The following is a 55,964-nucleotide window of genomic DNA, read 5'->3' as shown; positions in this document are numbered from 1 at the left end:
GGATCGCCCGGTTCTGCCGCGAGGAGGACGTCACCCTCCGGCTGTTCCACGGCCGCGGCGGCTCCATCTCGCGCGGCGGCGGCCCGATGAACGAGGCGCTGCTCGCGCTGCCGAACGAGACCGTCACCGGCCAGGTGAAGTTCACCGAGCAGGGCGAGGCGATCGCCGAGAAGTACGCCAACCCCCGCATCGCCGAGCGCGAGCTCGAGCAGATGCTCGACGCGCAGATCCGCGCCCGGAAGGAGGCGAACGAGGAGCCCGTCGAGGACGTGCCCGACCGCTGGGTCGAGGCGATGGAGATCATGGCGCCCGCCGCGCGGGAGACGTACCGCGACCTGCTGAACACGAACGGGTTCGTCTCCTACTTCGAGCAGGCGACGCCGATCAGCGTCGTCGAGGACCTCAACCTCGGCTCCCGGCCCGCCTCCCGCTCGGGCGAGCGCAGCGTCGAGGACCTGCGGGCGATCCCGTGGGTGTTCTCGTGGACCCAGACGCGGCTGATCCTCCCCGGCTGGTACGCAATCGCCTCCGGCATCGACGCCTACCTCGACGAGGTCGGCGAGGAGGCGGGGATGGAGACGCTCCGCGAGATGTTCGACGAGTGGCCGTTCTTCCGGACCACGCTCGACAACGCCTCGCTGGCGCTCGCGCGCACCGAGCCGGAGATCGCCGCCGAGTACGCCGACCTGGCCGACGACGACCTCCGCGAGCGCTTCTTCCCCGAGCTCGTCAGCGAGTACGAGCGCGGGCGCGAACTGGTCCTGGCGATCAGCGGCCGCGACCAGCTGCTCCGCCGCGAGTGGCTCGAAGAGAGCCTCGACCGCCGGAACCCCTACGTCGACCCCCTGAACCTCCTCCAGGCGAACCTGCTCGGGCGTACCCACCGCACCGACGAGGAGGAGCGAACCCTGCGGCTCACCGTCAACGGCATCGCCGCCGGGATGAAGAACACGGGATAGCTCGCTTCGCGACGCCTCCCCGCCCTTTTCTCGCCGCCGTCGAGCCCGCTACCGGACGATGTCGTCGCCGACTTCGACGGTCCCGGACTCGACGATCCGAGCGTCGAGTCCGCCGCGGCCGTCGAGCGCGGCCGCCGCGTCCGCCTCCGCCGCGAGGTCCGCCATGTACCCGCAGGGCTCGCAGTGACCGATCCCCTCGAACACCGCCTCACCAACCCGGAACCGTTCGCCGACGAGGTCGTCGAGGGCGACGCCGCGCGTCGTGAGGTTGCGTCGATGGGCGCCCGCGGTCAGGTCGACGCCGAACTCCTCGGCCGCGGCCGCGAGCGCCTCCGCCTCGATCAGCGTCACGTCGCTCGGCTCCAAGTCCGCCTGCTCGTTGTAGATCCCGTCGCCGTCGAAGTAGCGATCGCCGCGAAGCCCCCGGTCGGCGACCGCCTCGACGGCCGCTCGCGGTTCCGGGTCGCCCCCCGTTCCCGAGGCGACGTGGATCTGTTCGACTGCGCCGGTCTGCGAATCGGTCATGCGTGAATCACGCTCGGAATCACGCCGGACTCCGCGCCGAGGGAGCAAGAACCTGCTGGCGGGACGGGGGTGACCGGTTCCGCTCGGACGGCGACGGAGTCAGACAGAGTCAGAGACCTTCCCGACAGCATTTGATATAGCAACATACGATACATCGTGCGAAACGGACGGAGAACTTCGGATACGCCCTGCTGCCGTCGAACGGCCGTCTTACGTGGTATAGCGGCCGCTAACGGATTCGCACGGTCGGAAAACGAGAAAACAGCGATCTACGCGTAGCGTTCGAGTTCCGGACGGTCGAGATCTTCGAAGACCTCGGTCGCGACCTCCGAGAGGAACGCCTCACCCTCGTCGGAGACACGGCGGCCCTCGCCGCTTGCGGTGGTGACGAGCCCCTCTTCTTCGAGCGCCTGGAGCGACGAGCGGATGAGCTTGCGGGAGCCGCCCTCGTGTTCGCCGGGACGGACGACGTAGCGGTTCGAGCCGCGCTTCTTCGAGCCGTACTCGGTCGCGAGCCGCTCGATGCCGATCGGCTCGTTCTGGGCGACCTTGCGCAGGAGGCTCGCGGAGCGGACGTACCAGAAGTCGTCCTGCTCCGGCGGGAGCTCCTTGCCGGCGCCGGTCTTTGCGAACTCGACCCAGTCGGGCTCGTCGATGCGGTCCTCGAGTCGCGCGGCGACGGCCTCGATGAGGTCGTCGGCCGGCACGTCGTAGATGGTTACCATTGGGTGTCGATTCACGCCAGCGTCGTTTAAAACCATCGTATCGCGTACGGCCCGTGTGAGCCGTTTTCACGGGGTTGCGGGCCGCTGCGGGCGACTCGCGGATCGGAGCGAGGCCGAGCGTCGGGGGCGCTGTGCTACTCGGCGTACTCGTACTTCCGCTCGTTCATCCGGCCCCAGCCGGTGAAGACGAACTCCCCGTCGGGCTGGGTGAACTCCTCGACCTCGCGTTCGACGTCCATGTCGTACTCGTGGACGTCGTGGACGTCCTCGTACTCGTCCCAGGTGAGGTCGTAGCGGGCGTCGAGCTGGTCGTCGATGTCGAGCCCCTCGATCTCCGCCCGCCACCCCTCGCGGATCGTCTCGGCGTGGATCTCGGCCTGCGCGCCGGAGCCGTAGGAGGCGACGAGCAGCGTGTCGCCGATGAACTCACGGTCGCGGGTCAGCGCGTCGCGCAGGGCGCTCACGCGGGCGATGTGGACGGAGCTGGTGTACCAGTTGCCGACCTCGCGAGAGAGCCCGAGCGTCGGCTCGACCGCCGTGTCGTACCACGTCTGGTACTGCTCGGTGGTCTTCAGGTCGTCCATGTACCCGCGGATCGCCTCCTCGTACGCCTCCCGGTCCTCGTACTCGCTCTCGCGGGGCTGGCGGCCGATCTCGTCGGCGAGCGCGTCCTCGTGGGCCGTGTCGCGGATGACGTGCCGGTACGCCAACAGCGCCGCCTTCCGAACCATCCCGGGGAACGGCGTGTGGAACGGGGCGTACGCGAAGTCCTCCAGCTCGATGTCGTCGGTGACGGACTCGTAGTCCTCCAGGGCCTCGCGCATCCGGGAGAGGTACACCTGGACCGACCGCTTCCCGTCGACGCTGGGGAACTGCTGGTTCGGCTTGAGGAAGTCCGTCTCGTCTTTCGACCCGTACCCCTGATCGGTCGAGAGCTCGACGAGCGAGGGGTCCTCGTCGATCAGCATCGCGACGGCGCCGGCGCCCTGCGTCGCCTCGCCCGGGTCGCCGCGGGCGTACAGCGCCGTGTCCGTCGTGATGACGATCGCCGGACGGTCGCGGTTCCGGCCCGCTCGGATCCAGTTGTACGCGTCGTCGATCGCCTGCGTGCCGGCGAGGCAGGCGAACTTGCGCTCGCCCTTGTTGGCGTGGGTGAAGTCGCCGTCGTACACCTGTTCGAGACAGCCCGCGATGTACGTCGACACCGGCTTCGAGTGGTCGAACGCCGACTCCGTGGCGACGTCGATCCGGCCGATATCCTCGGGTTCGAGCCCCTTCCGGTCCATCAGGCCCTTCGCCGCGTTCGCCCCCATCGTGACGATGTCCTCGTACACGTCCGGGAACGAGGAGTTGTTGAGCCCGAGCCCCTTCGTGTACTTCTCGGGGTCGTCGCCCTTCTCCGGCGCGAACGTGCCCGGCAGGTCGAGTTTGAGCTTCCCGGTCCAGATCTCGATGCCGTCGATCCCGACTGCGGTCATACACGGTCGTTCATCCGGCCGGCATATGGCTTTGTCGATGGGGATTACGTCGATCGTGGAACCTAGTAGTAGAGTACTTAACTGATACGAGGGACGGCTTTTCTAAGAGTCAGGAATATGTGATTCATCGAATCTACTGAGTCAGAGCCTGGAAGATTGTAATAATATTATGTTCTATGACGTGTCAGGAGGTAGTACAGGTAAAGTCAGGCTTTATCAATTCTCCGTCATTACCGATGGTAGCGGTACAGGTTTCGGATCCGCCAGGTCCCTCTACGATAGCTGTTATATCACGGTTGCCAGGGCTTTTTCCAATAGAAACTGTACCCGAACGATCAGTACTCGTCGCGCTACCTGAATCAGTTTCAAACGTGACTGAGTCAAACTGACCGTCAATATTCCAGTCAAACGAAACAGACCGCTGGCTCCCACTGGCAGTTAGGGAACCAAATATTGGCGGGCTCGGGTTTACCGGAGCAATAACTTCGACAGAGATGTTATCGACATCATCACCAGACGCGGCGAATAATGTGACATTGCCTTCCTGTTTAGCGGTGATATTCGCGGTGAAGTTACCATCGACGCTCGTGGTAGTGCTGTTCTCTTGATTGAAAGATGCTACCGCGGGATTCGTAGTCGAAAAGTCGATAGTAGCATTATCCAAGGGTTCGTCATTAGCGCTTATACTCCCGTTTAGTTGTACATCGCCTATTGGAACAGAATTTCGATCGTACCACTCAATATCGAATGTTCGATTCTCGACAGCTTGATTATTCTCGTCATCACTGCTGCCATTCTTCGCGATTGAATCTGTTGGCTTCTCCTGAATTCCGACCGTGTCCACTACCAGTTCTTCGTGGGTCGTGTTCAGTGTTAAGTTGTGAACCCCATTACCGCCGGCGTCCGAGACACCGCCGTAGACCTTGTCCGGGATGTCAGCATTGTCCCAGTATTCCTCACCGCTTAATCGTGTTGGAATCTTAATAGTGAGCTCACCTTCGGGAATCCTATCAGTGGAGTTCCGACTCGGACGAAGCTCAAGAGTCGTCTGTTGGGTTCCACTTCGCCGGAACTCGTTTTGGAGGGCAGTGATTCGAACCTCACCGTCATCATTTACAAGGTTTTGATCTTCGATAATCACGACTCTACCTCCCTCTTCGTTAGCATCAAGATACAGCACAGAGGCGTCGTACCACGTCGGCGGATGGTCAATTTCGTTGTACCTCGGTTGGTACTGGATGAATCGGGTCGTGATGTTGACGGTGTCGCCTGATTCGCTGTGAATACTGATGTTGTACGGACCCCTCGTCTGTATCGTCCCCGACGGTGCCGGCGGGTTAATCGCAAACAGTCGGGGAGGATAATCAGTTCCCAGTCGAACTGTCTCGTACTGTACCCGGTCAGTAGTGCCTGCCCGTAATATCCCTGCCCTGAGGTCAACGAGATCGTTGCGAACCTCTTCGAAATGCTGGAACTCCACCTCCGCGTTCTCTTGCGGGACGATCTGTACCTGATACAGCGAGAGCGCTAAGATTAGGAACCCGAACAGGATCACCGTCCCGACCACGACCGACTGGCCCCGACGGTCGCGACTGAATCGCATTGTACGGTGTCGTCGCCGAGCGGGTATAAAATCCTCCGTCCGACCTCTCAGTCGCGATACTCGGGCGGGCGCGGTGGAGGGCCGGAGACGGGACGGCTCAGTCGCCGCCCGCCCGCCGGTCCGTCAGCCACGCCGACGCGACGGCCACGACGCCGGCGAACCCGCCGAGGAGCACCGCCTGCGTCCAGTTGAAGCCGAGCAGCGTCCCGGCGACGAGCGTGACGAAAAGGAACGAGACCGTGAGGGCGCCGAGCGTCGAGCCGAGGTCCGCCGAAGCGTCCGTGTCGACCATGCGCGAACCTCGCGGTTTCGGGCGATAAACCGGTCGGTCCACCGAGAGCGAACACCGGTGAAGCGGACGAACGACGTGCGCCTCGGCGCGCGCGTAAATCACATATCGCGATATTAAATTTGATCTGCGCGTTCGATCGACCGTTCCGCTGCGTGCGACACTCGCCGTGTACCGGGACCGGTATCCCTGTCGGGAGCTTCGAAGAAGTCCGAGTTTCGCGGCGCGCGCTCGGCGTCAGAGGAGTCCGGGCTCCTCCTCGGGCGGGACGTCCCCGAGCGCGCCGAGGCTATCGAACGTGTTGGCGGCGAGGTAGACCGCTCCGTCGACGAGCACCGGGGGCGTGGTGAACGTCACGTCGAACCCGTCGAGGTGATAGTACCAGCGCACGTCGCCCGTCTCGCGGTCGAACGCGGCGACCGCGGGCCACGCCACCTCCAGATCGAACTCCTCGTACCGGACCGGGGCGACGACGGCGTCACGGCCGACGCAGAGCCCCTTCCGACACCCCCGCGCGTCGAGCCGCCACTCCTCGGAACCGTCCTCGACGGAGACGGCTGCGAGGCCCTCGGCGGTCAGCCAATACGCGGTTCCGTCGGCGAGCGCCACGCCGTAGGCCTCGTCGGTGTAGCCGTCGAGCGTCCGGAGATGCGCTCCGCCGTCGCCGTCGCGGACGGCGAGGTCGCCGTCGGCGGCGAGGACGATTCCGTCGGCGGTCGGTCTCGGGCCGAGCGCGACGTTCTCGACGCCCCGGTTCCAGACCTCGCCACCGCCCGCGATGTCGAGGCAATACAGCGCCGACTCCGAGGCGACGAAGACCTCGTCACCGCGGACCGCCGGGGCGCCGACGATGCGGTCCGCGAGCGGAACTGACCACCGTCGCTCTCCCGTCGCGGCGTCGAACGCCCTGAGGGTGGCGCCTCGATCGGAGGCTTCGGGAACCAGCACGAGGGATTCAGCGGGGACGGCGGTCACCTCGGTTCGGGACACGGTCCCGGACAGCGTGTCGGTCCACTCCCGGTCGCCCGACTCGCGGTCGAGCGCGACGACCCGGTCTCCGTACGCGGCGACCAACAGCTCTCCGACGACGGCGGACGTGTAGTGGTCCGCCTCCTCGACGTCGACGCTCCAGCGTTCGGACCCGTCCGTCGCGTCGAGGCCGACGATTTTCGGGCCCGGGTTCGGGTCGACGTTGCCGATATAGACCGCTCCGTCGGCGGCGACCGGCGACCAGCGCGTGAACGCGTTCGACGTCCAAGCGAGGTTCCCGCGCGGCGGAGCGGTCGCGCCCGTCGCTCCCGTGTTGCCTTCGTCCCGCATGTACTGCCGCCAGGAGCCCGAAGGGGCGGACGAGAAGGAGCGGTCACCGTCACCGAGGCAGCCGCCGAGGCCGACGCTGACGCCGGCGGCGGTCGCCGTCAGGAACGCTCTCCGTCCCGCGTTCTCCGTCGTCCGTGACGTCTCGCACTTCCGCGACGAATCGTCGCTTACGGTGCCGCTGGTCTTGGAGGGCTTCATACAGGCGTTTTGCTGAAGGGATATTGTAAGAGTGTATCGGACGTTCTCGACGACCGGAGCGGTCGGCGGGAGCGCGCCGCGGGCGGACGGACGGCGTCGAAAGGGTCGCCGGGGCCGTAGCTCGGGTCGTCGACGCAGTCTCGCGAGTCTCCGGACATGTCGCGCGCTTTTCCCGCCCGCCGACCGGTCCGTTTTTGCGCTCGGCGGCTGTCCCCGCTCGTATGGCGAAACAGCCGCACCTGCTGGTCGAGGAGGGCGACGTCCACGAGATCGCGGTCATCCCGGGCGACCCCGGCCGCGTCGACCGGATCGCGGACCTCTGTGACGACAGCGAGGTCGTCGCGCAGAACCGCGAGTACAAGATCGTCAACGCGAGCTACGAGGGGATCGACCTCACGATCTGCTCGACCGGGATCGGCTGCCCGTCGGCCGCGATCGCGGTCGAGGAGCTCTCGCGGGTCGGCGTCGAGACGTTCGTCCGGTGTGGCACCTGCGGGGCGCTCCAGCCCGACATGGAGGTCGGCGACATGGTCGTCGCGACGGGCGCGGCCAAGGAGGAGGGGACGAGCAAGCGCTACGAGTCCCCGAACTACCCGGCGGTGCCCGACTACGACGTGCTCACGGGACTGGTCGGGGCGGCCGAGGACAACGACGAGGAGATCCACGTCGGGCCGATCGTCTCCGACGACGCGTTCTACAACGAGGACGACGAGTACGTGGAGGACTGGAACGACGCGAACCTGCTCGCGATCGAGATGGAGGCGGCGACCGTCTTCTCGCTCGCGCGGCGCAAGGGGCTCGCGGCGGGCGCCATCTGCACCGTCGACGGCAACCTCGTCGCGGGGTCACAGAAGGGCGCGGACTCCGACGACGAACTGCCGGCGAAGGCGAAGGACAACGTCGAGCGCGCGATCCGGATCACGCTGAACGCGATCACGTCGCTGTAGGCGGGCGGTCGATCTGCCGACTTCTCAGTCCTCCGCGCGGAACTCCACGAGCGTCAGGTCGCGGCCGAGCGCACACGTCTCGTGCGGGGGCTCGCCGAGCACCTGGTCGATGACGCGCTCCTCGTCGAAGTCGGCGCCGTCGGGGACGCAGTAGCCGTGGCTCGGGCACTCGGTGTGCGGGCAGGGGCCCGCGAGCGACGCCTTGCTCCCGGCGTACGCGCGCTTCGACGGGACGTTGGCGGGGACCGACGCGGGCTCGACCTCGACCGCGCGGACGCCCGCGTCGTGGACCGCGCAGTCGAGCGTCTGCGCGTTCTCGCGGATCCCGGTCACCCGATACCGGGTGCCCTCGGAGAGGTTGAGGCACTGGCCGCGGTAGGGGCACCCCTCGCAGTCGGCCGATTCCCCCTCGTAGACGAACTCGCGGCCGACGTCCGCGAGCCGCGTCCCGATGAGCGTGACCGTGGTCATACCCGGAGCGACGCGCCGAGCGTCCGTAAGCCTCCCGCCTTCGTGGGCAACACCGGAGTGGCCCAGAACGGGGGCCACGCCGGCCCGGAGGGCAAGACACATCTCCCCGCCTCGGCAACGACGAGGAGATGATCGCGGGAGCCGCGCGCGACCTGCGCGCCGAGGCCGAGCGAACGAACGAGCGGCGCGTCCTCGTGCTCGCGGGAGACCGCGACCGCGCCCTCGACGCCGCCTACGACGCGGTCGAGGCGCTCGGCGTCGGCGACGGGGATGTCTCGCTCGTCTCGACGCAAGAGGGGTTCCGCTTCGAGGAAGTCCGTCCGCGGAACGCCGACGAGCTTCTGGGGCGCACCCGCGAGGCGGTCGTCCTCGACTGCCACGAGCAGTTCGTCCCGAACGCGCTCGGCCGCGCCGTCGGCGCGGTCGACGGCGGCGGGCTCCTGGTCCTCCTGACGCCCGCGCTCGACGAGTGGCCGGCGACCCGCGACCGCTTCGACGACTCGCTCGCGGTGCCGCCGTACGGAATCGAGGACGTGACGGGACGGTTCCGCGAGCGCCTCGTCGCGACGCTCCGGACGCACCCCGGGATCGCGGTCGTCGCGCTCGGCGACGAGGCCGCCGAAGACATCGTAGAGCGCGACGGACTCACCGGGGACCAGACAGCCGAGCGTGCCGACGACGCGGTCGACGCCGCCGCCGACCCGCCGAGCGCGCCGCCGGCCGCGACGTTCCCCGTGGGCGCCTACGGCGCCTGTCTCACGGACGATCAGGCGCGGGCGGTGCGGGCGTTCGAGTCGCTCGCCGACCCCGGCTCGGCCGTCGTGGTCGAGTCGGACCGCGGGCGCGGGAAGTCGAGCGCGGCCGGGCTGGCGGCGGGGTCGCTCGCGCTCGCGGGCCGCGACGTGCTCGTCACCGCGCCCGCGTTCCGGAACGCCGCGGAGGTGTTCGCGCGAGCCCGGGAGCTGATCGGGAGCGAAACGGACGGGAACGGCGGCGGCGACGAGGGCGACCGCGCCGGCGACGCGGACGAGCGCGACCTCCGGACGCCGGCCGGCGGTCGCGTTCGCTTCCTGCCGCCCGCGGCCGCGGCCGAAGCCGCGGCCGAGGCGGACGCGGTCGTCGTCGACGAGGCGGCGGCGCTCCCGGTACGGCTGCTGGGGGGGNGGCCGAAGCCGCGGCCGAGGCGGACGCGGTCGTCGTCGACGAGGCGGCGGCGCTCCCGGTACGGCTGCTGGAGGGGTTCCTCGACGCGCCCGCGGTCGCGTTCTGCACGACGGTCCACGGCTACGAGGGGGCGGGCCGCGGGTTCTCGGTGCGGTTCCGCGAGCGGCTGCTCGGCTCGCGGTTCGCGGTCAGCGACGTCCGGCTCGACGAGCCGATCCGGTACGCGCGGAACGACCCGGTGGAAGCGTGGGCGTCGCGCGCGCTCCTGCTCGACGCCCGGCCCGCGGTCGACGCGGCCGTATCCGGCGCGTCCGTCGACGAGGCGACGTACCGCGCGCTCGACCCGGACGACCTGCTCGCGGACGAGACGCTGCTCGGCGAGGCGTTCGGGCTGCTCGTCGCCGCGCACTACCGGACCGAGCCGAACGACCTCGCGCGGCTGCTCGACGCGCCGAACCTCGTCGCGCGCGCGCTCGTCGCGGACGGCCGCGTGGTCGCTGTCGCGCTCCTCGCGCGGGAGGGCGGGCTCGACGCCGAGACGCGGCGCGGGATGTACGAGGGCGAGCGCGTCCGGGGCAACATGGTGCCGGACGTGCTCACGAGCCAGCTGCGCGACGAGGCGGCCGCCGCGCCGCGCGGCCTGCGGACGGTCCGGATCGCGACCCACCACGCGCTCCGGGACGCGGGGTTCGGCTCGCGGCTGCTCGACGAGGTCCACGCGGAGTTCGTGGGCGGGAACGAGGGGGACGCTGACGGCGTCGACTACTTCTCGGTCGGCTACGGCGCGACGCCGCGGCTGCTCCGCTTCTGGCGCCGGGCGGGCTACCGGACCGTCCACCTCTCGACGAGCCGCAACGACGCCTCCGGCGAGTACTCCGCGATCATGCTCCGCCCGGAGACCGATGCGGGCCGCGACCTGCTGGACCGCCACGCGATCGCCTTCCGGGACCGCGAGCGCGACGGGCTCTCGGACGCGCACCGCGACGTCGACCCCGACGTTGTCCGCGGCGCGCTCCGCGCGTGTTCCGGCCCGACCCCGGTCGACCTCACCGAGACCGAGTGGCGCTCCGTCGTCGGCGCGTCGGTCGGCCCGGGGATGTACGACACCGCGCCCGGCGCGTTCCGCGACCTCGCGCTCGCGACGCTGATCGAGGGGAGCGGCGGCGACGGCGTCGGCCTCGACGACCGCGAGGAGCGCCTGCTCGTCCGGAAGGTGCTTCAGGGCCGGCCGTGGGAGGAGGTCGCAAACGAACTGGAGTTCGTCTCGACGAGCGCGTGTATGCGCGCGCTCGGCGACGCCTTCGTCCCGATAGTGGAGCGGTACGGCACCGAGTTCGCGCGCGAGGAGCGGGAGCGATTTATAAACGGGTGAACGAGCCGGCGGCGACTATTTATAAATAGATCCGCGGTGGCGCGTGCCGGCGAGCGGCCGGAGCGAAGCGGAGGCCGCGAGTCGCACGCGCGAGGGACGCCGCGAGCGACCGGAGGGAGCGAGCGGCGAGGCTGGGGAGGCCTGAGGTGCGGTGCTGTGCGGTCGGGGTGGGAGTCAAAGCCCCAGTCGCGAGGCCGCCGTAGGCGACGCAAGCACCGCAGCGAAGGAGTATCAGCGACTGAGCGAGGAGCGCAGCGAGCGTACGGCGGCCTCGCGACTGGGGCTTTGGCGGTGTTCACCGCGGTTCCACAGGCGACCACGTACAGCCGAGCGGCTGGGGATTTGGCGGTGTTCATCGCCGATCCACGGTTAGCGGTTTATAAACGAGCAACTCGGACGAGAGAAGTCGACACCACGCCGACAACGATCACTTATAAACGATTCTCGCGCCCGGGGTCGACGTCGATGGCGTCGACCGGGCAGACGTCGACGCAGAGCATACAGTCGATACACTGGTCCTCGTCCGCGGGGTTCGCCTTCCGCTCGGACTCGGGGTGGCCGGGTGTGTCCGTCCACTCGAACACGTCGACCGGGCAGTCCTCCAGACACGCGCCGTCGGCGAGACAGATGTCGAAGTCGACCGCGACGTGGGTGCCGCGGATCCCCTGCTTCTCGGGCGGTTCGACGGGGCCCCACACGGCGACGCCGTCCTCCTCGCCGACCCGCTCGCGGTTCACTTCGAAGTTCGAGTCGATGGCCATCGTTGCCCCCGCTTCGCCGGTCGCGGGTTTAAATTACCCGACGAACGGATTCGGTCGGCCCGGCGAGGCGCTCCGGCCGGGCGGGCGACGGATTACGGATGCGCGTAGTACGCCAGCACGTCCTCGGAGCCGTCAGGGCCGTCGTCCTCGTCGGTCGCCTCGGGGTCGAACGCGTCGATCCGGGCGAAGCCGACGCGCACGAACTGAACGACCGTGTCGGGGTCGACGTCGGCGACCGCGGGCTCCGCGATCCCGCGCACGTCGCCGTCGACCGTCCGGAGGAGCGTCTCGAGTCCCTCGTCGGCCGGCGCCCAGTGGATCACGTCCACGTCGCCCTCGCGGACGATCTCGATGTCGGCGTCGAGGAATGCCAACTGGTCGCCCTCGTGGCGGACGGGACCGTACCCCTTCAGCCAGACGCGCTCGCCCTCGGGCGGGAGGTCCGGGGACTCGACGACGACGCGGCCGGCGGGCACCTCGCGCTCGCCCCGGTCCGGGTGTTCGGGGTGGAATCGCGGGTGACCGGCCTCGGGCGCGGGCGCGTCGCCGTCGACGACCGGCAGCTCCACGGCGGGCGCGTCCTCGCGGTCGCGGACGAAGAAGTAGCGGTTCGCGTCGTCGTCGACCAGGTCGCGGTTGTTGGCGTAGACGGACGACATCGCGAGGTCGACGTCGGAGGTGGACATCCCGAGCTCCGTCATCGAGTCGACGAGGGCCTGCCCCCGGATTCCGCGTCGGCGCATCGACTGGATGGTCGGCGCGCGCGGGTCGTCCCAACCGGTGAGCTCGCCGTCCTCGATGAGGCCCTTGATCGTCGACGTCGACAGCTTCACGTCGTACTCGTCGACCTGGACGTGGCCCCAGTGGAGCACCTCGGGGTACTCCCAGTCGAAGTAGTCGTAGACGAACCGCTGGCGCTTCGCGGAGTCCTGGAGGTCGATGCCGCGGATGATGTGCGTGACGCCGGTGAGGTGGTCGTCGACGCCCGACTGGAAGTCGAGCATGGGCCAGCAGCGGTACTCGCTGGCCGCCTCGCGCGGGTGCGGCGTGTCGATCATCCGGAACGCGACCCAGTCGCGCAGCGCGGGGTTCTTGTGTTCGATGTCGGTCTTCACCCGCAGGACCATCTCGCCGGAGTCGTACTCGCCGTCGACCATCGCCGCGAACTCCTCGTGAACCGTCTCGGCGTCCTTCTCGCGATGCGGACACGCCTCGCCCGCGTTCTTCAGCTCGGAGAAGTCGTCGCCGGAACACGAGCAGGTGTACGCGCCCCCGAGGTCAATTAGGTCGCGGGCGTGGTCGTAGTACGTCTCCAGCCGGTCCGACGCCTTCAGCACGCGGTCCGGCTCGAAGCCGAGGTACTCGATGTCCTCCAGGATGGCGTCGTACGCGTCGAGGTCGGGGCGCTTCGTCTCCGGGTCGGTGTCGTCGAACCGGCAGATGAACTCGCCGTCGTAGCGCTGCTTGTACGTGCCGATGACGGCGGGCATGCGCGCGTGGCCGACGTGCCACGGGCCGTTCGGGTTCGGCGCGGCGCGCATCACGACCTCGCCGTCCTCGGCGTTCGGGAGGTCGGGGAGGACGTGCTCGTCTTCCTCCTCGTCCGCCTCCAGCTCCGCGAGCTTCTCGGGCGCGAGCTCGCCGAGCCGCTCCCGGCGGGCCGCCTCGTCCATCTCGCCGACCTCGTCGAGGACCGGCGCGAGGACGCCCGGAATCTCGTCGCCGTGCGGGCGGAACTCGGGGTTCTCGCCCATGATCGGGCCCATGATCGCGCCCACGTCCGGGTCGCTGCCGTGCTTGAGCGCGTTGAAAAGCGCCGCGGCCTCGCCGGCCGCCGCGACGCGTTCGCGGAGTTCGTCGTCCATGCGCGTGGCTTGTCGGGGTCGGGTCAAAAACGCCGCGAAACGGCGGGGAGGGGCGGGTCCCGGGCTCGCCGCGTTCGGCGAGGCGCCGCTTCAACGAGGCGCCGCGACGGCGGCGGTCCGGGGCGGGTAGGGGCGTCCGACACGAGCGGTCGGACGGGCTTAAACGACCGACACCGTTCACGCCGATAACGGGCCGCTACCGCCGTGAACGGTCGAGACGTTTTTTACCGATCGGTTCCGATCGGCTCGGTCGGCCGCGGCGTCAACGCGCCGTCGACGCCGGACGGACCGAGCGGGTTCGTCGCCTTGATAGTCACCGGGAGCGTGGGTGACGCATGAGCGTCGCGTCGGGAGCCGTCGGAACGCGGGGGGGATCGCGGTGGTAGGACCCATCTCCGAGGCGGAGCGTGAGGCCGGAAACCGGAAGATCAAGCTCGTGCTGCTCGCGATCGTCACGGCCACGCCGCCGCTTATCGCCCTCCAGTTGGACCCGTCACCGATACAGCTGCTGGCCGCGGCTGGGGCCGGATTCGGCCTCGGCCTCGTCGTCGTGTGGTACCTCGGACGGCTCGCGGCCGAGTTCGCCGGCAGCGGGCCTCGACGCCCGCGGCGCTGAGGTCGGTCGCTCCGTTTCAGCCGACGCAACCGTCCGCTCTTCTTCCGTCCAGCGGGGCCTCGTCAGTCGGCGCCCGTCTCGGCGCCGCGAGCCGGCTCGACGAGCTCTCCGGCCTTCCCGCCCGCGACGGACCGGGAGCTCGACAGCGGCGAGATGCTCACCTCGCCCTCGACGGCCGCGCGGCGGTCCGAACCGGGATCGTCCTGGACGTTCCCCCGCAGGAACTCCCGCCAGAAGCGGTCGCGAAGCTCCATCCCCATCTCGCCGCGCCGCTCGCCGAACTCCCAGCCCTCGGGGACGTTCTCGTCGTCCGGCCCCTCCTCGCCCGGGCGGAACTCGATCACGTCGAAGCCGCGCGCGGGCTCGGTCAGCCGGTAGGTCGGGTCCGCCGCCGCCTCGTCGTCCGCGGCCGGGACGTTGACGTTCAGCACGTCGGCGCCGAACGGGAGCGCGAGCGGGTCGCCGCTCTCCCCCCTCTCGGCGCGGTCGAGCAGGTCGGCGACGACCTCGCCGGCGACCGCGAAGTCGCCGTTGTCGAGCGTCGGCGGCACGGGGAGGTTGCCGCGGTCGTACAGCGAGACCGCGATCGCGGGCGTGCCGAGGAAGGAGGCCTCCATCGCGGCGCCGACGGTGCCGGACTGCCCGAGGATGTGCGCGCCGATGTTCGGGCCGTGGTTACAGCCGGAGACGACGACGTCGGGGTCGAGCCCGAGCGCCACGTCCGCGACCGCGACGCAGTCCGCGGGGGTGCCCTCGACCGCGTAGCCGCGGTCCGTCTCGGTGTAGTCGACCGTCGTCTCCCACCACGAGCGCGCGCCGCCGACGCCGGACTGGTTCGTCGCGGGCGCGACGACCGTCACGTCGTAGTCGCGCGAGAGCGCGTCCGCGAGCGCCCGGATCCCGACGGCGTCGATCCCGTCGTCGTTGGTGAGCAGGATCTCGGTTGGCATGCGTCACCCTGCGAGGCGGCGGGAGAAAACGTCGCCGGTCCGCGGCGAGGAGGTGAAAGAGGGCGGAGCGGTGAACCGGAACGAACGTCGCGGGCGTCGACCGAGTGGTACTCCGTGTGGTCAGTCGGAGGGGTTCGGGAAGCGGAAAGCGGGGAGTCGGTGGGCCGAGCGGTCAGTCGGCCGCGACTCGACGCGACGAGGTCGCCAGGTCGAGCACCTCGTCGAAGAAGCCGAGCGAGTCGTGCGGGCCGGGGTTCGCCTCGGGGTGGTACTGGCGGGTGATGACGTCCAGCTCCTCGCTGTCGAGCCCCTCGACGGTGTCGTCGTTGACGTTCACCTGCGTCACTTCGAGCGGGCCGGTGTCGGCGACCGTGTAGCCGTGGTTCTGGGTGGTCATCACGACCTTGTCCGTGCGGAGGTCCTTCACGGGCTGGTTGACGCCGCGGTGGCCGAACGCCATCTTCTCCGTCGAGCCGCCGAGCGCGCTCGTGATCACCTGCTGGCCGAGGCAGATCCCCGCGAGGGGGAGCTCCCCCGCGAACTCGTCGACCACGTCCTGCGCGGCGACGAAGTTCTCCGGGTCGCCCGGGCCGTTCGAGACGAACAGCACGTCGGGGTCGACGGCGGCCACGTCCTCGGGCGTCGCGTCGTACGGGAGGACGTGGACGTCGGCGCCGCGGTCGGTGAGCGAGGAGATGATCGAGCCCTTCGCGCCGCAGTCGAGAAGCGCGACGTCGACGCCGACGCCGTCGGCGCTCTCGTGGACGGTCGGCTCCGCGACCGATACCTGCGCGCCGATGTCGACGTGGTCGCTCATGGGCTTGCACGCCTCCATCTCGTCGACCGCGTCCTCGGGGGTCGCGTCCGGGCCGGCGGCGATCCCGCAGGCCATCGCGCCCTCCTCGCGGACGGTGGTGACGATCTCGCGGGTGTCGACGTGGTCGACGGCCGGCACGCCCTCCTCGGCGAGCCAGTCGGCGACGTCGTCGGTCAGCTCGCGGGCGATCGCCGCGCGGGGCTGGACCGACTCGGACTCGAACCGCTCGGTTCGGACGCCGTAGTTCCCGATGAGGGGGTACGAGAAGGTGAGCACCTGTTCGGCGTAGGAGGGGTCGGTGAGCGACTCCTCGTAGCCGGTGTACGCGGTCGTGAACACCAGTTCGCCGCGGGTCCGCCCCGGCGCACGGGAGCGCGCTTCGAGCACGCGTCCGTCGGCCAGCGCGATGTAGGCGTCCGACATTACGAGAAACGTACGCGCAAAGGATAATAAATGCGTCGTTCGAAGGTTCGTTACGATATTCGTAACGGGTAAGGCGACGGGGCCGAGAGGAACCGGTATGGACGACCTCGACCGACGGATCCTCTCGATCCTGCGACGGGACGCGCGGACCCCGTACACGGAGATCGCGGACCGGGTGGGTACCTCCGAGGGGACCGTGCGCAACCGCGTCGACCGGATGACCGACGAGGGCGTGATCGAGCGGTTCACCGTCACGACCCGCACCGGCAACGTGAAGGCGATGATCGAGATCTCGGTGGAGATGAACGTCAACACCGCCGCCGTCGGCGAGCGGATGGTGGAGTGGGAGGAGGTCGACTTCGTCTGGCAGGTGTCCGGCGAGGAGGACGTCGTCCTCGTCGTCGACGCGGTCGACACGCGCGCGGTCAACGAACTGATCACGCAGGCCCGCGAGATGGACGAGGTCAAGTCGACGAAGACGCGGCTCATCCTCGACGAGCGGTTGGGGTGAGCGGAGGCTCACTCGTCGCCGACACGGCTGTCGACCCCCGGCGACCGCAGAGACGTACCGGAATTTACATATCGAGGGGAGCGGAAGCCGTCAGACACGTCCGGTCCTCTTCGATGAATTTTTCGACGGAAGCTCACGTCGGCGAATACGTTGTTAACAGTGAACGGACCGTTTCGTTCACCGCGGCCGACGGGGAGCTCTCGTACGCCCCGCCCTCGGAGGACGCCCCCGTGTCGATCCCGGTCGGCGACGTGACAGGCGTCGAGTTCGACCGGAACACCGCGTTCCTCCGGCACACGTTCCTCGGGCTGTTCTTCCTCCTCCTCTCTCTGGTCCTCACCGTCGGGATCGTCGCTGCCGTCTACCTCGGACAGGTCGAGACGCGGACCGACATCGCGTTCGCGGGGTTCTTCGGGCTCTTCGCGGTCGGCGGCTGGAACGTCACCTACGGCCTCCTCTCGCGGTCGAACCGCGAGGTGATCGACGTGTACATCACCACCGAGGAGCGGACGCACGTCCTCTGCGGAGAGCTGGCCGACGCGGAGTTCGTGGACGCGTGCGCGGAGCTCGTCGACTCCGACCTCCCCGCGACGAACCGCAATCCGAAACTCGAAGCCGAACTCGAATAGCGACGGCACCCGACTCGTCACCGGCCGCGGAGGCCGCTTCGGCTTCGAGACCGCTCCCCGCGTCGGCGACTACTTCTCCGCCACGCTCGTCTGCATCCCTTCCGTGTTGAACGCGCTCCCGGCGCCCCCGTCGCCGAGGACGATCACGCCGGCGCCGGACCCCGTGATCGCCTCGAACTCCTCGATCGCCCGGTCCGCCGCCGTCTGCGCGTCGAGGCCGTCGTCGAGGAAGTCGACGGCGCGCCGCGAGAGCGTGACGCGCGCGATGTCCTCGCCGGCGCCCGTCGCGCTCGCGCCGCCGGCCTCGGTACAGAAGAAGCCGGACCCGACCTGCGGCACGTCGCCGACGCGCCCGGCGAGCGCGAACGACCGACCGCCCGTCGAGGTCACCGCCGCGAACGTCTCGCCGTCGGTCGCGACCGCGCCGACCGTGTCGTGGTCGGGTGCTTCGGTCTCCGAGCGCCCCCCGGCCTGGTCGTCGCCCGAACCGAACCGGGAGGCGAGCCAGTCGAGGTGCTCGCGCGGCGACCCCCGCGGCGGGTCCTCCGCCTCGTAGCGCTCGCGTTTCTCGTCGGTGAGGAGGTCGACGCCGGTCGCGACGCCGAACTCGGCCGCGAGGTCGACCGCGTGCTCGCCCGAGACGAAGACGTGCGGCGTCTCCGAGTGAACGACGCGGGCGACGCTCGCCGCGTGCTCGACGCCGGGCATCGAGCAGGCCGCGCCGACCTCGCGGTCCGAGGTCATCACGCCGGCGTCGGTGCGGACGGCGCCGTCGGACTGGACCGCGCCGCCGACCCCCGCGTTGAACCGGGGGTCCGACTCGAGGACGCCGACCGCGGACTCGACCGCGTCGAGCGGCGAGGCGGCGTCTGCGCCGCGAGCGGCCGCGTCGTCGAGGACTGCCTGTCTGGGCTCCGGGTCGTCCGGCGCGCCGCCGGCGCCGCCGTGGACGATGACTCGCATACCGGAGGCTCCCGCGGCGGCCACATAAGCGCCCGGAAGCCGGCGGCGACCGCGGGGATCGTGGCGACCGGTGACGACGGGGAGGCGACGGGCGGGCCCGCGGTTCGACCGCCTGCGTTTATACCTCGACCGCCCGAACCGCACGGCGTGACCGATTCGGAACCGACCGCGTCGCCGGCGAGTCCGACGCCGGTGTCGGTCCTGCTGCCGACCGTCCGCTGGACCGACGCCTGCGACGAGGTGGCGGAGCAGCTCCGCGGCCCCGAGGCGTTCGGCGGTGGGGAGGGCGACGGCGGCGACGGCGGGAAGGGCGACGGCGACGGGAAGAGCGACGACGGCGACGGCGGTCGGAACGCCGACGAACTGCTCGTGGTCTGCGACTCCCCGGAAGACCCCGTCGCGGACCGGCGCGGCGACCTGCCGCCTCGCGTTCGGATCGTGATCGCCGGCGAGCCCGAGGGGTGTTCCGGGAAGGCAAACGCCATCGCGGCCGGGATGGAAGCCGCCGCGAACGACCGGATCGCCTGGACGGACGACGACTTCCGCCATCCGTCCGACTGGCTGGCGACGCTCGACGCCGACTACGAGCGACGGGGACCGACCACGGAGGTCCCGGTGTTCGTCGGGCTCGACCCCCTCGCTCGGCTGTTCGAGCCGGCGTACGTGATCGGCGGGACGCTCGCGGTGTTCGCCGCCGGCGTCGCGTGGGGCGGCGCCGTGATCTTCGAGCGCGACGACCTCCGCGACGGGGAGGCGGCGTTCCTGCGGGACCTCCGGCGGACCGTCAGCGACGACGGGACGCTCACCGAACACCTCGACGTCTCGGCGGCGGACCGCACGCGGTACGTCCGGGCCGGCGGCTCGCTGCGGGGCTCGCTGGAGCGGTTCGTCCGCTTCCTGACGATCACCCGGTACCACGCGCCGCGGGCGACCGCGTTCAACGCCGCTTTCGGCGTCGTCATGGCCGCGCTCTGTCTGCTCGCGCCGATCGCCGGGGTCTCGCTCGTCACGACGCTGGCGGGCGCCGCCTACGCCAGGTTCGGGATCCGGCGCGCGACGTTCCTCCTCGCGGCGCCCGGCGTCCTGATCGCCCCGCCGCTCATGGCGTACGCGCTCGCCCGGCAGACGTTCGTCTGGGGCGGGCGCCGCTACCGGTGGCGGTCGATGTTCGACGTCTCGGTCGAACCGGTCTGAGTCCGGGCGGGCGGCGGCCAGTCCGGAACGCGATCGGAGCTGAGAACCGGCAAACGCTGCGAGCGCGACGCTCACGCCGAAAACGGCAGGCACTTTAAGGGCCCACAAGAATCCACGAACGTTCATGAGCTACGATAAGGTCGACGTCCCCGACGACGGCGAAGCCATCACGCTCGCCGAAGAGGAGACCGGCGAGCTGAACGTTCCGTCCAACCCGATCGTCCCGATCATCCACGGCGACGGAATCGGCACCGACGTCGGGCCGGCCGCGCAGCAGGTACTCGACGCCGCCGCCGAGGCGACGGGCCGATCCATCGCGTGGATGCGCGTCTACGCCGGCTCCAGCGCCCGCGAGAAGTACGACGAGAACCTGCCCGAGGACACCGTCTCGGCCATCCGCGACCACCGCGTCGCGATCAAGGGGCCGCTGACGACGCCCGTCGGCGCCGGGTTCCGCTCGCTGAACGTCGCGCTCCGGCAGACGCTCGACCTGTACGCGAACGTCCGCCCGACCTACCACCTCGAGGGCGTCCCGTCGCCCGTCAAGAACCCCGAGGAGATGGACATGGTCACCTTCCGTGAGAACACGGAGGACGTCTACGCGGGCGTCGAGTGGGAGGCCGGCACCGACGAAGTCGAGCAGGTACGCGACTTCCTCGAGGACGACATGGGCATCGCGGACGTCATCCACGACGGCCCGGTCGGCATCGGCGTCAAGCCCATCTCCGAGTTCGGCTCGAAGCGCCTCGTCCGCGAGGCCATCGACTACGCGCTCGCCAACGACCGCGACTCGGTCACCCTCGTCCACAAGGGGAACATCATGAAGTTCACCGAGGGCGCCTTCCGCGACTGGGGCTACGAGGTCGCCGAGGAGGAGTACGGCGAGGACGTCATCACCGAGGACCAGCTCTGGGAGGACCACGACGGCGAGCAGCCCGAGGGTACCCTCGTCGTCAAGGACCGCATCGCGGACAACATGCTCCAGCAGCTGCTGACCCGCACCGACGAGTACGAGGTCATCGCGACGATGAACCTCAACGGCGACTACATGTCCGACGCCGCCGGCGCGCAGATCGGCGGCCTCGGCATCGCGCCCGGCGCCAACTTCGGCCACGGCCGCTGTCTGGCCGAGCCGGTCCACGGCTCCGCGCCCAAGTACGCCGGCGAGGACAAGGTGAACCCCACCGCGATGATCCTCTCGGGCCGCGAGATGCTCGACTACCTCGGCTGGTCCGACGCCGCGGACCTCGTTCGCGACGCCGTCGAGGAGACCATCGCCTCCGGGAAGGTCACCTACGACCTCCACCGCCAGATCGAGGGCGGCGAGAAGCTCGCGACCAGCGAGTTCGCGGACGCCGTCGTCGATAAAATCGACGAGCTGGCGTAAGGCGGATATAAGGGCAGAGCTCGGCGGATCGCAGGCTGATCGGTCTCGGTATTTTTTCGATCTCGTCTCGGCGTCGACTAGCAAGGATACTCCGTCGAACTGCTTTTCAAGTGATTGCGACGACCACCTCCAAAGCCCCAGCCGCGAGGACTCGGTGCGGTCGCTGCGGTCCTCAGTCGCTCGTTTCACTCGCTCCTTGCGGTCCTTGCTTCCCGCGCCTTCGCCCTCGCGGCTGCCCCTTTGAGTCCCGCCCGACAGCGACCGCACAGCACCTCACGCCTCCCCAGCCTCGCCGCTCGCTCCCCCTGGTCGCTCGCGGCGTCCCTCGCGCGTGCTCCTCACGGCCTCCGCTTCGCTCCGGCCGTTCGCAGGCACGCGCCGACCACGGAGGCGAGGATACAAATCCGGGGGTCGCCTTGCGCCGGTATGGTAACCTTCCTCGCCGGGGGGACGGGCACGCCGAAGCTCCTCGACGGCGCGGCCCGGGTGTTCGAGCCGGCCGAGACCGCGGTCGTCGCCAACACGGGCGACGACGTCGAGCTCGGCGGCCACCTCGTCTGCCCCGACGTCGACACCGTGCTGTTCGCGGGCGGCGGCGTCCTCGACCGGGAGACGTGGTGGGGCATCGACGGCGACACGACCGCGACCCACGAGGAGCTGCGGCGGCTCGCCGACGCGGTCGGACTCGGAACGGCGCCCCGCTACCTCGGCGACGACGCGCAGACCGCGGGCCGCGAGATCGCCCGGTGGCGGCGGTTCTCGGCGGTCGGCGAGTTCATGGAGATCGGCGACCGCGACCGCGCGGTCCACCTCACGCGCACGAGCCTGCTCGACGAGGGGAAGTCGCTCACGGAGGCGATTCGGACCCTCGCCGACGCGTTCGACCTCGACGTCGACCTCCTCCCGATGTCGGACGACCCCGTGGCGACGCTGGTCCACACCGAGGGCGGCGAGACGCTCCACTTCCAGGAGTACTGGGTCGCGCGGCGCGGCGAGCCGCCGGTCGCCGACGTGGAGTTCCGCGGCGCCGAGGACGCAGAGCCGACCGACGCCGTGTTCGAGGCCCTCGCCGACCCGGTCGTGATCGGCCCCTCGAACCCCGTGACGAGCCTCGGCCCGATGCTGGCGCTGCCCGGGTTCGAGCGCGCGCTCCGGGAGACGCCGGTGGTCGCCGTCTCGCCGTTCGTCGGCGACGAGGTCTTCTCCGGGCCGGCCGCGGACCTGATGCGCGGCGTCGGCCGCGAGCCCTCGACGGCGGGCGTGGCCGACGCCTATCCCTTCGCGGACGCCTTCGTCCTCGACGACGACGATCCGACCGAGCTCGACCGACACGTCGAGCGGACCGACACGCGGATCGACGACGCGGACGACGCCGAGCGCGTCGCCCGCGCCTGCGAGCGCGCGCTGGCGGCGGTCACGGACGACGCGGCGGACGCGCCGCCGCCGCGGGAGGGCGCGGAGTGACGCGGAACGCAGACGGGAGCGAGGCGCCCGCGGACGAGGAACCGTTCCTCGTCGCCGCGAGCCTCAGCGGCGCCGCCGACGCCGAGTGGGCCCGCGACGCGGCCGAGCACGTCGACGCCGCGCTGCTCGGCGGGGTCGCGCTCGACGCGGCCAGCCGCGCCGCGGCCCGCGACCTCGTCGCGCGCGGGCGGTCCGAGTTCCTCCCGGCCGACCCGCTCGCGTTCGTCGCCGACCAGCTCGACGCGCTCGCGGACGCGCCGGTCCGTCCCGGGGTCAACGTCCGGAGCGCGACGCCGGAGCCGATTCGAGCGGTCGCCGAGGTCTGCGCCGACCGCGGCGCGGTCTGCGAGGTCAACGCCCACTGCCGGCAGCCGGAGCTGCGCGCGGTCGGCTGCGGCGAGTCGCTGCTCCGCGAGCCCGAACGCCTCGCGCGGTACGTCACCGCCGCGGCCGGGACGGGCGCGACGACGAGCGTGAAGGTCCGCGCCGAGGTGCCCGGCGTCGACCTCGTCGCCGTCGCGGAGCGCGTCGCCGCGGCCGGCGCGGACTGGCTCCACGTCGACGCGATGGACGCCGAAGCGGTGGTCGCGGATCTCGCTTCGGCGGTCGACGCGGCGCCCGCCGGCGGCGAGGCGGACGACCTCGCCGACCTGACGCTCGTCGCCAACAACGGCGTCCGGGGCCGCGAGACGGTCGCGGAGTACGCGGGACACGGGGCCGACGCGGTGAGCGTCGGGCGCCCGACGGAGGACCCGCCCGTCCTCGCGCGCGTCGCGGACGCGGTCGAGGAGTGGCGGGCGGGAACGCTCCGCCGGCGCAAGGACGAGACCGGGCCCGAACCGGAGGTCAGGCCGTGACCCGCGACGGGCGACGCGGGGAAGCGGCCGATGACCCCGTCGACGACGCGACGCTCGCGCTCCTGCTCGAGGTCGCCGGGACGCCGAAGCCCGGGAACGTCGACCGGCGCCGCGACCTCGACGACCTGCGGTTCGAGGCGTTCCTCGGCGGCGCCGTCGGCGCGCGCCCGGGGCTCGAACGGGCCGCACGCCCGGCGGACCCCGGCGCTCCATCGGTCGGGGACGCATTCGTGCGCGCCGTGGAAGGGATGGCCGCGCGCGCCGGCACGAACACGCAGTTCGGCTGCCTGCTGCTGTTGGTCCCGCTGGTCCGGGCGGCCGCGGACCCCGACCGGGAGCTCTCGCCCGACGCGCTCGACGCGGTCTGTCGGGCGACGAGCGTCGACGACGCCGTCGCGTTCTACCGCGCGTTCGAGGCCGTCGACGTCGCGGTCGACGACCCGCCGCCGGGCGCGGACGACCTCGACGTGCGCCGCGGGAGCGACGCCGAGCCCGCGCTCCGCGAGCGCGGGGCGACCCTGCGGGACGTGCTGGCGCTCTCCGTCGATCCGACGGACCCGGACCGGGTCGCCGACCGCAACGCCGCCGAGTGGACCGAGGGGTTCCCGCGGACGTTCCGCGCGGCCGAGTGGATCCTGACCGACGAGGGGCCGCTCGCCGACAGGGCGGCGCGGGCGTTCCTCGGGCTGCTCGCCGCGGAGCCCGACACGCTCGTCGCGTCGACGCTGGGGGCGGAGGCGGCGCGCGAGGCGAGCGAGCGGGCGGCCGCGCTGCTCGGCGTCGACTCGGAGGGGCCGGGGGGCGTCGGCGACGTCGACGCAGTCCCGACCGACGCCGTCCACGGCGCCGACCTCGACGCCGCGGAGTCGCTGGCAGAGAGATTCATCTCAGAGGGGATCAACCCCGGGACGACGGCCGACCTCACCTGCGCGGCGCTGTTCGTCGCGCTCCGGCGCGGCGCGGAGGTGGCGCCGTGAGCGACGGGCGGCCCGACGGCGGATCCGCGGAACGGACCGACCCCGTCGGCGTCGCTCCCGACGGCTGGCCGGTCCCGCTCCGCGGCGTCACCGAGTCGGTGGTGACGACGCTCGGCCCGAACGGCCGGTGGAACGTCGCGGCGCTGGGACTCCACGCGCCCGAGACGGACGCGGACGGCGAGCCCGACAGTCCAGTCATCGCGCGCACCTACGGGCGCACCCGCACGTGGCGGAACTTCGAAGAGCGCGGGGGCGGCGTGGTCCAGTTCACCGTCGACCCGCGGACGTTCGTCGACGCGGCGCTCACCGTGCGGGAGGCAGGCGATCCGGTCCTCCCGAGCGCCGACGCGTGGGTCGAGGTCGACGCCGAGGAGGTCGCGGCCGAGACCGAGGGAGACACAACGATTCGGACGTGGGAGCTGTCGCCGGTCGACTCGGCGGTCGTGAGCGAGCGCGTTCCGACGGTGAACAGGGGGTTCGGCGCGGTCGTCGACGCCACGGTGGCCGCCTCGCGGCTGGACGTGCCGGCGTTCGACACCGGGGAGCTGCTCGACCGCCTCCGGTACTTCGCCGACGTGGTCGACCGCTGCGGCGGGCCGGCCGAGCGCGAGGCGTTCGCGCGCATCGACGAGGCGACCGGGTGGCGCGAGCGCGCGGACGAGGCGTGACGGAGAGGAAACGAACCCCGCCGGGCCTCCGGCTCGCGGCCGCTCGCGGCGGAACGAACCCTTTTAGTTCGGGCCGCCGGTACCGCTCGGTATGGCCATCAAACCCAAGTACATCAAACAGCTCGGGAACGCCCTGCTGGAGCGGTATCCCGACTCGTTCAACACGGACTTCGAGACGAACAAGGAGAGCGTCACGGCCCTGACGACCGTCGAGTCGAAGGGCGTCCGGAACCGGATCGCCGGCTACGTCACCCAGAAGAAGGCGCAGGCGGCGAAGCACGCCTGACCGCTCGGTCCGAATCGCACTAGTTCTGCGGAGGGTCGCGACCGCCCGACACGTTAAGTCCGGAGCCGCGGCCATCCCGCCTCGATGGACGCGCTCGTGCGGCCGGTGGTCGACCCGACGTTCGCTGCGGGCGCGCTCGCGTTCCTTCTCGGCGGGGTCGCGCTCGGGACCGCGAGCGGGCTGGTGCCGGGACTCCACGCCAACAACTTCGCGCTGCTCCTCGCCGGGTTCGCCCCCTCGGTGCCGGCCGACCCGCTGTTCGTCGGCGTCGCGATGCTCGGCGCCGGCGTGGTCCACTCGTTTCTGGATATCGTCCCCGCGCTCGCGCTGGGCGTGCCCGACGCCGCGACCGCGGTCGCCGCGCTCCCCGGCCACCGCTTGGTGATCGCCGGTCGCGGTCGCGAGGCGCTCCGCCTCTCCGCGGTCGGCTCCGGGCTGGCGGTCGCGCTCGCGGTGCCGCTCGCGGTCCCGATCACGTGGCTGATGGTGCGGTGGTACCCGGCGCTGCGCGCGCACCTGCCGCTGCTGCTCGGGGGCGTCGTCGCCCTGCTCGTCCTCACCGAGTCGTCGCGCAGGGCAGCGGTCGGCGGGCTGCTCGCGTTCCTCGCGAGCGCCGCGCTCGGCTTCGCGACGCTCGACGCCGACCCCGCGGCGCCGCTGTCGACCGGGGGCGTCCTCGCGCCGCTCTTCGCCGGGCTGTTCGGCGTGCCGGTCCTCGTCGACGCGCTCGGCGGCGAGGGCGTCCCGCCGCAGGCGGACGCCCGGGTCGCGATGCGGGCGCGCGACCTCGGGACGAGCGCGGGCGCCGGCTCGCTCGCCGGCGCGGTGGTCGGCTACGTGCCGGGCGTGTCGGCCGCCATCGCCGCCGTCGCCGCGATGCCCGCGGTGCCGCGCGCGTCGGCCGACCGCGGGTTCGTCGTGGCGACGAGCGGCGCGAGCACGGCGAACACCGTCTTCGCGCTGTTCGCGCTCGTGGCCCTCGGAACGCCGCGAACGGGTGTGACCGTCGCGATCGACCGGGCCGGCGTGCCGTTCGCGCTGCCGGTGCTCCTCGTCGCGGCCGCGACCGCCGCGTGCTTCGGCTTCGCCCTCGTCGTCCTCGTCGGCGACCCCTACCTCCGGATCGTCGGCAACGCCGATTACACCCGGCTCTCGGTCGGCGTGTTGGGGCTGCTCGGGCTCGTGTCGTACGCGTTCGCCGGGGCGTTCGGCGTCGGCGTCCTCCTCGTCGCGGGCGCGCTGGGCCTCTTCCCGCCGCGCGTCGGAGCGCGGCGCGTCCACCTGATGGGCGTGCTCATCGGCCCGCTGATGGTCGGGTGACCGGCGGGAGCGGCGCCGCCGCGGGGCCCGCGGACCGCCGGGAGCGCCTCGGTCGAGCGGCACGGTACCGGGGCGCACGGCGCGTTCCGGTGAAAAGAACAACGGTTAAAAGTCGCCGGCGGTAGGTACGTATATGAGCCAGAGCGACTCTCAAGCGACCCCGCAGTGCGTCTCCTGTGGGATTCAGGTGTCCGGCATGAACGCCGCGCGGTTCTCCTGTCCGGACTGCGGCGCCACCATCTACCGGTGCTCGAAGTGCCGGAAGCAGAGCAATCTCTACGAGTGCCACGACTGCGGCTTCCGGGGGCCGTAAGATGGGCGACGTCGCCGCCAAGATCAAGGTCATGCCGAACAGCCCCGACGTCGACCTCGACGACCTCCAGGACCGCCTCGAGGAGGTCCTCCCCGAGGGCGCGAAGATCCGCGGCTTCGAGCGCGACGACGTCGCGTTCGGGCTGGTCGCACTCCTGCCAACCGTCATCGTCCCCGACGGCGCGGGCGGCACGGAGGCCGTCGAGGAGGCGTTCTCGCAGGTCGAGGAGGTCGAGTCCGTCGCGGTCGAGAACGTCGGTCGCCTGTAGAGGACAGAACCACCCGCCGCGTCGCCGACGGCGACGCTCGCGGTCCGATTCTTCGGTTTCGTTCGCTTCGCGAGCCCCCAGTCCGCCGTTTCTCGATGGCGCGCCTATCGCCCCGACTCGTAGAACTCCTCGCGGTAGACGCGCCCGAAGGCGTTGCGCCGGAGGGTGCTGGCCGCCGCGTCCGGTTCCTCTTGGTACGTCGCCGCGATCACCGTCTCCGCGAAGGGAATCGGGTGCCAGACGACGTTGTCGACGTTGTCGGAGCCGATCCGGACCACGTCATCGTCGTCGAACTCGCTGTCCGCGAGCCACTCGTCGAACTCGTCGCCCTCGCCGACGTGGACCGCGAGCAGCTCCGCGAACGTCGCGTCGCGGGCGGTCCGGATCACCTCGGGCGTGACGCGCTCGTCGTACTCGTCGGCGTCGAACGACATCGCCTTCGTCGCCTCGCGGACGACCACCTGCGCGACCGGCCCGACCTCCTCGTACCGTTCGAGCGCGTCGGCGCGGGTCTCCGGAGCGAACGTGCCTCTGGTCTCCATACGCGCGGTTGGCCGGGAGCGGGGAAGGGCGTTCCGCTACGCGTCGGTATCGGCGTCGGTGTCGCGGTCGTCGCCGCTCGGCTCGTCTCGCGCTTCCCGAGTCATCTCGCGCGCCTCGCGCAGCGCCTCGGCGACCTCGGGGTCGTCGACGGATTCGGGGTCCGGGACGCCGGCCCCAGGTGAAGAGTCGGAGTGATCGTGGTCGTGCGCGTGATCGTGGCCGGGCGAGTCCGCGTCCCCGCCCGAACCCATTCCCACGTCCGGGCGGCCGCGCGGGACGGTGTCCTCGAACACCTCCTCGTACTCGGCGGCGGCGGCGTGCGGCGTCACCTCGGCGGCGAGCTCCGCGGGCTCTCGCTCGCTCCAGTCGTCGACGCGCTCGTCGAGCCAGTCGGCGTGGTCGCCGCCGTGGAGCATCGCGGTGAACGCGAGGTGGTGCGCGAGGTGTTCGCCGTCGCGCTGCGGGGTGTCGCAGACGGGGCACGCGTATCCCATTATACGTCTGTATTGACCCGTGAGGCGTAAATCGGCGTCGAACGTTGTCGGAGCCGGTGATGTTTGTTTATAAACAATTCCGGCTGTGATGCGAGCGATACCGTCGAAGTTCCGGCTGCTCGGCTGTACGTCGTCGCCACCGCGGAGAACTCTTCCAAAGCCCCAGCCGTGGGGCGGGCGCACGCTCGCTGCGCGCTTCGGTCGCTCACTGCGTTCGCTCCCTCCAGTGCTTGCGTCGCCTGCGCCCGCCCCACGGCTCCCCCTTTGAGTCCCGCCCCGCACCGCACAGCACCTCACGCCTCCCCAGCCTCGCGGTTCGCTCGGGCTCCCTCCGGTCGCCCTCGCTCACCGCGTCCCTCGCGCGTGCTGTCTCGCGGCCTCCGCTTCGCTCCGGCCGCTCGCAGGCACGCAGGGAGGCGCGACGCGCCTCTGGCAGCCGGCGGCGTAGCCGCCGGCGACGCCACCGCACCGCGGCACTATTTATAAACGGCCACGCCGCCCGGGTTCGTTTATTTATATATCACTCCGCCGTCGAGGTCGGCCCTCCACCGGAAGCTGTCACGCGGGCTGACGCCACTATAACAGCAACTTTATCACTCGCACGGGGCGAAATTCGGGTAAGACTACTCCGTTAGGAGGTCCAACAGTGACTGAAGCCAACACACAACCGGAGGTGAACATCGGTCTCGTCGGTCACGTCGACCACGGGAAGACCACGCTGGTACAGGCGTTGTCCGGCTCGTGGACCGACCAGCACAGCGAGGAAATGAAGCGCGGCATCTCGATCCGGCTGGGGTACGCGGACGCGACGTTCCGACGCTGCCCCGGCGTCGACGCGCCCGAGTGTTACACCGTCGATGAGGAGTGCGAGGACGGCTCCGAGAGCGAGCCGATCCGGACGGTGTCGTTTGTCGACGCCCCGGGCCACGAGACGCTGATGGCGACGATGCTCTCGGGCGCCTCGATCATGGACGGCGCGGTCCTCGTCGTGAGCGCGACGGAGGACGTCCCGCAGGCCCAGACGGAGGAGCACCTGATGGCGCTCGATCTCATCGGGATCGAGAACATCGTCATCGCGCAGAACAAGGTCGACCTGGTCGACCGCGACCGCGCCGTCGACAACTACGAGCAGATCCAGGAGTTCGTCGAGGGCACCGTCGCGGAGGACGCGCCGATCGTCCCCGTCTCGGCCCAGCAGGAGGTCAACCTCGACCTGCTCATCGACGCCATCGAGACGGAGATCCCGACGCCGGACCGCGACCCGGGCGAGAGCGCCCGGATGTACGCGGCCCGCTCGTTCGACATCAACCGACCGGGCGCGAGCGCCGAGGACCTCAAGGGCGGCGTCGTCGGCGGCTCGCTCGTCAGCGGCGAGCTGTCGGTCGGCGACGGGCTGGAGATCCGGCCCGGCCGCGAGGTCGACGAGGAGGGCCAGACCGAGTGGCGCCCCCTGGAGACGACCGTCCGGTCGCTTCAGGCGGGCAACCGCGACGTCGAGACCGCCCACCCCGGCGGCCTGCTCGGCGTCGGCACCGGCCTCGACCCCAGCCTGACGAAGGGCGACGCGCTCGCAGGGCAGGTCGCGGGCGAGCCGGGGACGCTCCCGCCGACCCGCGAGGAGTTCGAGATGAAAGTCGACCTCCTCGACCGCGTCGTCGGGAAGGAGGACGACGAGAGCGGCGAGAGCGACATCGAGGAGATCAGCACCGGCGAGCCGCTGATGCTCACGGTCGGCACGGCGACGACCGTCGGCGCCGTGACGAGCGCGCGCGACGGCGAGTGCGAGGTGAGCCTCAAGCGGCCCGTCTGCGCCGAGTCGGGCGCCCAGATAGCGATCAACCGGCGCGTCGGCGCGCGCTGGCGGCTCATCGGCGTCGGGACGCTCACGTAACGTGGCCGACGACGCCCGCGCGGACGGTCCGGAGCCAACCGCCGCGGGCGACGCCCGCACCGAGGGGCTCGCGGAGAAGGGCCCCGGCGGCGTCCCGGTCGTCGCGCTCGACGCGAGCGCGCTGATGGCGCCGGTCGAGGCCGACCTGCGCCTGTTCGAGGAGCTGGACCGGCTCCTCGGCGGCTACGACGCCGTGGTGCCGGAGGCGGTGCTCGCGGAGCTCGACGGCCTCCAAGGCGGCAACGGCGCGGAGGCGACCGCCGCGAGCGTCGGGGCGGACCTCGCGGAGCGGGCGGAGGCGGTGGCAACTGACGAATCGTACGCCGACGACGCGCTCGTCGCCCTGGCCGCGGCCGACCGGGTCGACGCCGTCGTCACGGTCGACGGACCCCTCGCGGACCGGGTGCTGGAGGCGGGCGCACCAGTAATCGGTTTAAGGGGTCGGAACACACTGGCGATAACGGAACCCTAGCGGCCGCGGACAACCAACAACATGTACAAACGAGTTCGACTCAAGGACACGGTCGAGGTCCCGCCGAAGCACCTGGCGGACGTCACCGACGAGCGGGTGAAGGCCCTGCTCCAGGACAAGCTGGAAGGACGGATGGACGAGGACGTCGGCAGCGTCGTGAGCGTCATCGAGGTTCACGACATCGGCGAGGGGGCGGTGTTACACAACCGGCCCGGCGTCTACTACGAGGCGGAGTTCGACGCGCTCACATACGACCCCGACATGCAGGAGGTCGCCGACGGCACCGTCGTCGAGACGGTCGAGTTCGGCGCCTTCGTCGGGATCGGCCCGGTGGACGGGCTGCTCCACGTCTCGCAGATCACCGACGAGTACCTCACGTTCGACGGCGCGAACCAGCAGCTCGCCTCGTCGGACTCCGACAAGACGCTCGGCGTCGACGACGCGGTGCGCGTCCGCGTCGTCACCAAGAGCATCGACGAGCGCAACCCCCGCGACTCGAAGATCGGGCTCACGGCGAAGCAGCCGGGGCTCGGCAAACACGAGTGGCTGGAGGGCCAGCGGAAACACCGCGAGCAGACCGGTGAGGAGGCCGACTGATGGCCGAGGACCGCCTGGCGTGCCGGGAGTGCCACCACGTCAACGACCCGGACGCCCAGACCTGCGCGCTCTGCGGGTCGTCGTCGCTGACGGAGGACTGGGCGGGCTACGTCATCATCACGGACCCGGCGGACAGCCAGATCGCCGAGGAGATGAACGTCTCCGAGGCGGGCGCGTACGCGCTCAAGGTCCGGTAACCGGCCGCACCGAGGCTGGAAACCGATGACCGACGCATCCGACGACCCGTCCGACCCGCTTCTCACGCTGCCCGAATCGCTGCGCGACGCGTTCAAGGAGCCGCTGGGGCCGGTGACGACTGACGCCGCCGCGCTCTTAGAGGCCGTCGACGAGACCCGCGAGCGACACGGCTCCCCGGACGAGGGCCCCCCGCGGCTGATCGCGGTCGGCGACGTGGTCACGTATCACCTCCAGGAGGCCGGCCGCGTCCCGGACGTCGCGCTGGTGGACGGGAAGACGGAGCGGGAGGCCGTCCGCGAGGAGATCGCGACCGCGCTCGCGGCCGCCGAGGAGCGACGGGTGTCGGTCGAAAACCCGGCGGCGGCGCTGTCGGCGGCGCTGCTGGACGCGCTCGCCGAGGCGCTCGCGGCCGACGAACCGGTGACGGTCGAGGTGACCGGCGAGGAGGACCTGGCGGCGCTGCCGGCGATGCTGGCGGCGCCGTTCGGGTCGACCGTCGTGTACGGGCAGCCCGGCGAGGGGATGGTCCGCGTGGCGATCACGCCCGAGACCCGAGGGAAGGCCCGGGAGCTGTTCGAGGGGTTGACCGGCGACACCGCGGCCGCGTACGAAATTTTGGGCGTCGACTCGGAGAAGCTCGACGGGGCGGGCTCGCGATAGGCGAGCAGAGCGATCGGCGTCACTCGCCGTCGACGACGACGACAGTCGCCGCGAAGACGACGAGGCCGGCCGCCAGGGCGACGGCGCTCGTCAGCCGCGGCGTGACCGGGAGCGCCGAGACCGAGGCGTACGGTTCGACGCCGTTTCGGCGAAGCGCGTCGAGCGCGTCGACCCCCCAGTGACCGCTCGCCAGCAGCGCGAGGCCGACGAGGACGCCGAGGCCGCCGGTTATGAACCCGATCCCCGTGAGCGCGTCCTCGACCGCGAGGAACGACCAGACCGCGTCGTCCGTCGGTTCGGGGCCCCGCGCGAGGCGCCGCTGGAGCGCGACGAGCCCGAGCCCGGCGAGGCCGGCCGCGACGGTGCCGGCGAGCGCGACGGCCGCGACGCCGAGGGGGGTCGCGGCCGGCGGACCCGCGAACGTCGCTTCCCGGACGGCCGCGGGCAGGGTGGCGACGAGGGGAGCGGCGAGCGAGCCGAGGAGCGCCAGCGCGCCGCAGATCCGGGCCTTTCGAAGCGGCGGCATCGGGACGATGATGTTGGCCGACCTGGTGAGTTCGTACTCGGAGCGTTCGGTCGGGTCGAATCGGTCGTCGTCGGGCATCCGCGCGGTAACGATACACACGCTCCGGAGAAGTGAAACTCTGACGCCGAACGGGGCACTCGGTCGACGGTCGGCGAGCGGTTCGGCGGCGTCACCCCCGCTTCGAAATCCTTTTACAGCTTTCGAGGGGATATACGCCCAACTGAACCATGGACGTCGATATCATCTCCGAGGAGGAGAACCCGATGTTGCACCGCACGGACATCCGTTTCGAGACGACGCACGAGGAAGCCACCCCCTCGCGGCTGTCGGTCCGCGACTCGCTGGCGGCAAAGCTCGACAAGGACTCCGAGGAGGTCGTCGTCCACGAGCTCGACACGAAGTTCGGCATGCGCAAGACGATCGGCTACGCGAAGGTGTACGACTCCGCGGCCGACGCGCTGGAGGTCGAGCAGGACCACATGCTCGAACGCAACAAGATCGGCGGCGACGAGGCGGACGCCGAGGAAGCGTAACCCCGCCGGATGCGAGTCCTCGGCATCGAGGGTACCGCGTGGTGCGCGAGCGCCGCGCTGTACGACGCCGAGACCGACTCCGTTCTCATCGAATCCGACGCCTACGAACCGGACAGCGGCGGCATTCACCCGCGCGAGGCCGCCGAGCACATGTCGGAGGCGATCCCCGAGGTCGTCGACCGCGTGTTGGCCGTGGCCGAGGACGAACACGGGCCTGACGCGATTGACGCCGTCGCCTTCTCCCGCGGCCCCGGACTCGGGCCGTGCCTCCGGATCGTCGGGACCGCGGCGCGGTCGCTCGCCGGGACGCTCGACGTTCCGCTCGTCGGCGTCAACCACATGGTTGCCCACCTCGAGATCGGTCGCCACCGGTCCGGTTTCGACAACCCCGTCTGCCTGAACACCTCGGGCGCGAACGCGCACCTGCTCGGCTACCACGACGGGCGCTACCGCGTCCTCGGCGAGACGATGGACGCCGGCGTCGGCAACGCGATCGACAAGTTCACGCGCCACGTCGGCTGGAGCCACCCCGGCGGCCCGAAGGTGGAGGCGGCGGCCGCGGAGTTCGCCGGGACCGATCCCGGTGCGGACGGGGGGGACTCGACCGCCGACCTCCTCAATCTCCCGTACGTCGTCAAGGGGATGGACTTCTCGTTTTCCGGAATCAGCTCGGCCGCCAACGACGCCGCGGACGACGGCGTCCCGGTCGAGGAGATCTGCTTTTCGCTCCAGGAGCACGCCTTCGCGATGCTCACCGAGGTGTCCGAGCGCGCGCTGTCGCTGACGGGCGCCGACGAGCTCGTGTTGGGGGGCGGGGTGGCGCAGAACGACCGCCTGCGCGAGATGCTGGCCGCGATGTGCGAGGCCCGCGGCGCCGACTTCCACGCGCCGGAGACGCGCTTCCTCCGCGACAACGCGGGGATGATCGCCGTGTTGGGCGCGAAGATGGCGGCCGCCGGGGACACCGTCGCGGTTTCGGAGTCCGCGGTCGACCCGAACTTCCGACCGGACCAGGTGCCGGTGACGTGGCGCGACGGGGAGTCGGTCGCGCGCGGAGGCGGGGGCGGCGCGGCCGGCGGTGCGGCGGGCGACCCGGACGCGGACCGCCGCGGCGCGGAGGCGACAGTGACGGTCGCCGGGAGCGGTGAGGACCGCCGGGTGATCAAGCGGCGGGTGCCGAAGTCGTACCGCCACCCCGACCTCGACCGGACGCTCAGGCGCGACCGGACCGTCGCGGAGGCGCGGCTGACGAGCGAGGCGCGGCGCGCGGGCGTGCCGACGCCGCTCGTGGACGACGTCGACCTCGCGAGCGCGACGCTGACGCTCCAGTACGTCGGCGACCGCGACCTCGCGGCCGCCCTCGACGAGCGGTGGACGGAGGCCGTCGGCCGCCACCTCGCGCGGCTCCACGGCGCGGGGATCGTCCACGGCGACCCGACGACGCGGAACGTGCGCGTGTCCCCCGACGGCGTCGGGAGGCAACGGGGGAACGGCGAGTCCGACGCGCCGCCGGAGGCGTACCTCATCGACTTCGGGCTCGGCTACCACACCGGCCACGTCGAGGACCACGCGATGGACCTCCACGTGTTCGAGGGGTCGATCCGAGCGACCGCGACGGACCCGGACCCGCTGATCGCGGCGTTCGAGGCCGGATACGGGGCCGCCGGCGACGACGAGGTCCTCGAACGGCTCCGCGACGTGGCGGACCGCGGCCGGTATCGCTGAGGGCCTCCGGCGCCGCCGACCGCGGCGGGGAGCGCAGCCGCGCCGACGCCGCGGTCGGCGTCCGATGGCGCCACGATTTATAGTGCCAGCGGATAGAGTACCGGGCATGGGAGATAAACCGTCGTCGGGAGAGATTCTCGGAATCCCGTACAACTTCGAGCGCCCGAGCCTCGGGCGGCTGCTGTCGTCGTACTGGCAGCCCGGCAAGGGGATGCTCGTCGAGAAGCCGTTCGGCATCGGCTACACGCTGAACCTCGCCAACTGGCGGTCGTGGCTCGTCCTCGCCGTCGCCGGCGGGCTCTACTACCAGCAGCAGTCCGGCGGACGCGACGCGTCCGGCGGGAACGACGAGGAGACTGACGACGGCGGGGACGGCCCCGTCGAAGTGATCGTCGACGACGACTGACGGCGGCCGCGACACCCCGACCCGGGAGACCGTGCGGGGTGGTACCGCGATCGCCGGTTTTCGCCGTTGATTCCGCGTCGGATTCTTTTAAATATCAGCAGCGCGTAGAACGGGTAGTGAAAGTCCAGTTCGAGTGCTCGTGTTCGGAGGAGATCTCCGAGTTCACCCGCGGCGAGACCAGCCGCGGCGTCCACGTCGAATGCGGGAACTGCGGCGCGGTGTACGCCGTGACCATCACCGAACTGGAGTAGCGGGCGGCGCCGCGGACTCGAACCGGAGCCGGACCGTCGTGCCGTCGTCCGTCGCCTCGAAGCGGACGGTTCCCCCCTGCGTCTCGCACATCCACTTGACGAGCCACAGCCCGATGCTGCTCGCGTGCGAGAGCGGCGTCTCCTCTTCCGCCTGTAACACCGCGCGCTCGTCCGGCGGGATCCCCGGCCCGTTGTCGGTGACCTCCAGACAGGTGGTCGTCCCGTTCTCGCGGATCGTCGCCGCCACGCGCCGCGTCGCGCCGTCGTTGTGGGTGACCGCGTTCTCGAACACCTCGCGGATCGGGAACTCGACGGAGTCGTCCGCGCGGATCCACGCCTCGGACGGGGTTTCGACCGTGACCGCGGTGCCGTCGTCGTCGAGGACCCCGATCGCCTCGTGAACGGCGTCGACGAGGTTAACGCGGCCGTCCGGCCGCTCGGGCGACGCGTCCTCAATGACCCGGAGCTTCTCGCTGATCGCGATGACGTCGTCGGTCGTCTGCCGGATCGTCTCCAAACACTCCTGGCCCCGCTCGTCGTCGACGCGGTCGGCCAGCAGGTCGGTGTACCCCTGAATCACGTTGAGGTCGTTGCGGACGTTGTGTCGGAACACCCGGCTCAGAACCTGTAGCTGCTGGTTGGAGGTTTCGAGGTCCCGTCTGGCGGTCTCCGCCCGCTGCCGGTGGTGCGTGACCGCGCCGTAGAGGAGTCCGCCGGACCCGGCGACGAGCAGCCAGTCCCCGACGAGGCGCGTCGGCGTCCACCCCGCCGCGGTCCCGCTCGCCGACGCGACCGCGAGGTCGACCGCGACCGCGAACAGCGCGCCGAGACAGAGGTACGTCGCCGTGAGAGCGGCCGCGGACCGCCCGTATATCGGTTCCGTGTTAAACTTCATTTATATTTAACTTTTTCTCGCCGAATTTTCTCCGCGAGCAACACCTCTACGGCCGCCGGCTTAAATTTTGACCGTCGCGCCCGACCGCAGAAAGACGGTCACCACGACGCGCAGTCGGCGCAGACGAAGTCCGCCTCGTCGCGCCAGCGGCGCTCGACCCGCTCGCCGCAGCGGTCGCACGCCGCGCCGTCCGCGTGCCACGTCGAGGTGGCGACCGCGGGGTCGACGGCGGCGGTGTCGGTGGGCCCGTCAGCGGCGTCAGCGTCCGTCCCGTCGGAGTCGGCCGCGTCGCCCTCCGCGCCGTCGGAACCGGTCTCAGCGGACGTACCACCGACGTCGTTCGCCTCGGCGAAGTCGTCGAGCGAGCGGTCCTCGGGCATCTACGCCTCCCGTCGGAGCCGGTCGACGACGTAGTCGCGCTCAAGTTCGCCCAGGAACTCACCGAGCCGCGGCCCCTGCGTGTCGTCGAAGAAGAGGCGATAGCCCGCGGCGAAGAAGTCGCTCACCTCGACGCCGTGGTCGCGGGCGGTCTCGTACATCGCCCCCTGGATCGCTTCGCCGTCGTGACCGGCCGCGACGAAGTCCGCGAGGTCGTCGAGCGCGGCCGCGACGTCCTCGTCGAACTCGACCGCGGGGAGGTCGGTCTGGAGGCGGTAGTCGTACTCGTTTTCGGTCCGCTCGGCCCAGTTCCGGGCCTGCTCCACGCGGGCGAGCGCGGCGTCGACCGCGTCGCCGTCGGCCTCGGCGGGGATGTGCCCCTCGTCGCGGGCGAGGCGCTCGCGGAAGTCCGGATCGTCGACCATCCCGAGGACCGCCGCGAACGTGTACGGGAGCCGGATGGGCTTCTCCGTCGGCGGGTCGTCGGGCCGCCCGACGACGAACGGGTAGGCGCGCTCGGCGAAGGCGGTGAGGTCCGGGTCGTCGACCTCGCCGAAGTAGGCGCGCTCGAACCGGTCAAAGCGGTCGACCAGCTGGTCGAGCCGCTCGACGTCGAGGTCGCGGGCCTTCTTCGGGTGGAGCGCGAAGAAGTAGCGCAGCACCTCGGGTTCGATCAGCTCCAGCAGCTCCTGGACCGTGACGACGTTGCCCTCGGAGGAGGAGAACGCCTCGCCGTTGAGCGTGAACCACTCGTACACCATCGGGACGGGCGGCTCCTCGCCGAACACGTTCCGGGCGACGTCGACGCCGGAGGGCCACGACCCCTCCGCGTGGTCCTTCCCGAACGGCTCGAAGTCGACGCCGAGGACGCCCCACTGGGCGGGCCACTCCAGCCGCCACGGGAGCTTCCCCTCGCGGAACGTCGCGGTCCCCTCGTGGCCGCACCCCTCGATGGTGTTGCCGCCGGCGTCCATGTCGGTACAGACGTACTCGACGGTCTCGCCGTCGAGGTCGATCCCGGTCACCGTCTCGGTCACCTTCCCGCACTCCGCACAGATCGGGTTGAACGGGACGTACTCGTCGTCGACCTTATCCTGATACGGCGAGAGCACCTCGCGCACGCGGTCGACGTCGGCGAGGACGGTCCGGACCGCGTCGTCGAAGGCGCCGTCCGCGTACAACTCGGTGTTCGAGAGCATCTCGACGGGGACGTTCAGGCGGTCGGCGTCGGCCTTGAGCAGGCCCGCGAAGTGGGCCGCGTAGGACTCGGCCTCGCCGAACGGGTCCGGGATCGACGTGTACGGCTTCCCGAGGTTGCGCCCGAGCGCGCCCGCGTCGACCTCGCCGAGGCCGACGATCTCGCCGTCCGCGTTCGCCAGCTTCCGCGGGACCTTCCGCAGGGGGTCCCTGTCGTCGGAGGTGAACACCTGCCGGACCTCGTGGCCGCGGTCCCGCAGCACCTCGGCGACGAAGTAGCCGCGCATGATCTCGTTGAAGTTACCGAGGTGCGCGACGCCCGAGGGGGAGACGCCGCCCTTGATCACGATCGGCTCGTCGGGGTCTCGGGCTTCGATCTCGTCGGCGACGACGTCGGCCCAGAACGCGTGGAAGGTTCCGGCGGACCCCTCGGCCGGGCCCTCGCCGTCGTCGACCGCTCCCGCGCTCTCGTCGGCCGCCCCCTCGTCGAGCGCGGTCTGCTCGGAGAGGATGTGCGGGGAGTCGTCCGCGCTCATCGCTCCCCCGTCCAGCGGCTCGGTTCCGCGCCGTCGACGGGGACCACGTCGGTCCCCGTGTGGTCGCCGCGCAGCACGGCGTCGACGACGGCGGTCGGGTCGGTACCGTCGAGGACGATCGACCGGATCCCGGCCCGGTCGATCAGCTTCGCGGCGAGCAGGTCGACGGGCGCGGACGCCCCCGCGTCGCGGCTCATCGGGAGGACGACCTCCACGAGCTCCGCGGGCGACATCGACGCGAACTGGGTCGCGTCGGGGTCGGCGTTGGGGTCGGCGTCGTACACGCCGTCGGCGCTCGTGGCGTACACGAGCAGGTCGGCGTCGACCGACTCGGCGAAGGCGGCGGCGACCGCGTCGGTGGTCTGTCCCGGCGTCACCCCGCCCATCACCGCGGCCTCGTCGCGGCGGAGCGCGGCGGCCGCCTCCTCGTAGTCGGTCGCGGGCGCGAGGTTCGCGCGGTCGCCGAGCGCGGCGATCAGCAGCCGGGCGTTGAGCCGGGTCGTCCCGATGCCGAGCCGGTCGAGCTCGACCTCGTTGGCCCCGATCTCGCGGGCCGTCTCGATGTACTCGCGGGCGACGCCGCCGCCGCCGACGACGACCCCGACCTCGCAGCCGTCGGCGGCCAGCCGTTCGATCGCCTCGGCGTACGCGGCCACGCGCTCGGGGTCGAGGTCCGGCGCGAGCACGCTCCCGCCGACAGAAACGACGACTCTCATTGCCGACGAGTACCCCTGTCGCGGTCTTAAGGATTGCCAAGCCCGGACGCTGCGGAACCGGTGCGGGGACGCGAATCCGGACCGACGGGACGACCGGGAAACGCCTAAGCCCGTCGCGACCCGCTCTCGGGTATGCGACCGCTATCGATCGTCGGGGACGGCGCGCCGAGGCTGGCACGGCGACTCGCGGCGCGGCTCGACGGACGGGTCGCCGTCGTTGAGCGCGGCGACGACGCGGCGGGGAGCGACCGGAGCGAACCGGGGGCGCGCGGACCGGACCCGAGCGATCCGGCCGCCGACGGCGGGGTCGTCGACGGCGAGGATACCGACCCCGAACGGCGCCCCGACGCCGACACCGAGATCGCGTTCGACGCGGACGGGAACTGGCGCGGTCGGGGAAGCGTCGAGGGGTTCGACGACCTGCTCGACGGGCTCGCCCCCGACCACGACTACCTGCTGGCGGTCGGCGAGTCGCGCCTGCGCGTGCCAGCGATCCTCTTGGGCCCGGACCCGGACCCCGAGAGCGTACCGGGAACGGTCCTCGCGACCGCGGGCGGCCCCGAGGAGGTCGCCCTCGACGCGCTCGTCGCCGACCTCGACGACGCGGAGCCGTGGATCACCCGCGAGACGCTCGTGCGGCGCGTCGAAGCGTCGGCGGACGCGGAGCGGTCGGGCGCGATCGCCACGTTCACCGGCCGCGTGCGCGCCCGCGACGCCCCGGACGACGACCGGACGACGCACCTCGCGTTCGAGAAGTACGAGGGGGTCGCGGCGGAGCGGATGGACGCCATCGCCGAGGAACTGGCCGACCGTGACGGCGTCTTCGACGTGCGGATGCACCACCGCACGGGCGTGATCGAGGCGGGCGAAGACATCGTGTTCGTCGTCGTCCTCGCCGGGCACCGCCGGGAGGCGTTCCGGACGGTCGAGGACGGGATCGACCGGCTGAAAGACGAGGTGCCGATATTCAAGAAGGAGGCGACGGAGTCGGAGACGTTCTGGGTCCACCGGCGGGACTGAACGGCGGTCGGAGGCGGTGTCGGCGGACTCTCGCGGCGCCGGACGGCCGACGAGAACGACCGCGCGGGGGACGCGAGAGGGGCGCGCGGTCGCTCCGAGAGGGCATCAAGCGGCGCATTTTGCTGGTAGTCGTCGGGCGAACGCGGGGGAGACGAGTGACTCGCTTACCGAGTGGTCAGCAGCAGAAACGCTCTCAGATCCGATTATAAAATGTCTACGCCGTTTTGGAACCGTTATAAAGAGTCCGTCAGACACGTTTTAGCCCGTCGAGTTCGGTGAAACGCCCTGAAACCCCCTGAACGTCGCCCAACGGTGTTACCTTTATAACACCCTCCGGCGGCAAGCGTGAGGTGTACCATGAGCGCGACAGCGAACCCCTCCACGAACGCGAGCGCGAACGACGACCGCAGCAAGGAAGAGCGGCTGAAGCAGTACCTGCTCGACCGCGCCCAAGACGGGGAGATGTACTTCAAAGGGAAGTTCATCTCCGAGGACGTCGACCTCTCGCCGAAGGAGATCGGCGCCCTGATGGTGAAGCTCCGCGACTCCGCGACGGAGCTCACCGTCGAGAAGTGGTCGTACACGGGCGCGACGACCTGGCGCGTCGAGCCCGCCTGACGCTCCGGCTCCGCCGACCGACGCCCGCAGCACCGCTCCCGACGCGCAGCACCGCGCTGACGCCCGCGGTTCGGTCCCCGACTCGCGCTTTCTGACCGCGCACGCGTCCGCCTCGCGAACCGAGCGGACGACCGGTCCCCCCGTTTCCGGTTCGCTCACCCGCCGACGCGGGGTTTATACTCGCCGACCAGTTACGACGAGGCGATGCCAGAACACGAGGACGCGGCGGCGGCCGGCGACGGCGCGCCGCGTCCGGAGCCCCTCCGGACGTTCTTCCGGATCGACGAGGTCCGCCGCGAGGACGGCCGCGTGCGATACCGCGGCGAGTCGTACGTCCCGGAGCGGACGCTGCTGCGGAAGCTGACCCCGCACTTCCGAGAAGCGGGCTACGAGGTCGACGTGGAGGTCGTCGACGACGGCCACGTCGTCGTGGCGACGCCGTTCGACCGCGGCCGCGACGGGATCCCCTGGGTGAACCTCGCCATGTTCGCGGCCACCGTGCTGTCGACGCTGTTCGTCGGCGCGTACGGCTGGTACTACGTGCCGCTCGCGGAGATCCAGTCGAACCCCCTCTCGCTGCTTCAGGCGTGGCCGTTCACCGCCGCCGTCCTCGGCGTCCTGATGACCCACGAGCTCGGCCACTACGCCGCCGGGCGCTACCACGGCGTCCCCGTCTCGCTCCCGTACGTCATCCCCTTCATCTTCCCGTTCGGCACGCTCGGCGCGGTGATCCGCATCCGCGGGCGGATGCCCTCGCGGAAGGTCCTCTTCGACATCGGCGCCGCCGGCCCGATCGCGGGGTTGGTCGCGACCGTCGTCGTGACCGCCATCGGCCTCTCGCTCGACCCGATTCAGGTGCCGGCAGAGCTCGCGAGCTCGTCGAGCTCGGTGATCCGGTTCAACAACCCGCCGCTGTTGGACCTCATCGCCGGCGTGCTCGGCCAGCCGACGAGCTACGGCGACCCGCGGCTCACCGCCCATCCGGTCGTGATCGGCGGCTGGGTCGGGATGTTCTTCACCCTCCTGAACCTCCTCCCAGTCGGCCAGCTCGACGGCGGCCACATGGTCCGGGCGATGCTCGGGCCGCGACAGGAGACGGTGGCGGCGCTCGTCCCCGGCGCGCTGTTCGGGATCGCCGCGTACCTCCACTTCTGGCGGGGGCTCGGGCTGAACGAGTCCGTCGGGCTGTGGGCGTTCTGGGGCGTGTTCGCGACGGTGATCGCGTTCAACGGCCCGGCCGACCCGACCGACGAGGAAGGGGTGGGACTCCCGCGGCTCGCGGTCGGCCTCGCCACGTTCGCCGTCGGCGCGCTCTGTTTCCTCCTCGTGCCGATCCAAGTCGTCGGCGCGTGACGCCGCGAGTCAGTCGTCGCGCCGGTTCTTCATTCCCTGCCTGGTGAACTGGGGCGTGGTCCGGAGCCCGCGCTTCTTCCGGAACGACCGGTACAAGGCGATCGCGAGCGGCGCGGCCAACGCGAGGACGACGAGCGCGAGCCGCCAGTTCTCCGCGAACGAGTAGAGGATCGTCGCCGAGAGGACGCCGACGGCGAGCAGCACCGAGTAGGCGATCCGCATCGCCAGCTTCTCTAAGACCTTGGTGTCGTCCTCCAACACGACGTTGACGGTGAGGTCGTCGCGGTTGGCGCGGTCGAGGAACTCGTCGGCCTTCGGCGGGACGGTAAAGAGCGCCTCGGTGGTCTTTTGCACCTGCCGGCCGGCGTCCTCGGCGAGGTCCCGAGCGGTCTGCTCGTAGTACCCCTCCTCGCGGAGGTAGTCGGTCGCCGTCGAGATGAAGTCGAACTCGGGGTCCAAGGTGACGCAGACCCCCTCGACGACGGTGGCGACGCGGAGGACCAAGGCGAGGTTCGGCGGGAGCCGCAGCGGGAACTCGTAGATGGTCGACTCCACCTGCTCGATGATCTGGTTCACCTGGTACTGTTCGATGTCCTCGCCGCTGGCGTCGGCGATGGCCAGCTCCATCACGTTGCCCATCACCTCGCGGTCGGCCTCCGGCGAGAGCGTCCCCATCGAGATCAGGGTGTCGAGGATGGCGTCGATGTCCTGCCGCGCGACCGCGACGTAGAACTCGACGATCTTCTCCTGGACGAACGGGTCGACCCGGCCCGCCATCCCGAAGTCGTAGAAGATCACGGCGCCGTCGTCCGCGACCGCGAGGTTCCCCGGGTGGGGGTCAGCGTGGAACACGCCGTCCTCGATGATCATCTGGAGGTACACCTCCTGGAGCGTCTCCGCGATCTGCGTTCTGTCGTGGCCCGCCTCGTCGAGCGCGTCGATGTCGCTGATCTTCGTGCCCGGGACGTACTCCATCGTGAGCACGCGCGGTCCGGAGACCGCCTCGTACGTCTCCGGAATCCGGATCCGGTCCTCGTCGGCGAAGTTGCCGCGGATCTCCTCGAGCATCGTCCGCTCGCGCTCGTAGTCCATCTCCTCGCGGATCGTCTTCGCGAACTCGTCGGCGAGGTTCTCGAGGGAGAACGCCCGCCCGGCGCCGGTGAACCGCTTGACGAGGGGGATCGACCAGCGGATCGTCCGGAGGTCGGCCTCGACGAGCGACTCGATCCCCGGGCGGCGCACCTTCACCGCGACCGGGGTCCCCTCGTACTCCGCGGTGTACACCTGCCCGAGGCTCGCGCCGCTTATCGGGTCGCGGTCGAAGTCGTCGAACGTCTCGTCGACCGGGCCGAACTCGTCTTCGAGGACGACCTTCGACTCCTCCCAGGGCGCGGGCGGCACGTCGTCTTGGAGGCCCTCCAGCACCTCGATGTACGCCGGCGGGAGGATGTCCGGCCGCGTCGAGAGGATCTGCCCGAGCTTGATGAACGTCGGGCCGAGCGTGAGCAGGATGTCGAGCAGCACCGCTGCGCGCTCGCGCTGCGTCTCGGCGTCGACCTCGCGGCTCCCCCCGAACAGGAAGTAGCGCCGGCTGTCACGCCAGTACGCGACGATGAGCGGCGAGAACTGCCGCAGGACGACGACGAACCGCCAGTAGGCGCGAAGGTTGACCAGCGTGACCACCCGTCAGGCGTCGCCCTCGTCGTCCGCGTCGTCGACGGGGATGGTCCGGGAGACCTCGCGTTCCCGCTTCGGCAGCGAGATCTCGAGGACGCCGCGGTCTATCTCGGCGTCCGCGCCCGCGCCGTCGGCGTCGCTCGGGAGGGGGAGCTCCGCGTCGAGGAACAGCGGACGGTCCTCGCGGACGTACTCGAACCCTTCGGGGACCGCCTTTTCACGGCGCCCCTCGATGTCGATGCGCCCGTCTTCGACGAGCACCTCGGTGGTCTCGGCGGTCGCGCCCGGGAGGTCGACGACGAGGACGTACCCCTCGTCCGACTCGAGTAAGTCCGCAAACACCGCGTCCGGGAGGTCCCGGAGCGCGTCGCGTAGCGCTGACATAGAGGGAGATAGGGTCGCCGCAGCGAAAAAGCTGTGGAAAAACGGGGTTCGACCGCGGGATCCGAGGCGGGCGTCGAGTCGGCTTTCCGATCGCGGTCGCGGGCGGGCGTCGAGTCGGCGCGGTCGCCGGCCTCGGCTCAGTCGTCGCCGATGTCGAGGTCGAACTTCCCGAGGTCCTCGCCCTGCGACTCGCCCGGGAGGATGTCGCCCAGCCCCGCGCCGAACGCGGCCGCGGCCCAGACGACCGCGATCCGACCGGCCCGTTCGACCGCGGTGGGGTCGCCCTCGTGGAGCCGGCCCCAGAACAGCAGCATCGTCGCCGACGTGGTCAGCGAGACGAGGAGGACGCCGGCGTACCGGCGGGGGATGACGCCGAAGATCGGGTGTCTGATCGTGATCTGCCGGAAGTCGGCGAAGTAGAGGAGCCCGGCCGTCGCGAGGAAGATGAACCCGACGTGGCCGATCAGGAGGACCGGGACGCCGGCGACGGTCGTCGCCGCGAACCAGGCCGCGATCTCGAATACGCCCCCCTCGACGAGCAGCGGGAGCGCGAACAGCACCGCCCCGACGAACGACTCTGCCAGGTCCCGGGAGGTGTACTTGGTGATCCGCTCGGCGAGCGCACCGGTCCCGGGCATCCGCTCGACGAGCGAGATCGTCTGTCTGACCTTCTCGCGCTCGTGTCCCTCGTCGACGGTGTCGCTCAGGGCGTCGAGCTTCGCGAGCAGGTCGTCGATGTCGGGGTCGCCGGGCGCGTTCGCCCCGGCGGCCCGCTCCGCCGCGCCGTCCGCGCGACCCGTGTCCGCGTCCGGTTCGTCGCTGTCGACCATGTTCCCCCGCGACGCGCGAGCGACCTAAAAGGGTACCTGCGCGAGCGCGGCGGTCGGGACAGCCGCCGGGGTGTCCTACAGGTCGCCGAGGAACGCCGAGAGCGCCTCGTTGAACGCGGCCGGCCGTTCGAGCATCGCGAGGTGGGCGGCGTCCGGGACCTCGGACCACTCCCCGTCCGGGATCTCCTCGGCGAGGTACTCGTGGTACGCCGGCGGGGTGAGCCCGTCGTGCGCGCCGACGAGCGCGAGCGCCGGGGCGTCGACCGCGCCGAGGCGGTCCCGGACGTCGAAGCGGTGGCACGTCAGGAAGTCCCGTTCGGTGACCGCTCGCCCGCACGCGCGCATCGCCGCCTCGGAGAGCTCGACGTACTCGACGGGCGCGTCGTGGAACAGCCGGTCCGGCTCGTGGAGCAGCGAGACCGCCCGGTCGAAGTCGTCGGCGAGCGCGTCGCGGAGGGGCTCGGCCACCGCGAGCTTCGCACCCGTGCCCGCGAGGACGAGTCCGTCGAGCGCGAGGTCGCGCTCGAAGGCGATCCACAGCGCGACCGCGCCGCCGAGCGAGTTCCCACAGAGGACGGTCGCGTCCGTCGCCTCCGCGACCGCGACGACGTCGTCGGCGTACGCGTCGAGCGTCTCGCGTCCCGCGGGGGCCCCGACGTCGTCGCTGTCGCCGTGCCCCGAGAGGTCGACGGCGACGCCGGGGAACCGGTCGGCGATGCGCGCCTGCGACTTCCAGACGTCCTTCGTGCCGCCGCTGCCGTGGACGAAACAGACCGTCGGTCCGTCGCCGCCGCGGTCGAAGCGGCGGTACGCCGTCGCCCGGCCGTCGTGGGTGACCCGTTCCATGGCCGGCGGTTCGGCGCCGAGCGGTATAAACGCCGGAGGAGATCGGACCGCGATCGACACCGCGCGATCCGAACCGAGAGACGCGACGCGGCGCGACCGCCGGACGGCGACCGATCGGGGGCGAACGACCCGAACCGCTACACTACCGATAGAATAGAGAAACACTCACGTCATGCGATTTTGAGCGTCAAGTTTATATACCTACGCGACTAACTCGTAGTTAGGATGAATCACATACAGACCCGATCGACCGGCGACGGCGCGCTACTGCGTCGGTACGAGTACGACGACGGCTGGACCGTCGCCGCCGATCTCGGCGTCGACGACGAGACCGTCACCGTCGACACCGTCGGCGAGACGGCGATCGTCGTCGTGGAGGGACCGGACGGGCCGGTCGAATCGGAGCTCGAGCTGCCCGGAACGGCCGCCGACGCGGCCGTGAACAACGGCGTGCTCACCGTGGAGGGCGAGCGATGAAGCTCACCGTCAAGCCGCTGAAACAGAAGGACGCCGGTCGCCGCCTCGCGGCGATCGACCGCGTCGCCGCCGACGAGCTCGGCCTCTCCGGCGGGGACATCGTCCGCGTCGAGAGCGCCGACGGGGCGGCGATCGCCCGCGTCTGGCCCGGCTACCCCGAGGACGACGGGACCGGCGTGATCCGCATCGACGGCCGCCTCCGCCAGGAGGCCGACGTCGGGATCGACGACCGCGTGACCGTCGAGGACGTCGACGTCTCGCGGGCGGACGCGGTGACGATCGCCTTCCCGAGCCAGCTACGGGTGCGGGGCCAGATCGCCCCGTTCATCCGCGACAAGCTCTCCGGTCAGCCGGTGACCGAGGGACAGACGATCCGGACCTCCCTCGGCTTCGGGCTGATGGGCGGTCAGTCCCAGGCGGTCCCGATGAAGATCGCCGAGACGAGCCCGGGCGGCACGGTCGTCATCACCGACGAGACGGAGATCAGCATCTCCGAGATCTCCGCCGAGGAGCTCGCCGACCGCGGCGAGGCCGCGGGCGGCACCGGCGAGGGGCCGGACGTCACCTACGAGGACATCGGCGGGCTCGACGACGAGCTCGAGCAGGTCCGCGAGATGATCGAGCTGCCGATGCGGCACCCGGAGCTGTTCAAGCGCCTCGGCATCGACCCGCCGAAGGGCGTCCTGCTCCACGGCCCGCCGGGCACGGGGAAGACGCTGATCGCGAAGGCGGTCGCCAACGAGATCGACGCGAACTTCCACACGATCTCCGGCCCGGAGATCATGTCGAAGTACTACGGGGAGAGCGAAGAGCAGCTCCGCGAGGTGTTCGAGGAGGCGTCCGAGGAGTCGCCGTCGATCATCTTCATGGACGAGCTGGACTCCATCGCGCCCAAGCGCGAGGAGGCTGGCGGTGACGTCGAACGCCGCGTCGTGGCCCAGCTCCTCTCGCTGATGGACGGGCTCGAGGAGCGCGGCGAGGTCGTCGTCATCGGGGCGACGAACCGCGTCGACGCCATCGACCAGGCGCTCCGACGGGGCGGCCGCTTCGACCGCGAGATCGAGGTCGGCGTCCCCGACCGCGACGGCCGAAAGGAGATCCTTCAGGTCCACACGCGGAACATGCCGCTGACCGACGACATCGACCTCGACGAGTACGCCGAGAACACCCACGGCTTCGTCGGGGCCGACCTCGAGTCGCTCGCGAAGGAGTCCGCGATGCACGCGCTGCGGCGCATCCGCCCGGAGATCGACCTCGAGAGCGACGAGATCGACGCCGACGTGCTGAACAGCATCCAGGTGACCGAGTCCGACTTCAAGGAGGCGATCAAGGGGATCGAGCCCTCCGCGCTCCGCGAGGTGTTCGTGGAGGTTCCGGACGTCACCTGGGACGACGTGGGCGGCCTCGAGGGAACTAAGGAGCGGCTCCGCGAGACGATCCAGTGGCCGCTGGAGTACCCCGAGGTGTTCGAGGAGCTCGACATGCAGGCCGCGAAGGGCGTCCTGATGTACGGCCCGCCGGGCACGGGGAAGACCCTGCTCGCGAAGGCCGTCGCCAACGAGAGCGAGTCGAACTTCATCTCGATCAAGGGGCCGGAGCTGCTGAACAAGTACGTGGGCGAGTCCGAGAAGGGCGTCCGCGAGGTGTTCAGCAAGGCCCGCGAGAACGCGCCGACGATCGTGTTCTTCGACGAGATCGACTCGATCGCGACCGAGCGCGGGAAGAACTCCGGCGACTCCGGCGTCGGCGAGCGGGTCGTCTCCCAGCTGCTGACGGAGCTCGACGGGCTCGAATCGCTGGAGGACGTGGTCGTCATCGCGACGACGAACCGCCCGGACCTCATCGACTCGGCGCTGCTCCGGCCCGGCCGCCTGGACCGGCACGTCCACGTGCCCGTCCCGGACGAGACGGCGCGCCGCCGGATCTTCGAGGTCCACACGCGGAACAAGCCGCTGGCGGACGACGTCGACCTCGACGCCCTCGCCCGGAAGACCGAGGGCTACGTGGGCGCCGACATCGAGGCGGTCGCCCGCGAGGCGTCGATGAACGCCTCCCGGGAGTTCATCGGCAGCGTCACGCGCGAGGAGGTCGGCGAGTCCGTCGGCAACGTCCGCGTGACGATGCAGCACTTCGAGGAGGCGTTAAGCGAGGTCAACCCCAGCGTCACCCCCGAGACGCGCGAGCGCTACGAGGAGATCGAAAAGCAGTTCAGGCGGTCGGAGGTCGACCGCACCGAGGCCGAGCCGGGCGCCGCGTTCCAGTAAGTCGGCCGCCCGTTTCGGTGCTCGCCCGCGGCGGTTTTTATACGACGCCGAGCGTCGACAGCAGGTAGAACGCCGCGACGACGACGATGCCGATCGTGACGAGCCGCCACGCGAGCTTCAGCACGAACTTGCCGACGACGATGATCAGCGCGACGGCGACGAGGGCGACCAGCAGCTGCCCGACCTGACTGCCGAGCAGCGCGGCCTGTGCCGGCGCGACGAGTCCCGCGAGCGCGAGCGATGATCCGGTCATGTCCGGCCTCACGGCGACGCCGGGCATAAGCTTGTGGGACGAGGGACGCTCCGGGTACGAATTCTGATAGGTGTGTGGCAAACCGGCGCCGCATTCGGACGCGCGCTCGTCCGGAGGCGGACCACAGGGACGCCAGCACCCGGCGCCGCCGCCGGAGCGACCGCCGAGCGACCCCCCTTCTGTTCCGGTGGGAGACCGCTTCGGTCTCCCGTTTTGTTCGGTTGAGGTTCAGTTTCACTCCGGTCTACCTACGCTTATGTGTCCGGAGTCCCTTTCGTACCGACGTACCGGATTCAGCGTCAGACGCCCCGGACCGACGTTACATACCGAATCGGACATGTAGATGCCGGGCGGGTCCGAACATCCGAACCTACAAGGGCCCGCCTCGCCAGTACACCAACACTACAGATGATCCATATCCCACGCCAAGCCAGCGGGGTGGCCGCCGAATGAGCAGCGACGGCGTCTCCGCCGACGGAGTCGAACTGCCGATCAAACGAACCACGGGCGACACCATGGAGGAGCGCCTCACGGGCAACGCCTACGGGAACATCCTGCCCGCGCGCTACCTCCGGAAGAACGCGGACGGCGAGCCGATCGAAGATCAGGAGGAGCTGTTCGACCGCGTCGCGCGCAACGTCGCGCTCGCGGAGGCGGTCTTCGAGGCCGAAAAGCAGGGCGTCGAGGTCACCGTCACGCCCGACCAGCTGAAGCCCGACCACCCGCGGCGCGACGAGCTCGCCGAGGAGGTCTTCGGCGCGGGCACGACCGCGACGGACGACACGGAGACGACGCTCACCGCCCACAACGTCAACAAGTTCTCGTACGAGACGGTCGTCCCCGAGCTCCCCGAGAGCGTGCGCGACCACGTCGAGGCGACCGCGGACCGGTTCCGTAACGGGATGGAGTCGCTATCCTTCATGCCGAACTCCCCCACCCTGATGAACGCGGGCGACGAGCTCCAGCAGCTCTCCGCCTGCTTCGTCGACTCGCCGGGCGACGACATCACCGACATCCACCAGACCGCCAAGGAGGCGGCCGAAGTGTTCCAGTCCGGCGGCGGCATGGGGTACGCGTTCTGGAAGCTCCGCCCGTACGGCGACGCGGTCGGCTCCACCGGCGGCATCGCCTCCGGCCCGATCACGTTCATGCGGACGTTCGACCAGATGTGCGAGACGATCGCGCAGGGCGGTGCGCGCCGCGGCGCCCAGATGGGCGTCATGCGGATCTCGCACCCGGACGTCATCCAGTTCATCCACGCGAAGAACAAGGACGTCTCCCTGGCCCACTCGCTGCGCCTGAACGACCCCGACGACTTCACGCACAACTCCTTCGCGGACGCGCTGGAGGAGGCCCGCGAGCTCATCGACGAGGACGGGAAGGTGCCCGAGCACCTCCGGAACGCGGTCGAGGGACACCTCTCGAACTTCAACATCAGCGTCGGCGTCACGGACGACTTCATGGCGGCGCTGGAGAACGACGAGGAGTTCACCTTCACCAACCCGCGCACGGAGGAGCCCCACATTGCCACTCCGGAGACGAAGGAGCTGTACGACATGTTCGGCCTCGGCGAGCACGTCGAGGTCGGCGAGGAGCTCTCCGTCCCCGCGGCCGAGATCTGGGACCACATGATCGAGGGCGCCCACGAGAACGGCGAGCCGGGCGTCGTCTACCTCGAGCGGATCAACAAGGAGCACTCCTTCGACGTCGAGGAGCACCCCGAACACCGGATCCTCGCGACGAACCCCTGCGGCGAGCAGCCCCTCGAGGAGTACGAGGCCTGTAACCTCGGCCACATCAACCTCTCGACGCTGGCGGATCTGGACGCGCCGGACTGGCGCGTCTGGTCCGACGAGCACGCCGACGAGTACGACTCCGAGGCGGCCGCGGTCGAGGCGTTCCTGGAAGAGGCGATCGACTTCGAGGAGTTCGAAGAGCGGATCGCGTACGGCACCCGCTTCCTCGAGAACGTCGTCACGATGTCCGACTTCCCGGTCCCGGAGATCGAAGAGAAGGTCCGGGATATGCGGAAGATCGGACTCGGGATCATGGGGCTCGCGCAGCTGTACGTCCAGCTCGGCGTCCGCTACGGCTCCGAGTCGGGCAACGAGATCGCCCGGCAGCTGATGACCCACATCAACCACGAGTCGAAGCTCGCCTCCCACGAGCTCGCCGAGGAGCGCGGCACCTTCAACGACTGGGAGGACTCGAAGTACGCGAACCCGACCGAGCACCGCGACTGGTTCGAGCACTACACCGGGCTCGACGCCGACGAGTGGGAAGACGGCTTCCCGATCCGCAACCACAACACGACGACGATCGCCCCCACGGGCACGACGTCGATGATCGGCAACACGACCGGCGGCTGTGAGCCCATCTACAACGTCGCCTACTACAAGAACGTCTCCGACGACGTCCAGGGCGACGAGATGCTCGTCGAGTTCGACGACTACTTCCTGCGCACGCTGGAGGCCAACGACGTCGACGTCGAGGCCGTCAAGCGGGAGGCGCAGGAGCAGATGGCCGAAAACGATTTCGACGGCGTCGAGGGGCTCGACACCGTGCCGAACGCGATCGGCGAGCTGTTCGTCGTCACCGGCGACCTCTCCGCGAAGGACCACGCGGGCGTGCAGGTCGCCTGCCAGAAGGGCGTCGACTCCGCCATCTCGAAGACCGTGAACGCGCCCAACGACTCCACGCTGGGCGACGCCAAGGAGGTCTTCGAGTACATCTACGAGAACGGCGGGAAGGGCGTCACCTACTACCGCGACGGCACCCGCTCGAAGCAGGTGCTCACGACGCGCGCGCAGAACGCGGAGTTCGCCGACGAGAGCGAGGCGGCCGAGACGATCGTCGAGCAGATCGGCGAGGTCTTCGGCGGGATCGAGGCGTTCCTCGACAACGAGGACGTCCAGGCCGCGATCGACGCGGAGATCTCGGACCTGCTCGAAGCGACGGAGCAGCCGCGGATCGACTACAGCGAGCGGAGCCCGCGCCCCGACTCCCTGAACGGCGTCACCCAGCGCGTCGAGACGGGCTACGGCAAGCTGTACGTCACCATCAACGAGGACGACAAGGGGCTGCCGTTCGAGCTGTTCGCGAACATCGGTCACTCCGGCGGCTACACCAACTCCTTCACGGAGGCGCTCGCGAAGGTCATCTCGACGGCGCTGCGCTCCGGCGTCGACCCCGAGGAGATCGTCGACGAGCTCCAGGGCACCCGGAGCCCGAAGGTCGCGTGGGACAAGGGCGAACAGATCCAGTCGATCCCGGACGCCATCGGCACCGCGCTGCGGCGCTACCTCGACGACGACGTGGACAAGGGGATCCCCCAACAGCAGAGCCTCGACGACGTCGAGGGGAGCGTCGCGGACGAGTCGCCGAGTCCCCCGAGCCAGACCGACGGGGGCGCGGTCGACGCCGGCGCGGCGACCGAGGCTCCGAGCGGATCCGAGCCGACGGCGGCCGACGACGCGGCCGGCGCCGACGACTCGACCCAGGAGCTCATCGCGGCGGGCGAGTCGCCCGAGTGTCCCGAGTGCGGCGGCATGAACCTCTACTACTCCGAGGGCTGCAAGACGTGCGAGTCGTGCGGCTGGTCGGAGTGTTAAACGGGACGAACCGGCGGTAACGAGCGCTTGACGACGCGGTTTTTTGCGGTTCGGACGAACGCGACCGATACCGGGAGTAGGTGTAGTACGTCGTGAGTGAGGCAATTTATAAAGAGAATTGAGGTGTTGCTGTCGACTATTTATAAATGACTGACGCTGCTGCGGCGAGTGCCTCCAAAGCCCCAGCCGTCGAGGGCGGGGTACGCTCGCTGCGCTCCTCACTCGGTCGCTTCGCTCCCTCATTCCGGTGCTTACGTCGCCTACCCCGCCCTCGACGGCTGCCCCTTTGAGTCCTCCCCGCACCGCACAGCATCCGTACCTCACACCTCCCCAGCCTCGTCAGCCGGCCTCCGCCTCGCTCCGGCCGGCTGACTCCCTCGCGCGTGCTCCTCGCGTCCTTCGGACGCTCGGAGGCACGCGCCGACCGGACAAGGGTACTGTATANCGCGGCCGCCGATGGCGGCCGCTCGCAGGCACGCGCCGACCGCACTCTCCGTTATAAACGATCGTCGGCGCAGCTGGCGACTACTTCAATACCGAATCGCTGCTACCGATCTGTGATACTCACTTTCGCAATCGATCGCTCGTCGGGTTCACGCGCTCGCCGAGGGACGAACCACTCCCACTCGAAAAACGTGCGACGAAGCGAAACCGGACGGAGCGAGAAGGCCGAAAGAGTCCGAAAGAAATCGAAACGTCGGGCCGCGCCGTCGCCTCAGAAGGTCTCCAAGTAGCGGTCCTCCTCCCACTGCGACACCTGGGTGAGGTACTCGCTGAACTCCTGGGACTTCGCCTCGGCGAACTTCTCGGAGGTGTGCGGGCCGAGCGCCTCCTGAAGCACCTCGTCTTCCTCCAACTCCTCGACGGCGGCGCCGAGGTTCGGCGGGAGCGTCTCGATGCCGTACTCCTCGCGCTTCTCGTCGTCGAACTCGTAGATGTCCTCGCGGACCGGGTCGCCGGGGTCGGCGCCGGTCTTGATCCCGTCGAGGCCGGCGGCGATGAGCGACGCCAGTCCGAGGTAGGGGTTACAGGACGGGTCGGGGCTGCGGACCTCGAAGCGCGCGGACACGCCCGCGGCGTCCGGCACGCGGACGAGCGCCGAGCGGTTCGTGTCGGACCACGCGACGTAGATGGGCGCCTCGTAGCCGGGCACCAGGCGCTTGTAGGAGTTCACGGTCGGGTTGGTGACGGCCGTGAACGCCTTCGCGTGCTCCAAGATGCCGCCCATGAACTGGTAGGCCGTCTCGCTCAGGTTGAACTCGTCGTCGTCGTCGGCGAAGGCGTTGCCGTCCTCGTCGAACAGCGAGATGTGGCTGTGCATCCCCGAGCCGTTGATGTCGGCGATCGGCTTGGGCATGAACGTCGCGTGGAGGTCGTGCTGCTCGGCGACCGCGCGGACGACGGCGCGGAACGTCGCGATGTTGTCCGCGGTCGTGAGCGCGTCGTCGTACTTGAAGTTGATCTCGTGTTGGCCCTCGGCGACCTCGTGGTGCGAGGCCTCGATCTCGAAGCCCATCGCCTCGAGGGTGAAGATGATCTCCTTGCGCACGTCGGACGCGAGGTCCTTCGGCGCCAGATCGAAGTAGCCGCCGTTGTCGTGCGGGATCGTCGTCGCGTTGCCGTCGTCGTCCTTCTCGAACAGGAAGAACTCCGGCTCCGGCCCGATGGAGACGGAGTAGCCCATCTCCTCGGCCTCCGCGAGGACGCTCTTGAGGACCTGACGCGGGCCGCCGGCGAACGGTTCGCCGTCGGTGTCGACGATGTCACAGATGAGCCGCGCGGCGCCGCTGTCGCCGTCACCGTCGCTGCGCCACGGGAGCACCGCGAACGTGTCGGGGTCGGGGACGAGCCGCATGTCCGACTCCTGGATGCGCACGAACCCCTCGATGGAGGAGCCGTCGAAGTAGATCCCCTCGGTGAACGCCTTCTCCGCCTGATGAGCGGGGACGGAGACGTTCTTCACGACGCCGAGGATGTCGGTGAACTGGAGCCGCAGGAAATCGACGTTCTGTTCCTCGATCTCGTCGAGTACCGCCTGTTCCTCGGCCGTGAGGCCGCCGTCCGGTTTCGCGTGTTCGTCCGTCATGTTCTGGACGCTTCGTTAGTTATGTGCCAGTATAAAGGCCTTATCGCTTGGCGCATGAACCGCCGGACAGGCAAAACTGCTGGACGTTCGTAAAATTCTAAACCCCCGAAAGCGTGTATCGGTGTGATGACGTACGAAAACCTCGACGCGAAGCTCATCAACTCCCTTCTCAGCAACGGACGCGCGAGCCTCCGGAGCCTCGGGGACGAACTGGACGTCTCGGTGACGACCGTTTCGAACCACCTCCGCGACCTCGAAGAGGAGGGCGTGATCCGGGGGTACACCCCCGTCGTCGACTACGACAAGCTCGGGTACGACGTGACGGCCGTGCTCCAGCTCAAGGTCGAGGGGAGCGCGCTGCCGGACGTCACCGAGAAGCTGCGCCAGGAGAAACAGATGGTGAGCGTCTACGAGGTCACCGGCGACTACGACGTGATCGCCATCGGGAAGTTCACCGACACGGACGGGATGAACGACCAGATCAAGTCGATCCTCACGGACGCGGACATCCGCGAGTCGAACACGAGCGTCGTCCTCAACGCGGTCACGGAGAACGAGCAGTTCGACCTCGACGTCGAAGAGTAACTCGACCGGCCGCCCGGCTCGAACGCCCAGCCCCGCTCGGAGACCGGTTCCGCCCTTCTACTGCCGTTCCGCCGCCGCCTCCAGGACCTCCACCGCCGGGAGCGGCTCGCCCGTCAGCGCGCGGATGTACGCCCCGCCCGCGATGGAGACGTGCGAGAACTCCTCCTCGCTGAGGCCGTACATCTCGATGGCCCGAGAGGTGTCGCCGCCGCCGACGACCGAGAAGCAGTCCGTCTCCGCGATGGCTTCGAGGACGCCGACGGTGCCGTCGGCGAACCGCTCGTCCTCGAAGACGCCGAGCGCGCCCTTCACGAACACCGCGTCGGACTCGCGGATCGCCGGCTCGTAGTCGTCGACCGTCGCGGCGCCCACGTCGAGGTACCCGGTCTCCTTCTCCTCGATGTCGTCGACCGCGACCTCGGCGCGCTCGCCGTCGGCGCCCTCGTACGCGAGGTCGCTCGCGAGGCGGATCTCGTCGCCGCGCTCGTCGAGGACCGACTCGATCAGCTCGCGGTTCGCCTCCCACTGCTCGTCGAACAGATCCATCTCACCCACGTCGTGGCCGACCGGGTGACCCGCGGCGCGTAAGAACCTGTCTCTTATACACATCTCTGATGGCGCG

General features: G+C 70.1%; 57 protein-coding genes and 1 pseudogene (1 of these 58 running past the window's edge). 32 read left to right on the top strand and 26 right to left on the bottom strand.

What is annotated here, in order from left to right; translation table 11 throughout:
- Positions 1-959, top strand: partial view of a phosphoenolpyruvate carboxylase gene (gene ppc / locus C470_RS10780; protein WP_008367188.1) — the end only. Its footprint begins 1,744 nt before the window's first position; the window shows 959 of its 2,703 coding nt (coding positions 1,745-2,703); its start codon lies beyond the left edge, outside the window; the stop codon is at positions 957-959.
- A 48-nt stretch (positions 960-1,007) separates the two neighbouring features.
- Here ppc and C470_RS10775 read toward each other — a convergent pair whose 3' ends face one another.
- The 6 genes from C470_RS10775 to C470_RS10755 form a co-directional block, all read right to left on the bottom strand.
- Entirely contained in the window at positions 1,008-1,484 is a 477-nt protein-coding gene (locus C470_RS10775; protein WP_008367185.1) for an MOSC domain-containing protein, read from the bottom strand.
- A gap of 269 nt (positions 1,485-1,753) precedes the next feature.
- Positions 1,754-2,209, bottom strand: a complete 456-nt coding sequence (locus tag C470_RS10770) for a 30S ribosomal protein S19e (RefSeq protein WP_004597278.1) — start codon at positions 2,207-2,209, stop codon at positions 1,754-1,756.
- A gap of 134 nt (positions 2,210-2,343) precedes the next feature.
- Entirely contained in the window at positions 2,344-3,687 is a 1,344-nt protein-coding gene (hmgB, locus tag C470_RS10765) for a hydroxymethylglutaryl-CoA synthase (protein WP_008367183.1), read from the bottom strand.
- Positions 3,688-3,871: 184 nt separating this feature from the next.
- Positions 3,872-5,242, bottom strand: a complete 1,371-nt coding sequence (locus C470_RS15740; protein ID WP_160162942.1) for a hypothetical protein — start codon at positions 5,240-5,242, stop codon at positions 3,872-3,874.
- 145 nt (positions 5,243-5,387) lie between these two features.
- Positions 5,388-5,582, bottom strand: coding sequence for a hypothetical protein (locus C470_RS10760; RefSeq protein ID WP_007345392.1), 195 nt, complete (start codon positions 5,580-5,582; stop codon positions 5,388-5,390).
- A gap of 234 nt (positions 5,583-5,816) precedes the next feature.
- The gene (locus C470_RS10755; protein WP_049908699.1) at positions 5,817-7,097 is read right to left on the bottom strand and encodes a PQQ-like beta-propeller repeat protein; all 1,281 of its coding nucleotides are present in this window, start codon (positions 7,095-7,097) and stop codon (positions 5,817-5,819) included.
- A gap of 221 nt (positions 7,098-7,318) precedes the next feature.
- On the opposite strand from C470_RS10755, the gene C470_RS10750 reads away from it, so the two are divergent.
- Positions 7,319-8,044, top strand: a complete 726-nt coding sequence (locus tag C470_RS10750; protein ID WP_008367176.1) for a nucleoside phosphorylase — start codon at positions 7,319-7,321, stop codon at positions 8,042-8,044.
- Between the two features lie 24 nt (positions 8,045-8,068).
- Here C470_RS10750 and C470_RS10745 read toward each other — a convergent pair whose 3' ends face one another.
- Positions 8,069-8,515: a UPF0179 family protein gene (locus C470_RS10745; protein WP_004597285.1), complete on the bottom strand. Its 447-nt coding sequence runs from the start codon at positions 8,513-8,515 to the stop codon at positions 8,069-8,071.
- 128 nt (positions 8,516-8,643) lie between these two features.
- Between C470_RS10745 and C470_RS10740 the strand changes: the two are divergent.
- A pseudogene (locus tag C470_RS10740) lies at positions 8,644-11,051 on the top strand (GNAT family N-acetyltransferase).
- 431 nt (positions 11,052-11,482) lie between these two features.
- Here C470_RS10740 and C470_RS10735 read toward each other — a convergent pair.
- Both C470_RS10735 and C470_RS10730 read right to left on the bottom strand, forming a co-directional pair.
- Complete coding sequence (locus C470_RS10735; protein WP_004597287.1) at positions 11,483-11,812, bottom strand: 4Fe-4S dicluster domain-containing protein; 330 nt, start codon at positions 11,810-11,812, stop codon at positions 11,483-11,485.
- A 92-nt stretch (positions 11,813-11,904) separates the two neighbouring features.
- Positions 11,905-13,677, bottom strand: a complete 1,773-nt coding sequence (locus tag C470_RS10730; RefSeq protein WP_008367173.1) for a glutamate--tRNA ligase — start codon at positions 13,675-13,677, stop codon at positions 11,905-11,907.
- Between the two features lie 379 nt (positions 13,678-14,056).
- Between C470_RS10730 and C470_RS10725 the strand changes: the two genes are divergently transcribed.
- Positions 14,057-14,293 (top strand): hypothetical protein, encoded by a 237-nt coding sequence (locus tag C470_RS10725; RefSeq protein ID WP_004597289.1) that lies wholly within the window; start codon positions 14,057-14,059, stop codon positions 14,291-14,293.
- Positions 14,294-14,355: 62 nt separating this feature from the next.
- On the opposite strand, the gene surE is transcribed toward C470_RS10725, so the two are convergent.
- Positions 14,356-15,243, bottom strand: coding sequence for a 5'/3'-nucleotidase SurE (gene surE / locus C470_RS10720; RefSeq protein ID WP_007345397.1), 888 nt, complete (start codon positions 15,241-15,243; stop codon positions 14,356-14,358).
- A 172-nt stretch (positions 15,244-15,415) separates the two neighbouring features.
- A complete protein-coding gene (gene carA / locus C470_RS10715; RefSeq protein WP_008367171.1) occupies positions 15,416-16,483 on the bottom strand; it encodes a glutamine-hydrolyzing carbamoyl-phosphate synthase small subunit in 1,068 nt (355 codons plus the stop codon).
- A gap of 97 nt (positions 16,484-16,580) precedes the next feature.
- Here carA and C470_RS10710 point away from each other — a divergent pair, with 97 nt between their 5' ends.
- Positions 16,581-16,994 carry an Lrp/AsnC family transcriptional regulator gene (locus C470_RS10710; RefSeq protein WP_004597292.1) on the top strand — a complete coding sequence of 138 codons (414 nt, stop codon included), beginning with the start codon at positions 16,581-16,583 and terminating at the stop codon, positions 16,992-16,994.
- Positions 16,995-17,224: 230 nt separating this feature from the next.
- On the top strand, positions 17,225-17,623 hold the full coding sequence (locus tag C470_RS10705; protein WP_238992679.1) for a hypothetical protein: 399 nt from the start codon (positions 17,225-17,227) through the stop codon (positions 17,621-17,623).
- Positions 17,624-17,692: 69 nt separating this feature from the next.
- On the opposite strand, the gene C470_RS10700 is transcribed toward C470_RS10705, so the two are convergent.
- Positions 17,693-18,586 (bottom strand): isoaspartyl peptidase/L-asparaginase, encoded by an 894-nt coding sequence (locus tag C470_RS10700; protein ID WP_008367168.1) that lies wholly within the window; start codon positions 18,584-18,586, stop codon positions 17,693-17,695.
- A 147-nt stretch (positions 18,587-18,733) separates the two neighbouring features.
- On the opposite strand from C470_RS10700, the gene C470_RS10695 reads away from it, so the two are divergent.
- From C470_RS10695 to C470_RS10650, 10 genes are all read left to right on the top strand, one after another.
- A complete protein-coding gene (locus C470_RS10695; RefSeq protein ID WP_008367166.1) occupies positions 18,734-19,780 on the top strand; it encodes a glycosyltransferase in 1,047 nt (348 codons plus the stop codon).
- A gap of 124 nt (positions 19,781-19,904) precedes the next feature.
- Entirely contained in the window at positions 19,905-21,167 is a 1,263-nt protein-coding gene (gene icd / locus C470_RS10690; protein ID WP_007996236.1) for an isocitrate dehydrogenase (NADP(+)), read from the top strand.
- Between the two features lie 426 nt (positions 21,168-21,593).
- Positions 21,594-22,631, top strand: coding sequence for a 2-phospho-L-lactate transferase (cofD, locus tag C470_RS10685; RefSeq protein ID WP_008367165.1), 1,038 nt, complete (start codon positions 21,594-21,596; stop codon positions 22,629-22,631).
- A complete protein-coding gene (locus C470_RS10680; RefSeq protein ID WP_008367162.1) occupies positions 22,628-23,488 on the top strand; it encodes a tRNA-dihydrouridine synthase in 861 nt (286 codons plus the stop codon). The genes cofD and C470_RS10680 overlap by 4 nt, the downstream gene beginning before the upstream one ends.
- On the top strand, positions 23,485-24,465 hold the full coding sequence (locus C470_RS10675) for a triphosphoribosyl-dephospho-CoA synthase (protein WP_008367160.1): 981 nt from the start codon (positions 23,485-23,487) through the stop codon (positions 24,463-24,465). The genes C470_RS10680 and C470_RS10675 overlap by 4 nt, the downstream gene beginning before the upstream one ends.
- Positions 24,462-25,133 (top strand): DUF447 domain-containing protein, encoded by a 672-nt coding sequence (locus C470_RS10670; protein ID WP_008367158.1) that lies wholly within the window; start codon positions 24,462-24,464, stop codon positions 25,131-25,133. The genes C470_RS10675 and C470_RS10670 overlap by 4 nt, the downstream gene beginning before the upstream one ends.
- Before the next feature lie 91 nt (positions 25,134-25,224).
- Positions 25,225-25,419, top strand: a complete 195-nt coding sequence (locus C470_RS10665; protein ID WP_004597301.1) for a 30S ribosomal protein S17e — start codon at positions 25,225-25,227, stop codon at positions 25,417-25,419.
- A gap of 84 nt (positions 25,420-25,503) precedes the next feature.
- Positions 25,504-26,739, top strand: coding sequence for a tripartite tricarboxylate transporter permease (locus C470_RS10660; protein ID WP_007345407.1), 1,236 nt, complete (start codon positions 25,504-25,506; stop codon positions 26,737-26,739).
- 133 nt (positions 26,740-26,872) lie between these two features.
- Positions 26,873-27,052: an HVO_2753 family zinc finger protein gene (locus C470_RS10655; RefSeq protein WP_004597303.1), complete on the top strand. Its 180-nt coding sequence runs from the start codon at positions 26,873-26,875 to the stop codon at positions 27,050-27,052.
- A 1-nt stretch (position 27,053) separates the two neighbouring features.
- Positions 27,054-27,320 (top strand): elongation factor 1-beta, encoded by a 267-nt coding sequence (locus tag C470_RS10650; RefSeq protein ID WP_004597304.1) that lies wholly within the window; start codon positions 27,054-27,056, stop codon positions 27,318-27,320.
- Between the two features lie 104 nt (positions 27,321-27,424).
- On the opposite strand, the gene C470_RS10645 is transcribed toward C470_RS10650, so the two are convergent.
- Positions 27,425-27,862: a DUF5809 family protein gene (locus C470_RS10645; RefSeq protein ID WP_007345408.1), complete on the bottom strand. Its 438-nt coding sequence runs from the start codon at positions 27,860-27,862 to the stop codon at positions 27,425-27,427.
- Between the two features lie 36 nt (positions 27,863-27,898).
- Positions 27,899-28,357 (bottom strand): DUF5810 domain-containing protein, encoded by a 459-nt coding sequence (locus C470_RS10640; RefSeq protein ID WP_004597306.1) that lies wholly within the window; start codon positions 28,355-28,357, stop codon positions 27,899-27,901.
- A gap of 646 nt (positions 28,358-29,003) precedes the next feature.
- Between C470_RS10640 and C470_RS10635 the strand changes: the two genes are divergently transcribed.
- Genes C470_RS10635 through C470_RS10615 form a run of 5 tightly spaced genes read left to right on the top strand, consistent with a single transcriptional unit; the run spans position 29,004 to position 32,175 of the window.
- Entirely contained in the window at positions 29,004-30,248 is a 1,245-nt protein-coding gene (locus C470_RS10635) for a translation initiation factor IF-2 subunit gamma (RefSeq protein WP_004597307.1), read from the top strand.
- A 1-nt stretch (position 30,249) separates the two neighbouring features.
- The gene (locus C470_RS10630) at positions 30,250-30,720 is read left to right on the top strand and encodes a DUF188 domain-containing protein (RefSeq protein WP_007345411.1); all 471 of its coding nucleotides are present in this window, start codon (positions 30,250-30,252) and stop codon (positions 30,718-30,720) included.
- Positions 30,721-30,741: 21 nt separating this feature from the next.
- Positions 30,742-31,317, top strand: coding sequence for a DNA-directed RNA polymerase (locus C470_RS10625; protein WP_004597309.1), 576 nt, complete (start codon positions 30,742-30,744; stop codon positions 31,315-31,317).
- A complete protein-coding gene (spt4, locus tag C470_RS10620) occupies positions 31,317-31,514 on the top strand; it encodes a transcription elongation factor subunit Spt4 (protein ID WP_004597310.1) in 198 nt (65 codons plus the stop codon). Before C470_RS10625 ends, spt4 begins: the two co-directional genes overlap by 1 nt.
- 25 nt (positions 31,515-31,539) lie before the next feature.
- Positions 31,540-32,175 (top strand): GTP-dependent dephospho-CoA kinase family protein, encoded by a 636-nt coding sequence (locus C470_RS10615; RefSeq protein ID WP_008367152.1) that lies wholly within the window; start codon positions 31,540-31,542, stop codon positions 32,173-32,175.
- A 19-nt stretch (positions 32,176-32,194) separates the two neighbouring features.
- On the opposite strand, the gene C470_RS10610 is transcribed toward C470_RS10615, so the two are convergent.
- Positions 32,195-32,779, bottom strand: a complete 585-nt coding sequence (locus C470_RS10610) for a hypothetical protein (RefSeq protein WP_004597312.1) — start codon at positions 32,777-32,779, stop codon at positions 32,195-32,197.
- Positions 32,780-32,928: 149 nt separating this feature from the next.
- Here C470_RS10610 and C470_RS10605 point away from each other — a divergent pair, with 149 nt between their 5' ends.
- The 4 genes from C470_RS10605 (at position 32,929) to C470_RS16400 (ending at position 35,616) form a co-directional block, all read left to right on the top strand.
- Positions 32,929-33,234: a 30S ribosomal protein S24e gene (locus tag C470_RS10605; protein ID WP_004597313.1), complete on the top strand. Its 306-nt coding sequence runs from the start codon at positions 32,929-32,931 to the stop codon at positions 33,232-33,234.
- A 9-nt stretch (positions 33,235-33,243) separates the two neighbouring features.
- Positions 33,244-34,959, top strand: a complete 1,716-nt coding sequence (locus tag C470_RS10600) for a bifunctional N(6)-L-threonylcarbamoyladenine synthase/serine/threonine protein kinase (protein WP_008367151.1) — start codon at positions 33,244-33,246, stop codon at positions 34,957-34,959.
- A 106-nt stretch (positions 34,960-35,065) separates the two neighbouring features.
- Complete coding sequence (locus C470_RS10595) at positions 35,066-35,365, top strand: DUF5808 domain-containing protein (protein WP_008367149.1); 300 nt, start codon at positions 35,066-35,068, stop codon at positions 35,363-35,365.
- Between the two features lie 116 nt (positions 35,366-35,481).
- Positions 35,482-35,616, top strand: a complete 135-nt coding sequence (locus C470_RS16400; RefSeq protein ID WP_004597316.1) for a hypothetical protein — start codon at positions 35,482-35,484, stop codon at positions 35,614-35,616.
- Here the strand turns inward: C470_RS16400 and C470_RS10590 are convergent.
- The 4 genes from C470_RS10590 to pyrH form a co-directional block, all read right to left on the bottom strand.
- Entirely contained in the window at positions 35,600-36,511 is a 912-nt protein-coding gene (locus C470_RS10590; protein WP_004597317.1) for a sensor histidine kinase, read from the bottom strand. The genes C470_RS16400 and C470_RS10590 overlap by 17 nt on opposite strands.
- Positions 36,512-36,609: 98 nt before the next feature.
- Entirely contained in the window at positions 36,610-36,891 is a 282-nt protein-coding gene (locus C470_RS10585; RefSeq protein ID WP_008367147.1) for a DUF7573 domain-containing protein, read from the bottom strand.
- Positions 36,892-38,622: a lysine--tRNA ligase gene (lysS, locus tag C470_RS10580; RefSeq protein WP_008367145.1), complete on the bottom strand. Its 1,731-nt coding sequence runs from the start codon at positions 38,620-38,622 to the stop codon at positions 36,892-36,894. It lies immediately after the preceding gene.
- Complete coding sequence (pyrH, locus tag C470_RS10575; protein WP_004597320.1) at positions 38,619-39,338, bottom strand: UMP kinase; 720 nt, start codon at positions 39,336-39,338, stop codon at positions 38,619-38,621. Before pyrH ends, lysS begins: the two co-directional genes overlap by 4 nt.
- Before the next feature lie 132 nt (positions 39,339-39,470).
- Here pyrH and C470_RS10570 point away from each other — a divergent pair, with 132 nt between their 5' ends.
- The 3 genes from C470_RS10570 to C470_RS10560 all read left to right on the top strand — a co-directional run bounded on the left by C470_RS10570 (position 39,471) and on the right by C470_RS10560 (position 42,329).
- Complete coding sequence (locus C470_RS10570; protein WP_007345416.1) at positions 39,471-40,358, top strand: molybdopterin synthase; 888 nt, start codon at positions 39,471-39,473, stop codon at positions 40,356-40,358.
- 357 nt (positions 40,359-40,715) lie between these two features.
- Positions 40,716-40,976, top strand: a complete 261-nt coding sequence (locus tag C470_RS10565) for a DUF7123 family protein (RefSeq protein ID WP_004597322.1) — start codon at positions 40,716-40,718, stop codon at positions 40,974-40,976.
- 204 nt (positions 40,977-41,180) lie between these two features.
- Positions 41,181-42,329 (top strand): site-2 protease family protein, encoded by a 1,149-nt coding sequence (locus C470_RS10560; RefSeq protein ID WP_007345417.1) that lies wholly within the window; start codon positions 41,181-41,183, stop codon positions 42,327-42,329.
- A 9-nt stretch (positions 42,330-42,338) separates the two neighbouring features.
- Here the strand turns inward: C470_RS10560 and C470_RS10555 are convergent, their stop codons facing one another.
- From C470_RS10555 to C470_RS10540, 4 genes are all read right to left on the bottom strand, one after another.
- Positions 42,339-44,012 (bottom strand): ABC1 kinase family protein, encoded by a 1,674-nt coding sequence (locus C470_RS10555; RefSeq protein ID WP_004597324.1) that lies wholly within the window; start codon positions 44,010-44,012, stop codon positions 42,339-42,341.
- Between the two features lie 3 nt (positions 44,013-44,015).
- Positions 44,016-44,390, bottom strand: coding sequence for an Hsp20/alpha crystallin family protein (locus C470_RS10550; RefSeq protein ID WP_004597325.1), 375 nt, complete (start codon positions 44,388-44,390; stop codon positions 44,016-44,018).
- A 137-nt stretch (positions 44,391-44,527) separates the two neighbouring features.
- A complete protein-coding gene (locus C470_RS10545) occupies positions 44,528-45,220 on the bottom strand; it encodes a hypothetical protein (RefSeq protein ID WP_008367141.1) in 693 nt (230 codons plus the stop codon).
- A gap of 75 nt (positions 45,221-45,295) precedes the next feature.
- Positions 45,296-46,066, bottom strand: coding sequence for an alpha/beta fold hydrolase (locus tag C470_RS10540; protein ID WP_008367139.1), 771 nt, complete (start codon positions 46,064-46,066; stop codon positions 45,296-45,298).
- Between the two features lie 225 nt (positions 46,067-46,291).
- Here C470_RS10540 and C470_RS10535 point away from each other — a divergent pair, with 225 nt between their 5' ends.
- Both C470_RS10535 and C470_RS10530 read left to right on the top strand, forming a co-directional pair.
- A complete protein-coding gene (locus C470_RS10535; protein ID WP_008367138.1) occupies positions 46,292-46,543 on the top strand; it encodes an Hsp20/alpha crystallin family protein in 252 nt (83 codons plus the stop codon).
- Positions 46,540-48,807 carry a CDC48 family AAA ATPase gene (locus C470_RS10530; protein WP_004597333.1) on the top strand — a complete coding sequence of 756 codons (2,268 nt, stop codon included), beginning with the start codon at positions 46,540-46,542 and terminating at the stop codon, positions 48,805-48,807. The genes C470_RS10535 and C470_RS10530 overlap by 4 nt, the downstream gene beginning before the upstream one ends.
- A gap of 37 nt (positions 48,808-48,844) precedes the next feature.
- Here C470_RS10530 and C470_RS10525 read toward each other — a convergent pair whose 3' ends face one another.
- Positions 48,845-49,087, bottom strand: a complete 243-nt coding sequence (locus C470_RS10525; protein WP_004597335.1) for a hypothetical protein — start codon at positions 49,085-49,087, stop codon at positions 48,845-48,847.
- Between the two features lie 422 nt (positions 49,088-49,509).
- On the opposite strand from C470_RS10525, the gene C470_RS10520 reads away from it, so the two are divergent.
- Positions 49,510-52,671, top strand: a complete 3,162-nt coding sequence (locus C470_RS10520) for an adenosylcobalamin-dependent ribonucleoside-diphosphate reductase (protein WP_008367136.1) — start codon at positions 49,510-49,512, stop codon at positions 52,669-52,671.
- Between the two features lie 715 nt (positions 52,672-53,386).
- On the opposite strand, the gene glnA is transcribed toward C470_RS10520, so the two are convergent.
- Positions 53,387-54,757, bottom strand: coding sequence for a type I glutamate--ammonia ligase (gene glnA, locus C470_RS10515; RefSeq protein ID WP_008367134.1), 1,371 nt, complete (start codon positions 54,755-54,757; stop codon positions 53,387-53,389).
- A 126-nt stretch (positions 54,758-54,883) separates the two neighbouring features.
- Here glnA and lrp point away from each other — a divergent pair, with 126 nt between their 5' ends.
- Positions 54,884-55,342, top strand: coding sequence for an HTH-type transcriptional regulator Lrp (lrp, locus tag C470_RS10510; protein ID WP_004597351.1), 459 nt, complete (start codon positions 54,884-54,886; stop codon positions 55,340-55,342).
- 57 nt (positions 55,343-55,399) lie between these two features.
- On the opposite strand, the gene pgk is transcribed toward lrp, so the two are convergent.
- Positions 55,400-55,964 (bottom strand): phosphoglycerate kinase (gene pgk / locus C470_RS10505; protein WP_152418662.1); only part of this gene is annotated, 565 nt, incomplete at its 5' end.

Source organism: Halorubrum distributum JCM 13561, from assembly GCF_000337395.1.
Lineage (GTDB): Archaea > Halobacteriota > Halobacteria > Halobacteriales > Haloferacaceae > Halorubrum > Halorubrum distributum.
The sequence above is the reverse complement of the archived record's forward strand: the minus strand, read 5'-3'. Positions and strand labels throughout refer to the sequence as shown.

Bases quoted from the DNA above. Each gene is read 5' to 3' on its own strand.
- C470_RS10650 (WP_004597304.1), top strand. From the start codon at position 27,054: ATGGGCGACGTCGCCGCCAAGATCAAGGTCATGCCGAACAGCCCCGAC.
- C470_RS10645 (WP_007345408.1), bottom strand. From the start codon at position 27,862: ATGGAGACCAGAGGCACGTTCGCTCCGGAGACCCGCGCCGACGCGCTC.
- C470_RS10655 (WP_004597303.1), top strand. From the start codon at position 26,873: ATGAGCCAGAGCGACTCTCAAGCGACCCCGCAGTGCGTCTCCTGTGGG.
- C470_RS10585 (WP_008367147.1), bottom strand. From the start codon at position 36,891: ATGCCCGAGGACCGCTCGCTCGACGACTTCGCCGAGGCGAACGACGTC.
- C470_RS10775 (WP_008367185.1), bottom strand. From the start codon at position 1,484: ATGACCGATTCGCAGACCGGCGCAGTCGAACAGATCCACGTCGCCTCG.
- spt4 (WP_004597310.1), top strand. From the start codon at position 31,317: ATGGCCGAGGACCGCCTGGCGTGCCGGGAGTGCCACCACGTCAACGAC.
- C470_RS10750 (WP_008367176.1), top strand. From the start codon at position 7,319: ATGGCGAAACAGCCGCACCTGCTGGTCGAGGAGGGCGACGTCCACGAG.
- C470_RS10615 (WP_008367152.1), top strand. From the start codon at position 31,540: ATGACCGACGCATCCGACGACCCGTCCGACCCGCTTCTCACGCTGCCC.
- C470_RS10570 (WP_007345416.1), top strand. From the start codon at position 39,471: ATGCGACCGCTATCGATCGTCGGGGACGGCGCGCCGAGGCTGGCACGG.
- icd (WP_007996236.1), top strand. From the start codon at position 19,905: ATGAGCTACGATAAGGTCGACGTCCCCGACGACGGCGAAGCCATCACG.
- C470_RS10525 (WP_004597335.1), bottom strand. From the start codon at position 49,087: ATGCCCGGCGTCGCCGTGAGGCCGGACATGACCGGATCATCGCTCGCG.
- C470_RS10560 (WP_007345417.1), top strand. From the start codon at position 41,181: ATGCCAGAACACGAGGACGCGGCGGCGGCCGGCGACGGCGCGCCGCGT.
- C470_RS10545 (WP_008367141.1), bottom strand. From the start codon at position 45,220: ATGGTCGACAGCGACGAACCGGACGCGGACACGGGTCGCGCGGACGGC.
- C470_RS10610 (WP_004597312.1), bottom strand. From the start codon at position 32,779: ATGCCCGACGACGACCGATTCGACCCGACCGAACGCTCCGAGTACGAA.
- C470_RS10595 (WP_008367149.1), top strand. From the start codon at position 35,066: ATGGGAGATAAACCGTCGTCGGGAGAGATTCTCGGAATCCCGTACAAC.
- C470_RS10530 (WP_004597333.1), top strand. From the start codon at position 46,540: ATGAAGCTCACCGTCAAGCCGCTGAAACAGAAGGACGCCGGTCGCCGC.
- C470_RS10625 (WP_004597309.1), top strand. From the start codon at position 30,742: ATGTACAAACGAGTTCGACTCAAGGACACGGTCGAGGTCCCGCCGAAG.
- C470_RS10745 (WP_004597285.1), bottom strand. From the start codon at position 8,515: ATGACCACGGTCACGCTCATCGGGACGCGGCTCGCGGACGTCGGCCGC.
- C470_RS10710 (WP_004597292.1), top strand. From the start codon at position 16,581: ATGGACGACCTCGACCGACGGATCCTCTCGATCCTGCGACGGGACGCG.
- C470_RS10550 (WP_004597325.1), bottom strand. From the start codon at position 44,390: ATGTCAGCGCTACGCGACGCGCTCCGGGACCTCCCGGACGCGGTGTTT.
- lrp (WP_004597351.1), top strand. From the start codon at position 54,884: ATGACGTACGAAAACCTCGACGCGAAGCTCATCAACTCCCTTCTCAGC.
- C470_RS10730 (WP_008367173.1), bottom strand. From the start codon at position 13,677: ATGGACGACGAACTCCGCGAACGCGTCGCGGCGGCCGGCGAGGCCGCG.
- C470_RS10590 (WP_004597317.1), bottom strand. From the start codon at position 36,511: ATGAAGTTTAACACGGAACCGATATACGGGCGGTCCGCGGCCGCTCTC.
- C470_RS10700 (WP_008367168.1), bottom strand. From the start codon at position 18,586: ATGCGAGTCATCGTCCACGGCGGCGCCGGCGGCGCGCCGGACGACCCG.
- C470_RS10640 (WP_004597306.1), bottom strand. From the start codon at position 28,357: ATGGGATACGCGTGCCCCGTCTGCGACACCCCGCAGCGCGACGGCGAA.
- lysS (WP_008367145.1), bottom strand. From the start codon at position 38,622: ATGAGCGCGGACGACTCCCCGCACATCCTCTCCGAGCAGACCGCGCTC.
- surE (WP_007345397.1), bottom strand. From the start codon at position 15,243: ATGCCAACCGAGATCCTGCTCACCAACGACGACGGGATCGACGCCGTC.
- C470_RS10600 (WP_008367151.1), top strand. From the start codon at position 33,244: ATGCGAGTCCTCGGCATCGAGGGTACCGCGTGGTGCGCGAGCGCCGCG.
- C470_RS10660 (WP_007345407.1), top strand. From the start codon at position 25,504: ATGGACGCGCTCGTGCGGCCGGTGGTCGACCCGACGTTCGCTGCGGGC.
- cofD (WP_008367165.1), top strand. From the start codon at position 21,594: ATGGTAACCTTCCTCGCCGGGGGGACGGGCACGCCGAAGCTCCTCGAC.
- C470_RS10540 (WP_008367139.1), bottom strand. From the start codon at position 46,066: ATGGAACGGGTCACCCACGACGGCCGGGCGACGGCGTACCGCCGCTTC.
- C470_RS10760 (WP_007345392.1), bottom strand. From the start codon at position 5,582: ATGGTCGACACGGACGCTTCGGCGGACCTCGGCTCGACGCTCGGCGCC.
- C470_RS10605 (WP_004597313.1), top strand. From the start codon at position 32,929: ATGGACGTCGATATCATCTCCGAGGAGGAGAACCCGATGTTGCACCGC.
- C470_RS10770 (WP_004597278.1), bottom strand. From the start codon at position 2,209: ATGGTAACCATCTACGACGTGCCGGCCGACGACCTCATCGAGGCCGTC.
- C470_RS10665 (WP_004597301.1), top strand. From the start codon at position 25,225: ATGGCCATCAAACCCAAGTACATCAAACAGCTCGGGAACGCCCTGCTG.
- carA (WP_008367171.1), bottom strand. From the start codon at position 16,483: ATGTCGGACGCCTACATCGCGCTGGCCGACGGACGCGTGCTCGAAGCG.
- C470_RS10535 (WP_008367138.1), top strand. From the start codon at position 46,292: ATGAATCACATACAGACCCGATCGACCGGCGACGGCGCGCTACTGCGT.
- C470_RS10735 (WP_004597287.1), bottom strand. From the start codon at position 11,812: ATGGCCATCGACTCGAACTTCGAAGTGAACCGCGAGCGGGTCGGCGAG.
- pyrH (WP_004597320.1), bottom strand. From the start codon at position 39,338: ATGAGAGTCGTCGTTTCTGTCGGCGGGAGCGTGCTCGCGCCGGACCTC.
- glnA (WP_008367134.1), bottom strand. From the start codon at position 54,757: ATGACGGACGAACACGCGAAACCGGACGGCGGCCTCACGGCCGAGGAA.
- C470_RS10520 (WP_008367136.1), top strand. From the start codon at position 49,510: ATGAGCAGCGACGGCGTCTCCGCCGACGGAGTCGAACTGCCGATCAAA.
- C470_RS10755 (WP_049908699.1), bottom strand. From the start codon at position 7,097: ATGAAGCCCTCCAAGACCAGCGGCACCGTAAGCGACGATTCGTCGCGG.
- hmgB (WP_008367183.1), bottom strand. From the start codon at position 3,687: ATGACCGCAGTCGGGATCGACGGCATCGAGATCTGGACCGGGAAGCTC.
- C470_RS10565 (WP_004597322.1), top strand. From the start codon at position 40,716: ATGAGCGCGACAGCGAACCCCTCCACGAACGCGAGCGCGAACGACGAC.